Origin of the sequence: Providencia sp. 2023EL-00965 (assembly GCF_033550225.1) — a bacterium.
Taxonomy (GTDB): Bacteria; Pseudomonadota; Gammaproteobacteria; order Enterobacterales; family Enterobacteriaceae; genus Providencia; species Providencia manganoxydans.
The window spans coordinates 1-57,671 of record NZ_JAWUEH010000008.1 but is presented as its reverse complement, the minus strand read 5'-3'; the positions used below and the strand labels follow the sequence as shown (position 1 = coordinate 57,671).

Annotated in this window: 46 protein-coding genes (1 of these 46 running past the window's edge); 14 read left to right on the top strand and 32 right to left on the bottom strand. The window is 41.6% G+C overall.

What is annotated here, in order from left to right; all coding sequences use genetic code 11:
- The 28 genes from SC428_RS11565 to SC428_RS11430 all read right to left on the bottom strand — a co-directional run.
- Positions 1 to 101: the 5' end (the start) of a PAAR domain-containing protein gene (locus SC428_RS11565; protein ID WP_318707849.1), read on the bottom strand. It extends 169 nt beyond the left edge of the window; the window shows 101 of its 270 coding nt (coding positions 1–101); its start codon is at positions 99 to 101; its stop codon lies off the left edge, out of view.
- Complete coding sequence (locus SC428_RS11560) at positions 85 to 1,041, bottom strand: hypothetical protein (RefSeq protein WP_318707848.1); 957 nt, start codon at positions 1,039 to 1,041, stop codon at positions 85 to 87. Before SC428_RS11560 ends, SC428_RS11565 begins: the two co-directional genes overlap by 17 nt.
- Before the next feature lie 124 nt (positions 1,042 to 1,165).
- Positions 1,166 to 2,110, bottom strand: a complete 945-nt coding sequence (locus tag SC428_RS11555) for a hypothetical protein (RefSeq protein ID WP_318707847.1) — start codon at positions 2,108 to 2,110, stop codon at positions 1,166 to 1,168.
- A 308-nt stretch (positions 2,111 to 2,418) separates the two neighbouring features.
- Positions 2,419 to 2,688: a PAAR domain-containing protein gene (locus SC428_RS11550; protein WP_283126213.1), complete on the bottom strand. Its 270-nt coding sequence runs from the start codon at positions 2,686 to 2,688 to the stop codon at positions 2,419 to 2,421.
- Positions 2,689 to 2,703: 15 nt separating this feature from the next.
- Entirely contained in the window at positions 2,704 to 3,714 is a 1,011-nt protein-coding gene (locus SC428_RS11545) for a hypothetical protein (RefSeq protein WP_318707845.1), read from the bottom strand.
- A gap of 8 nt (positions 3,715 to 3,722) precedes the next feature.
- Positions 3,723 to 5,405, bottom strand: coding sequence for a hypothetical protein (locus SC428_RS11540; RefSeq protein ID WP_318707844.1), 1,683 nt, complete (start codon positions 5,403 to 5,405; stop codon positions 3,723 to 3,725).
- Entirely contained in the window at positions 5,402 to 6,346 is a 945-nt protein-coding gene (locus SC428_RS11535; RefSeq protein ID WP_318707843.1) for a DUF4123 domain-containing protein, read from the bottom strand. The genes SC428_RS11540 and SC428_RS11535 overlap by 4 nt, the downstream gene beginning before the upstream one ends.
- The gene (locus tag SC428_RS11530) at positions 6,346 to 8,466 is read right to left on the bottom strand and encodes a type VI secretion system Vgr family protein (protein ID WP_318707842.1); all 2,121 of its coding nucleotides are present in this window, start codon (positions 8,464 to 8,466) and stop codon (positions 6,346 to 6,348) included. Before SC428_RS11530 ends, SC428_RS11535 begins: the two co-directional genes overlap by 1 nt.
- Positions 8,467 to 8,536: 70 nt before the next feature.
- Positions 8,537 to 10,273 (bottom strand): type VI secretion system baseplate subunit TssF, encoded by a 1,737-nt coding sequence (locus SC428_RS11525; protein WP_318707841.1) that lies wholly within the window; start codon positions 10,271 to 10,273, stop codon positions 8,537 to 8,539.
- Positions 10,274 to 10,312: 39 nt separating this feature from the next.
- Complete coding sequence (locus SC428_RS11520) at positions 10,313 to 11,641, bottom strand: VasL domain-containing protein (protein WP_283126494.1); 1,329 nt, start codon at positions 11,639 to 11,641, stop codon at positions 10,313 to 10,315.
- A 38-nt stretch (positions 11,642 to 11,679) separates the two neighbouring features.
- Positions 11,680 to 15,228, bottom strand: coding sequence for a type VI secretion system membrane subunit TssM (tssM, locus tag SC428_RS11515; RefSeq protein WP_318707840.1), 3,549 nt, complete (start codon positions 15,226 to 15,228; stop codon positions 11,680 to 11,682).
- Positions 15,225 to 16,682: a type VI secretion system protein TssA gene (tssA, locus tag SC428_RS11510; RefSeq protein ID WP_272580542.1), complete on the bottom strand. Its 1,458-nt coding sequence runs from the start codon at positions 16,680 to 16,682 to the stop codon at positions 15,225 to 15,227. The genes tssM and tssA overlap by 4 nt, the downstream gene beginning before the upstream one ends.
- Positions 16,683 to 16,687: 5 nt before the next feature.
- Positions 16,688 to 17,332 carry a type VI secretion system-associated protein VasI gene (gene vasI, locus SC428_RS11505; RefSeq protein WP_070929523.1) on the bottom strand — a complete coding sequence of 215 codons (645 nt, stop codon included), beginning with the start codon at positions 17,330 to 17,332 and terminating at the stop codon, positions 16,688 to 16,690.
- Positions 17,329 to 18,126, bottom strand: a complete 798-nt coding sequence (locus SC428_RS11500; protein ID WP_070929524.1) for a Fis family transcriptional regulator — start codon at positions 18,124 to 18,126, stop codon at positions 17,329 to 17,331. Before SC428_RS11500 ends, vasI begins: the two co-directional genes overlap by 4 nt.
- Positions 18,123 to 20,732, bottom strand: a complete 2,610-nt coding sequence (tssH, locus tag SC428_RS11495) for a type VI secretion system ATPase TssH (RefSeq protein WP_318707839.1) — start codon at positions 20,730 to 20,732, stop codon at positions 18,123 to 18,125. The genes SC428_RS11500 and tssH overlap by 4 nt, the downstream gene beginning before the upstream one ends.
- Positions 20,733 to 20,740: 8 nt before the next feature.
- Entirely contained in the window at positions 20,741 to 21,496 is a 756-nt protein-coding gene (gene icmH, locus SC428_RS11490) for a type IVB secretion system protein IcmH/DotU (RefSeq protein WP_070929525.1), read from the bottom strand.
- On the bottom strand, positions 21,489 to 22,847 hold the full coding sequence (tssK, locus tag SC428_RS11485) for a type VI secretion system baseplate subunit TssK (RefSeq protein WP_070929526.1): 1,359 nt from the start codon (positions 22,845 to 22,847) through the stop codon (positions 21,489 to 21,491). The genes icmH and tssK overlap by 8 nt, the downstream gene beginning before the upstream one ends.
- Position 22,848: 1 nt before the next feature.
- On the bottom strand, positions 22,849 to 23,403 hold the full coding sequence (gene tssJ, locus SC428_RS11480; RefSeq protein ID WP_070929527.1) for a type VI secretion system lipoprotein TssJ: 555 nt from the start codon (positions 23,401 to 23,403) through the stop codon (positions 22,849 to 22,851).
- A 1-nt stretch (position 23,404) separates the two neighbouring features.
- Positions 23,405 to 24,676: a type VI secretion system-associated FHA domain protein TagH gene (gene tagH / locus SC428_RS11475; RefSeq protein WP_283126499.1), complete on the bottom strand. Its 1,272-nt coding sequence runs from the start codon at positions 24,674 to 24,676 to the stop codon at positions 23,405 to 23,407.
- A gap of 5 nt (positions 24,677 to 24,681) precedes the next feature.
- On the bottom strand, positions 24,682 to 25,725 hold the full coding sequence (gene tssG / locus SC428_RS11470; RefSeq protein ID WP_318707838.1) for a type VI secretion system baseplate subunit TssG: 1,044 nt from the start codon (positions 25,723 to 25,725) through the stop codon (positions 24,682 to 24,684).
- Positions 25,689 to 27,470 carry a type VI secretion system baseplate subunit TssF gene (gene tssF / locus SC428_RS11465; protein WP_070929530.1) on the bottom strand — a complete coding sequence of 594 codons (1,782 nt, stop codon included), beginning with the start codon at positions 27,468 to 27,470 and terminating at the stop codon, positions 25,689 to 25,691. The genes tssG and tssF overlap by 37 nt, the downstream gene beginning before the upstream one ends.
- A 1-nt stretch (position 27,471) precedes the next feature.
- Positions 27,472 to 27,909 carry a type VI secretion system baseplate subunit TssE gene (gene tssE / locus SC428_RS11460; protein WP_070929531.1) on the bottom strand — a complete coding sequence of 146 codons (438 nt, stop codon included), beginning with the start codon at positions 27,907 to 27,909 and terminating at the stop codon, positions 27,472 to 27,474.
- A gap of 5 nt (positions 27,910 to 27,914) precedes the next feature.
- Positions 27,915 to 29,396 (bottom strand): type VI secretion system contractile sheath large subunit, encoded by a 1,482-nt coding sequence (gene tssC / locus SC428_RS11455; RefSeq protein ID WP_070929532.1) that lies wholly within the window; start codon positions 29,394 to 29,396, stop codon positions 27,915 to 27,917.
- Between the two features lie 20 nt (positions 29,397 to 29,416).
- Entirely contained in the window at positions 29,417 to 29,914 is a 498-nt protein-coding gene (tssB, locus tag SC428_RS11450) for a type VI secretion system contractile sheath small subunit (RefSeq protein WP_070929533.1), read from the bottom strand.
- Positions 29,915 to 31,025: 1,111 nt separating this feature from the next.
- Entirely contained in the window at positions 31,026 to 33,335 is a 2,310-nt protein-coding gene (locus SC428_RS11445; protein ID WP_140186915.1) for a glycoside hydrolase family 15 protein, read from the bottom strand.
- Positions 33,332 to 34,774: a glucose-6-phosphate dehydrogenase gene (zwf, locus tag SC428_RS11440; protein WP_070929534.1), complete on the bottom strand. Its 1,443-nt coding sequence runs from the start codon at positions 34,772 to 34,774 to the stop codon at positions 33,332 to 33,334. The genes SC428_RS11445 and zwf overlap by 4 nt, the downstream gene beginning before the upstream one ends.
- Positions 34,771 to 35,823 (bottom strand): phosphogluconate dehydrogenase (NAD(+)-dependent, decarboxylating), encoded by a 1,053-nt coding sequence (gene gnd / locus SC428_RS11435; RefSeq protein ID WP_070929535.1) that lies wholly within the window; start codon positions 35,821 to 35,823, stop codon positions 34,771 to 34,773. The genes zwf and gnd overlap by 4 nt, the downstream gene beginning before the upstream one ends.
- Positions 35,820 to 36,530: an ROK family protein gene (locus SC428_RS11430; protein WP_070929536.1), complete on the bottom strand. Its 711-nt coding sequence runs from the start codon at positions 36,528 to 36,530 to the stop codon at positions 35,820 to 35,822. The genes gnd and SC428_RS11430 overlap by 4 nt, the downstream gene beginning before the upstream one ends.
- A 507-nt stretch (positions 36,531 to 37,037) precedes the next feature.
- Here SC428_RS11430 and hdeA point away from each other — a divergent pair.
- The 3 genes from hdeA (at position 37,038) to SC428_RS11415 (ending at position 40,610) form a co-directional block, all read left to right on the top strand.
- Positions 37,038 to 37,343 carry an acid-activated periplasmic chaperone HdeA gene (gene hdeA, locus SC428_RS11425; protein WP_070929537.1) on the top strand — a complete coding sequence of 102 codons (306 nt, stop codon included), beginning with the start codon at positions 37,038 to 37,040 and terminating at the stop codon, positions 37,341 to 37,343.
- Positions 37,344 to 37,616: 273 nt separating this feature from the next.
- Complete coding sequence (locus SC428_RS11420) at positions 37,617 to 39,665, top strand: TonB-dependent receptor domain-containing protein (RefSeq protein ID WP_318707833.1); 2,049 nt, start codon at positions 37,617 to 37,619, stop codon at positions 39,663 to 39,665.
- A gap of 66 nt (positions 39,666 to 39,731) precedes the next feature.
- Positions 39,732 to 40,610, top strand: coding sequence for an alpha/beta hydrolase (locus SC428_RS11415; protein WP_070929539.1), 879 nt, complete (start codon positions 39,732 to 39,734; stop codon positions 40,608 to 40,610).
- A gap of 117 nt (positions 40,611 to 40,727) precedes the next feature.
- On the opposite strand, the gene SC428_RS11410 is transcribed toward SC428_RS11415, so the two are convergent.
- On the bottom strand, positions 40,728 to 41,663 hold the full coding sequence (locus SC428_RS11410; protein ID WP_070929540.1) for a LysR substrate-binding domain-containing protein: 936 nt from the start codon (positions 41,661 to 41,663) through the stop codon (positions 40,728 to 40,730).
- Positions 41,664 to 42,392: 729 nt separating this feature from the next.
- On the opposite strand from SC428_RS11410, the gene SC428_RS11405 reads away from it, so the two are divergent.
- From SC428_RS11405 to SC428_RS11365, 9 genes are all read left to right on the top strand, one after another.
- Complete coding sequence (locus SC428_RS11405; RefSeq protein WP_070929541.1) at positions 42,393 to 42,989, top strand: ankyrin repeat domain-containing protein; 597 nt, start codon at positions 42,393 to 42,395, stop codon at positions 42,987 to 42,989.
- An 18-nt stretch (positions 42,990 to 43,007) separates the two neighbouring features.
- The gene (locus SC428_RS11400) at positions 43,008 to 43,931 is read left to right on the top strand and encodes a DUF2877 domain-containing protein (RefSeq protein WP_283126506.1); all 924 of its coding nucleotides are present in this window, start codon (positions 43,008 to 43,010) and stop codon (positions 43,929 to 43,931) included.
- Positions 43,921 to 45,471 (top strand): acyl-CoA synthetase FdrA, encoded by a 1,551-nt coding sequence (gene fdrA / locus SC428_RS11395; protein ID WP_318707824.1) that lies wholly within the window; start codon positions 43,921 to 43,923, stop codon positions 45,469 to 45,471. The genes SC428_RS11400 and fdrA overlap by 11 nt, the downstream gene beginning before the upstream one ends.
- Positions 45,471 to 46,886: a DUF1116 domain-containing protein gene (locus SC428_RS11390; RefSeq protein ID WP_140186908.1), complete on the top strand. Its 1,416-nt coding sequence runs from the start codon at positions 45,471 to 45,473 to the stop codon at positions 46,884 to 46,886. Before fdrA ends, SC428_RS11390 begins: the two co-directional genes overlap by 1 nt.
- A gap of 111 nt (positions 46,887 to 46,997) precedes the next feature.
- On the top strand, positions 46,998 to 48,560 hold the full coding sequence (locus tag SC428_RS11385; RefSeq protein ID WP_140181196.1) for a xanthine permease: 1,563 nt from the start codon (positions 46,998 to 47,000) through the stop codon (positions 48,558 to 48,560).
- Positions 48,561 to 48,631: 71 nt separating this feature from the next.
- Positions 48,632 to 49,582: a carbamate kinase family protein gene (locus SC428_RS11380; RefSeq protein WP_070929544.1), complete on the top strand. Its 951-nt coding sequence runs from the start codon at positions 48,632 to 48,634 to the stop codon at positions 49,580 to 49,582.
- 197 nt (positions 49,583 to 49,779) lie between these two features.
- Complete coding sequence (locus tag SC428_RS11375; protein ID WP_318707821.1) at positions 49,780 to 51,156, top strand: amidohydrolase family protein; 1,377 nt, start codon at positions 49,780 to 49,782, stop codon at positions 51,154 to 51,156.
- A 180-nt stretch (positions 51,157 to 51,336) separates the two neighbouring features.
- Positions 51,337 to 51,525: a type II toxin-antitoxin system HicA family toxin gene (locus SC428_RS11370; protein ID WP_070929546.1), complete on the top strand. Its 189-nt coding sequence runs from the start codon at positions 51,337 to 51,339 to the stop codon at positions 51,523 to 51,525.
- Between the two features lie 80 nt (positions 51,526 to 51,605).
- A complete protein-coding gene (locus SC428_RS11365) occupies positions 51,606 to 52,013 on the top strand; it encodes a type II toxin-antitoxin system HicB family antitoxin (RefSeq protein ID WP_140186906.1) in 408 nt (135 codons plus the stop codon).
- 181 nt (positions 52,014 to 52,194) lie between these two features.
- On the opposite strand, the gene SC428_RS11360 is transcribed toward SC428_RS11365, so the two are convergent.
- Positions 52,195 to 52,773 (bottom strand): RBBP9/YdeN family alpha/beta hydrolase, encoded by a 579-nt coding sequence (locus tag SC428_RS11360; RefSeq protein WP_070929547.1) that lies wholly within the window; start codon positions 52,771 to 52,773, stop codon positions 52,195 to 52,197.
- 180 nt (positions 52,774 to 52,953) lie between these two features.
- On the opposite strand from SC428_RS11360, the gene SC428_RS11355 reads away from it, so the two are divergent.
- Positions 52,954 to 53,766 (top strand): hypothetical protein, encoded by an 813-nt coding sequence (locus tag SC428_RS11355; RefSeq protein WP_233445716.1) that lies wholly within the window; start codon positions 52,954 to 52,956, stop codon positions 53,764 to 53,766.
- 966 nt (positions 53,767 to 54,732) lie between these two features.
- Positions 54,733 to 55,095 (top strand): helix-turn-helix domain-containing protein, encoded by a 363-nt coding sequence (locus tag SC428_RS11350; RefSeq protein WP_070925978.1) that lies wholly within the window; start codon positions 54,733 to 54,735, stop codon positions 55,093 to 55,095.
- A 137-nt stretch (positions 55,096 to 55,232) separates the two neighbouring features.
- Here the strand turns inward: SC428_RS11350 and SC428_RS11345 are convergent, their stop codons facing one another.
- Together SC428_RS11345 and SC428_RS11340 are read right to left on the bottom strand one after the other, a co-directional pair.
- A complete protein-coding gene (locus SC428_RS11345) occupies positions 55,233 to 56,387 on the bottom strand; it encodes a hypothetical protein (RefSeq protein ID WP_318707813.1) in 1,155 nt (384 codons plus the stop codon).
- 601 nt (positions 56,388 to 56,988) lie between these two features.
- Entirely contained in the window at positions 56,989 to 57,531 is a 543-nt protein-coding gene (locus SC428_RS11340) for a fimbrial protein (RefSeq protein WP_283126512.1), read from the bottom strand.
- Positions 57,532 to 57,671: the final 140 nt, after the last annotated feature.

Genomic DNA, 57,671 nt, shown 5'->3' with positions numbered 1-57,671 from the left:
TCGGTTTGTTTGGCTAGGGAAGAGCCTGTCAGAACTGTACCGCCGGTGTTGGTGGTGTCGTTTTTTAAAATGATTTTACGGCCGTTAACTGTGCTGCGCATTCAACGCTTTCTCCTTGTCGCGTTTAATCAATATAGCTTCAATTTGTGCTTCAAAATCTTTTGGTAATTTATTGCGAGAGAGTAAAAGCAACGGTTTTGGTTGCTTATAATCACTATCCATCACTGCATCACGCCCCTCACGCATAAACGTATTCACAAAACTGACCAATATATTGGCTTCTTTATCTGTATTAAAGTTAAGGTTTGACATGGCTGAGGCATAGGGTAAAAACATCTCTTCTTGTAATTCACCATTCTCCGTATTAATACTGTATAACCGGACAGCAAGCATAATCGGGGCGTGACCATACTCGACATATTCATAACGATCTGCTGAGACTTTTCCTTTTAAATAGCTATAGACATATTTTTTCTCACGGTCAAAAACCAGAACAGGCAGGGTTCTTAAAAAGATGATATAACCGGTCATACTGGTAACAGCACCAAAGATTAACGTCATGACTATAATAAAAAAATCACCACCATTGACTTTATTTACATGCCCCCCCCATAAATAGTAGTCGACAAAGAAAACCCCAAAGCTCGTATTACCTTCTCCATAAAATGGTTCGAGTTCCTTAACTCGTTCAGTTAAAGTTATATTTTTTGCTTTAAAATAGTTATAATCTTGTTCATACATTGAAATGATATCAACAAAACTATTATAATGTCTTATATTTGAACTTATTAATTCACTCACAAATAATATAAAACAAACTAAAAAAACCAAAAAAAAGCTCATTGCTCCAACATCACGTTTTCCACGATTAATATTCGCAATTGCACATTGTTTAGTATTGATTTCATCAATAAAAGTAAGTTCTTCGAGAGCAATATTATTTTGATAGCGTTCGTTATTGGCTGCCAAACGTTGTTTTTTAGCACGCGCAAAACTGGATGTTAATGTCAGATGTTTTTTGGCAAAGGCAACTATACCCATTATATTTTTTCCTCATTAATAAAACCCAGAACGCTATTGGCTTCATCTAACCTGTTTTTAACCATTTAAAATATTAGAAACACCGGTGTTGGTGGTGTCGTTTTTTAAAATGATTTTACAACCGTTAACTGTGCTGCGCATGAGGCTTTTCCTTGTCTAATTTGACTAAAATTGCATCGATTTGCTGCTCAAAATCAGCTGGGATAGGGTTTTTACCAAAAAAGACTTTCGGTTTTTCTCGGTAATAGTTTGACTGAATAAGCGCATCGCGGCCTTCACGCATATAGGTATTGATAAAATTAATAAAACGTTGGTCATGATAATCAGTACTGGTATGGTACACCGAATACACATACACATTTGGAAAGAACAGTTCTGTAACCAATGATTGCTTGTATTTATCAAAACCAAATAATTGGATGGCAATCATTTTACCGATTTTTCCGACACCCACCTCCGGATAGCGTGCGACAAATACCTTTCCACCATGCCACGTATACACTAAATTCTTGTCGCGATCAAAAACCAAAGTGCGCGGTTTTTTGAAAAAGGACTGATAGCCTCCCACAACAATAAAAAGAAATAAAATCAATAATAAAATAGAAGAAAGAAATATCTCTAAATAAGGGGTTGTTGTAATATAGCCATTAAAGTAAACATGAAAATAATCGACCAAAGATATTTTTTCTTGATTAAAGTAGGGGGTATATTTATCAACAACAAATTCAGGTAGTTTGTCTCTTTGTGTTTTATCTTCATATAACGCTTTATATTCCAACGTATAAGTTTGAAGCCGTTTATTAAAATTTGTATAACTTTTATGATGGTCCATAAAAACAAAGTGAAAAAACATAGCAAATGCAATAATCCCAGAAATAAATCCCGGAAATGCAAACGCATCACGGCGTCGAATGTCTTTGTTAACCAAAATGCATTGCTGCTTATCGACTGTTTCTAGAAAATCCAATTCTGACATTGGCCAATCTTCAGTATAGCGCTCTCCCAGCTCCCCCAAAGGCTGTGGTTTTAGCCGATGAGGATGTTTGGCAGGATTAAAAAAAATACTCATTAAATATTCTCACTGTTAATAAAACCGATTATTGTATTATTTTCTTGAGCATCACCACTCCAATCACAATCAGGTAATAGGCTAATAACTTGAACAATGGTTACAGTTAGCCGTCATCTAATCTGATAACATATCAATATAATTAATCTTTAATTAATCCATTAACGACCATCAATAATTATTATGTTTTTCAGCGTCAATTAACTTTTGATATATTGGTTAGCATCAGTTACTTCCATATTTAATTGGTCATATGGCGCAGCCTCCCACTGCACCACATGACTAAGAACATCCGTGCTCAAGAGCAACTAGCCAATTTTGACAGAAGAGCCACCGATAAGCACACCGCCACAGCTAACCGCGTCTCCCTCTCTTGCAGCCGGTTTTCCATCAATGAAAACACGACTTGAACCACCTGCAATCGTCCTTTCATGACCACCATGTGAAGCAAGCGCATCCCCTTGTCGTGCAACAGGTTTGCCATCAACTTTTACGGTTGGTGAACCGCTAATCACTTGAGTAGCGCCATGTTTTCCATGACCCGTACCGGTATCTCCGAGAAGAATAATTGTTGGCATAGTTAATCATCCTTATTAAATAACCGGCACAAATTTGCCATCAATTAATGAGAATATTGGAGAAAAAGTATATATTCCTTTAACTCCATTAATACTAGTATATCTCATCGATAATGGCGAAAGATCTGGATCTTCCTTATAAACCATTCTAACTAATCGTCCTTTATTAAAAGAAATAACTTCAAAATTATTCCAATCTATCGGGATCATTTTTGCATTTTTACGTTTAAACACTTCATCAAATTGATGAGAGTTAAATATTTTATCTGGTGTAGAATCTGAAGAAACTGCCCAAGCATCCAAAGCAATTGCTAACGATTTTTTAACTCCATCAAGATTTTTATTATTAAACTCCATCCATAAGTTCTCATATGCCATTTTCAGTTCATCAATTTGTTGTTGAGTACCTGTGTATGGTTCAGATGTCACCCATTTCCATTCAGGAATACCATTAATAACTATTTCTTTATCAAATTGATAAATAGTCATACCATTAGGGTATTCATTTTCAGGTACATCTCTAAGTTTATTGTTAGTTACTTTTTGAGTATATTCTTTGTTTGTTTTTTTTATTACACTCTGATCAATTTCATTATTTAAATATGCTTCAGGAATACCATCATCGCTAATTTTGACAATGAGATTACCTAAAGTTCCAACTTTACCTTCATTATAATCAACAAACCTTATTTCTGCTGTACAATATGCATTTCTATTGAAAGAGTTTTTATTTTCTTCTTGTTTATTTTTTGAAAACCATTCAGGTGAAGCTATTTCTATTGTAAAAGTGTTTGAGCCATTCTCTAATGCTAACAATGAGTTGGTTGCCGTAGTTCCTGCTGGTGAACCTCGCAATACCGCATCACGATTATTCACTCCAGGCACTTCATTTGCTTTTATTTTACAATACGCATATTTAATATCTACCCTTGTATTTACTGATAAATTTGTTTTTGTTGTTGATGCCATCACTGTATTTCCTATCATCATTAGAATAAAAGAAAAAATAATCTTAGTAGATTTCATTTTTACACCTATAATTTATTGATTCGATAAGCATCCAAAATAGGGTTGCTATACATGGGAACAACATGTGGCTCAACCTGTTTTCTTGGCCTTGTTACACGTTCTTTCCCTGTTATATTGATTCTAACATCAGAATCTTCAGCTTTTAAGGCGGGTGCTATTTGATATAGTAAAGGTTTTGATTCAGCAAGTGTGCTCTCTTGTTGTTCAATTTCTTCATTCTTATTACTAGATAAATGCAAATCTGCTTTAAACCAAGCTCTTAACGATATTCCATCATGACAAGCCACAGCATCAATACCATCATCGTGAGAGTCAATTTCAAATGAACCTTTCGTTTCTAATTGAAAGCCCGCATTTAAGCTAGCCTCCATAAAAAATATCGATGTTTCTACAGAGAGGCTAACTGAACCTTTAACACCTAATTCCACCACCCCTTTATCACAGCCAAATTTAGAGCCATCTTTTAGTGTGTGTATTCTTCCTACAATTGCATGGACTGAGCAACTGATAACAATTTCAGCTTCAATGTCTGCACTAAAGGTATTTTGAGTTTTACTCTTCTTTTGATATTGCTTATTTTTTTTACTTCTGTCACTTAATGCAGAGCGCAGTTTCTCTGCCGCCATTGCGGTGCCAGGACCTGAAATACTTGCAAGAAGTTGTATCACATCAATTTTAAAATCAAAACCAATTAAAGGTGCACCTTGAATGCCGATAACTGTTTTTGGATTCGGTGGATTTTCGCTATCTTCATGAAAAAATGTCAAACCAATTTTAAGTGGATTCAACGTAAAACTAAAAAGAGGAAAACTAGGCTCCTCATTTTTTTTAGCTGATGGCGAAATATGTAAAAATCTATCTTTAAAAATAGAGGTAAATTTATCAATTTTAGATAACCCTTCAAAGTCACTGAGCAGCTGTGTTTTTCCACTTTCGCCTTGATAAGGTATCAATGAATATTCGTGCCCACCAACATTACAAGAAAATTCAACATCAAATGACATCTTATCTGTTTTAAAAAATGGTACAGTATTGAGCGTCCATCCTTTATGTAGATGATTTAAATCTTTTGGTAAAGCCTGCCCTTTCTCTTCTTTTTTCTTAATTGTCAGGCTGCGCTGCTCTGCTTTACGATCTTTATCTTCACGAGTTCCTGTTTCTGTTGACCAAGAAAAACTTGCAGCAAACCCCACTTTGAATGAAGGCTTTATCGCCAATCGAGCATCTAAAAATGTTTTATTACATCTATCAACTTTTAGGTCGTAAAAATGCGGATTTTTAAATGCATTAACTGGCGCCATAACATTAGCGATTATATCCCACAGTTTTTCTACTGAAAAATACCAGCCATCATAATCAACAAATTGTAATTCGACTATTTCTTCCTTATTCAGTGCTAATTTTTTGTTTAATCGCTGTTTATCTGAGCTAATCGATGCTTTATGTGACTTTTCTGGATGCTTTTCATTAATTTGAATAGCCAGTTTAGCTAAATTAGAACTTACTCTAATTTTGTATGTCTTCTGAAAATTATCCTTATCAGGCCAACTGACTAATAAATTCTCCACATACTCATTATTAGGAAGCTCAATAATTTCCTTGATTGTTATTTTTTGATAACAATTTTCAGGTATACCACATGTTTGACATACATTAGTCACTTTACCCGATACATTATTCTCACTCATTTCATTACTTCCTTGTTAAATACAGGCAAAAAACCAAATATTTTGATAAGTAAACTACTCACCCTGTAATCGCCAGGGCTACCATCATCATCTAAATCTGATAACCATTCTGTGGGTATAGCTGTAAAATCTTTAATTTGATGCATACTTAATAAATAACCTAATTGCTGAAATGATACCTCATCATCAATTCTATTTAATTTACAGTAGTCAAATAAATTCCATGCCATATTCTCTGCTGCAAGTAATCTTGCTTCTGAAAAATAACGAATTTCTTTCTCATAACAAAGTTTAGGATTTCTCAATGTTTTACTGAGAATGTCTTTTTCATTTTGAAAAGAATCCGAATCTTCCTCCATATTTAAAGAGCTGGTTGCAAAATAAACTATTAACTTTTTGACAAAGCTAGTTTGAAACATTTTATTTATCCTCTCATATTGAGTTTGGCTAAACTTCATCAACTTACCGCTTTGTTTGACACTCTCAGGGTAACGGCGGCGCTCTAATTCAAAATCAGACTCTTCGTGCTCACCCCATAATTGCGTTTCCAGTTTTTTAATCGGCCCTAAAAATGTATGCAACCGCCAGTTATCAAACGTGCTGAGTACGTCCCATACATTGCGTGGGTCGTAATAGCGCCAAAACACCGGTTTGTCTTGACCGGGGATCATCACCATCAAATATTTACGCAGGTGCTGGCGCAGTTCGCGCATGGTAGCTTGGGTGTACACATAAATGCCCCATGGCGTATCGCGTTGGCTGAGCCACTTTCTCACCTCAGGTGTCGCTTCCACCAAATACGGCGCAAGTTCAGCAATCTCTGGCTGGATAGGCTCGCTGTACAAGCAGCTGGCAGGCGGATCGAGCTCTTCCAACATCGTAAAAATATCCGGTTCAGAAGCTGCATCGATAATGGCATAGCAGGTATCTAATTTTGCCATTACTCCTCCTCCTCTTGGGTCTCTTTCATTGGGCAATGTGCTACAAAGGCGGCACCTGTGCTGGCAGCTGCTTTCAATACCGCTGGATTGGTGGCTTGTAAAATATCCCCTGGGCTGCCCCCTGAATTCAGGTTAATCGCAGGACCTTTAATATCAACGCCACCACTGTGGATCACCACAAAGCTCCCCCCAACTTTTAAGGTAATTTTACTGCTGCTTTGTAGAGTGATGTCCCCTTGTGCATTGGTGCTAATCACACCTTGCACGGCTTCGACGCTGTCACCTTCAATCGTAGTGTGTTGGTCACCGTCAATTTTGCTTTGGTAATTACCCGTGGTTTTATGCGCTTGATTACCTTCTACGGTGACTGTGCGGTTATTGGCGATCACCAGTTCATCGTCGTGACCAATACTGGTTGTACGGTCATAATTAATCCGTTCACCCCGTGAATTCAGGACATTAATAGCTAAGTTCTTCTGCGCATGTAAATAGATTTCTTGTTTGCCGTTATAATCCTCAAAGCGCAGTTCATTGAACCCCTCACCTTTGTGGGTTTTGGTACGAAACGTGGTGCGCGTCTTGTCTTTGGGTAAGTCTATCGGCGGACGATTTCGACCATTATAGGTACATCCGGTTATGATGGGCTTATCTATATCATTGTTTAAATAGGATATTATGACCTCTTGCCCGATTCTGGGGATCGCCATAAACCCAAATCCATCGCCGTTCCAACCCTGTGCAACTCTCACCCAGCAGGATGCGCTGTGGTCGGGCTTTCCGCGCCGGTCCCAATGGAAATAGACCGTCACCGCCCCTTGTTCGTTGGTGTAGATTTCTTCCCCCGGTGGTCCTACTACCGTCGCAAGTTCATTGCCATCGGCAGTCGGTTTATAACGGTACGGCGGTCGCCACTCTTGGGTGCTTGGCATAAAGGTGATGGTGTTGCTCAGCTGGGTGCCTTGACCGCCGCTGTTGTCGGCAAGCGGTTGTACACCGTGGTGATGGGCAGTGACCACTTGCCAATCATCGTTCATCTTGCTACTGGGGTGGTTGCTCAGCGAGAAAATTCGCCCCGGTGCCAGTTCGATACAGTTGGTCGAGGCGGTACCCACTTCACGGTTGTTTTGCGATTGCTCGTAACGAATTTGATTGAACACGTTACCTTCGGCGTCGTCTTGAAAGCGCCCATAGCTCTCAAACACTTCGTGTTGTTGGTGATTTTCACCCGTCACTTGGTGGCTCAGTGGGTGGGAGGGACGTAATGGGTTATAGTCTTTATCAATACGAATATCGCTGCACAGGTTTTCTACATAACGCCATGCGGTCACCGTGCTGTCAGTGATATCGGTCTCCGATTGTGGGTTATAGGTCAGGTGCAGTCCCGCCTTCATCCCCAAGTGGCGGTCGCTGTAAAACATCATCGAACCTTCTTCAAACCAAAAGGTAATGCCTTCTTCGGCCGCGAGGCGGCACCAGAAATCGAACATCGTTTCGCGCTTTTGGGTAATATAGCGGCGTTCAAGATGCTCTTCGGGGTGATACAGCAACTTGTCGTTGGGAATATGCGCTTCCTGTAATAAGGTGTTGAGCACCTTCGGCACCGTGGTGTTTTGGAAGATGCGGCTGTCTTGTTTAAGGGTCATCACCCACATTTCAGGGCGAATAACAAACTGATACCACGTCTTCACCCCGTCAGTATTTCCCTGCTCAACGCTCGCCAATAACCCCTCAATTTTTCGGGTGACTATCCCTTCTCGCATCACTGTGAGTGAGCATTTATCCCCCAGTACCCGCTTAAAATCGATATTGGGCAATGGACTCACCGCTTGAATGGTCAGGGTGAACAGTTCCGACAACCCTTCGTGCAAGTCAAATTGGGTGACTTGAAACGTGCCTTCGGGAAGATTGGCAATTTGACACGTAAACACCAACCCTGAATAAAGCTTACGATTGGCTATCGCCTCGTAGATATCAATGCCACTCGCTTGAGGTTGGTTAGCGAGAGCCGAGCCTGATGGCACATCAAGGCGTGGCGGCTTGGTTTTATTCACTAACGATTGCCAGTGGTTCGCGGCTTTTTCCGCATCGGATAAGGGCTTTTTCGGTATATTGGTTGGCATCAGTGGTTTCCCTACTTAATTCAATGTGTCATCAGGCGCAGTCGGTCACCACGCCATCCTTTAATGATGGTTACAACAGCGATTTATAGCCTTGTAACGGTGAGGGCGATAAATACCACGTCGGTAAATCGCTATCGCCAAAGTTCACTGACATCTCTAACAACATGTTTTCAGATAAACAAAATGGGAAAAAATGGTACAAATGCGTCACAAACATAAAGGCCTCGCCTTCATTTTCAAATTGCGCTCTATCGAGGGTTAGGCTCAGCGATAAGCAGCGGTGAGTCTTACCTTTGAGAATGTAATCATAGAGATGCGTATCCAGTGCAACACAGCCCGAAAGAAGACGTTCCAATTTTCGGGTCACTTGCCGGTCGTTTTCACGGTATAAAATATAGTCTGATAACATCTGCTTGATGGTCGACAATGACATCAACATAAAGGCATTGGCGCTGTAATGGGAAAGCAGCTGCCAATAATATTTATCATTCACAATCGGCGGGTAACAATTTGATAATGCAGTGATATTTTTCGTTACCACCCCTTCAGGTACGGCTTCATCGTGCCGATTTAAGACTCCCACACGGCTGTCTTGATAATGTTCAAAACTAATGTATTGGCAGGAGAAACACAGGCTCGGCGGTAACGTCATTGGTTCACCCTGATTGGTATAGAAATTCAAGTAATACAGGGTGCGCCCGCGAATATCAGTATCGATAGTCAACGCATAAAACAGCGCTTGTTGATATTGAGGGAGTAATCGCGATGCCGCCGTGAAATCGGTCATCGGGTAAAAATCGCAATACACCCCACGCTCGGCTTCATGAGACTGCAATGCCAGCTGAACATCTGATAAACTCGCCAAATAGTGATTAGCAGGGATAGGCAATAAATAAGACGATTCACCGTACTGAAAATCCATTTTCAATTCGTTTTGTTTTTCGCGATCAATCGTCGGCACACAGTTTAAATAGAAGCTTTCTTCGCATTGGGCGGGGGTGATCGGTAGCTGCTGATTGAAGTAAATATTGATCACGACTATGGGATCAGTTTGCCAATCCAGTTCTTTCACTATTGAGGGTACATCAATATCAATAAAATGATGCACATGCGGTAGGTAGAAGCCTTCGAGCAACTGCTGAGGTGTCGATAGACCACGCTCCGATTGCTGAAAAATTTGATACTGTTTACCGATTTTCGGTTCAAAGTAAAAATCGATATTGTTACCACGATATTGCTTATTATTATGAGACAGCTCGATATAATCAAAATATTGGCTAAAACCTAGCATTAAAGCATCTGCAACAATTTTTTCTTTACTTAAAAACAGGTTCAAGGCTGCTGTTGCCTGTGAGGTCGCTTCACCACGATACTTCACACTCAGTGAAATGCAGCTGCGGTTAGGTTGATGGGTAATTTTTTTCTCAACAATTGAAAATGGTTGTAGAGTCATGCCGTAGCACAAACTAAAACTACTGCCATCAGGTCCTAAAACTGAATTACCGGCTGGAATATCATAAGGATAGCTAACCACCTCAGTTTGATCGACCTGAATAATGGTGGTCGAAGGTAACCCTTTGATAGCCTGAGAGCCTAGACGCTGTAATAGCGGTAAGGTGATCTCAGGAAAAGCATCATCGATTTTTTCTTGTAATCGCGCGGAAAGAAAAGCAAACCCTTCAAGTAGGTAGCCCGTGTGCGGATCTTGTGGATCTAAAACATGCGCAAGGTGAGGTTTCTCTTGTGCATAATTATCAGCCAATTTCTGCAAATATTGCTTTTCTTGTAGGTATTTAATTTCACTCATTATTTATCTCTTTCCGCCGTCACGCTATCGACCTATGTTTTAGTATGAGTTGGGTTTTAGTCCCTGCTTTTCCGCCTGCTTTTGCAGTTCGTAGTAACGCGCCAGTAAGCCGTTAATTTGCCCATCAATATTGCTAATCAGCGTTGGCGAAATTGGCTGGCCACTTTCGATTTGCAGTGCAAACTCACGCAGTTTTTCTTCTACTGGCGTGCTTTTGTTATGTTGTTTTTGAATGTCATAAATCGCCGTTTTTAAATAAGACAGAGTGAAACTCCCGCGATTACGCTCTTGCATAACAATCTTGTCTGACAACTGTTGTAATAACGACGATGTTTCTGACCAACTGTTATCAATAGGGGCATTCTCTAACCGAGTCGTAATGAGATTTTGCCAATTGCGGCTTGCGTAGGCTTGATCGGCATCGTTCGGCCAGAGCCTTTTTGCTGTGTCCACTAGGGCATCAGACTGTTTTAAACTAAAGACTGGGGATTGTTTTTCTAATAGATTAAGGCTGTCTGAATAGCTGGCTAGTTCAGGTTTAAATAACCAGTGCGCTGCGGCACCTTCAGGTACTGAAGTGGTCGCAACAAGCGCTTGTTTGAGTGAGTAATATAGCGGATAACCAATACTTGCAAAGACTACGGCACTCGCAATTACGCCGATAAGAAAGCCTTTTGTTGCACTCATTTTGTCATGGATAGGTAACGGAGCAGGCTCTGAAGGCGTCGGCGTTTCAATAACAATCGATTGTATTGGCGGTTCTTGCTGAGCTTTCGGTTGTTGGATATACACCAACGGTGGCAGTTTTACCGCTTGGCTTTTTATTTTACTCAGAGAGTCTTCGCGCTGTTCTAGATTTTTCGCCGAGTTTTGGAAGAACCACAGTAGATTTTCTAGCTTAGGCACCTTTGACCATGTGGTTTGCGCCAGTTTATCGATAATCAGCTGTAGAGCTCGTTCGGAACGGTAGATCAGACGTAAATCATTGGTATCAAAAGTAAGTTGGCGCAGGGTAGAGCCTGCGCGGCTGTTAAACCAATTTAGAATATCGGCACGATGGTGTGGCTGCTCTGGCCACAAGTGCTCCCACTGAGTGACAACGACACTGGCTAGCAGTTCACACCCTTCAGTAAAACCACTTAATCCATGCAGCTGTAATCGTGCCATGGTGTAATAAATACCACTTTGTAAATCAATACCGTGGTTTTTGAATAATGTTAGGCAAAGCGATTCAATTAATGTCCAACTCACTTCAGGACGAGCGGGATGGTTCAGTTTATTGAACTCGGCTTTCAAGGCGATAAATTCAGGGGTCTCCAACGGAGACCCTCCCACTTTGATCACTAAATTTTCAGATTGCGTACTCATTATTTCGCTATTCCTTTGTTGTTATACCGAAAAGCACATTAGTAAAGGGTTTCCGGTAAACGGAATCGGGTAAATAATCCCCCAAAGAATGGGTTGTTAGATTCGTCGATTTGCACACGGTAAGTCATGTCACCGCCATCGATACTGAAACGAACATCGAAGGAGTTTGGTTTTACATTCATTAACTTACCGCTGTCGATCAGACGTAACTGCGCCCATGGGCCACTAAAACTTAAGGCACGCGGCGATTTATCACCTGAAAGCGGAACTAACGTGAGCTTACTTTCAATATTTGAACGCATGGAGTTTGGCCAAACCATGTGCACGGTATTACTGCGACCATGTGAATAATCAATAATCTGTCCATCAAGGTTCAAAATACTGCGACGCTTGTTGCCTGAGAGTGACAGTGGTTCAACCGCAAACTGGGTTTCAAGGTTACCTTGAGCAGTAAAGAAGGTGTCTCGAATACGATTTGCGACTTCGATTTGTGCCAACACATCAGGGCGGATCAGCGACTGCCCATCCATGTTTTCAATCAAGTTATTTTCTACAAACAAGCGTAGATTTTGCTGATAGAAGCTATCGATAGTGCCATTTGGTTTAAAGAAACGTTCAAATTCACTCAGCGGTACGTCTTGGGTTGATTTCGGATTGAATGGATAACGCCCTGCAATATAAGCGTTATATTGTTTGACCACATTTTCATTCCATTCCACTTCCATGTAACGGATCGCTTCTTTTTGCACCACATTCCATGCTTGGTCAGCAAGATCGCCCACCCAACGGTTCAATGGCTCTGGCAATGTTTTGGCCATTTGTGATAACTCAAAAATCACATCGCGATTGTTGTCATTCAAACGCATCGATACCGCTTTTAATGCCGCTTTGCCCGGAACAGGTGAGTTTTGAATACTCAACAAGTAACGGTGTAGGTCGTTCAGTTTTTGATTGAGGTTTTGGAGGTTTTCACCGTTATTACTGACTAAAATCTCCGTTTCTGGTGAAAACTCTCTGTCTAGTCGACTTAACAGCTTGTATTTAGGCTCTTCCATCAGTTTCTTTTGTTCTGACGAAGATAATGCGCTATCAATGGCAGGCAGAGAGGTGTTGTCTCTGAGTACTTGCAGTGCGCGACGTAGTGGCTGCTCACCACTAATGATTTGTTCCAATGCGTTGATTTCGTCTTGGATTGTATCAAACTCGCGGATCTCTAAGTTGCTCATCGCGCCACGCCATTGCGCAGTGTAGTCGCTGAGATATTGCTCGCTGATCTGACGTTGGATCTCTTTACGGTCACTGTCACTGTATTGAGTATTACGTGCTAGGTTCAGCACCCAAGCATCCAATAATGTCAGATCAACCAGCTCATCATTTTGTCTGATGAAATAGTTAATGAGTCCCGAACGGGTCAGAAATTGTGGAATTTCTAGCTTATCTTCATCAATTGCCGTGAATACTGAGTTAAAACCAGGGCCAATTTGATGGCGTAGGTTAAGTGGCGATGACAATGTTTGGTTGGCTTTCAATTTGAGTGTTTGGTAAACACGTTGATACAGCGAGAGGGCACTGAGTTCTTTTTGTGCATCACTGATTGGTTTTGCAAACGGCGCAAAGGTTTTATTGGCAATAGCCGAGCCGCTATTACGTTCTGCCTGCCAGTCGGTATGCTCTAACGCGTAATGTAAGTGACCACGTAGTTGCGATTGGATGTCTCTTTGCCCTGTGAAGATTTGGCTCCAATAATTCGCCATATAGTCCTCAACTAAACCATTGTTGCGGCCACTTTTATCTTCCAACATGCGCATTACACGCAAGATTTCCAACTTCTCTTCACTGCCTTTTTCTGCGCTATTTAACTCAGTGAGCAGTCCTGCCATGATCGCAGGCAAAAAACGCTCAGTCAGCAATTGTAGATAAACGCTCTCAACCTGTGGCCCCACTTTTTGACCTTGATATAGGCCCATTTCCGATAGTAAACCACTCTTCTCGCGATGGTTTCCATAGGCCAATGTTGCTTCTCTTAATGGGTTCAATACAGGAAGCTGCTTGCTGCCATCCACATCTTTCGTGGTGCTCGATTCTATCGCACGGAAAGATTTCACTTCGTTGAGGACGTTTTCACCCGCACGGTAGTTTTTATTGTAGTAATGGCTCCAACCATTCCATACCACCAGCAAACCAACCACACTCACCGCTGAAGCAACCAGCAAGCGAGTACGGTGTTTTTTCAACCAATAATGGTTTTCTGCCGCAAGATTTGGTTCACTAAATAACACATCACTGAATAAGTTTTGGGTGAAATATGGGTGAGTATCGGCGATCGGCCAAGTGGTTAACGGTGCTGTAGGTAAATGATATTGAACAGAGGCAGTTTGGCTAAAGACATCATCGATTTGCCCAACTTGCGTTGCTGAAGTGAGATATACCCCTCTTAGACGGATATTTTTTTGCTCGTTGTTCGCTATCAATGAGGAGATCAGTTTGGTAACACTGCTTTGCAAACCTTCAATTTGGCGAACAAAGCTGAACAGGTCGCTACGTTGACTGCCTTCAGGGCGATTTAGCATCATCTCAGGCAATGCGCTGTTCATTTGGCTTACCCATTGCGTCCAAAATGCATTGAGTTGCTTTTCCCAATTTGCATTTTCTTTAGCGCTAAAAGAAATACCGAGTACTTGGCTGCGTTGCTGAGCGTCCAACGACTGGAACATCGCGTCGAATCCACGTAATAAATCGAGCTTAGTGAATACGATATACAATGGTAACTGACTATTGAATGTCATACGCACCTCTTCAATGCGCATGTGTAAATCAGCAATCAATTGGCCATTTTTTTCTTTCGAGTTCGTTAATAACGCTAAGGTATCAATGGTTAAAACAATTCCGTTCATCGGTTGTCTTGAACGATTAGTATTCAACCAATCCAGCAATTCATTCCATAAACGATGGTATAGCTGAGGCTTATCGTCTGGTCCCATCGGTTGGGTTAGTAATTTGCCATCAGGTACAAATAACACAGCGTTATCTGCCAGCAAACATTGAATATGTATAGGTAATTTATGATCACTGACAACATTTTCAGTCGGTGCAATATCCAAGGTATTGAGGCTGTTTTTCAACAGGGTTTGCTTGCCACTCTCATTATCGCCTAAGACAAAGTACCAAGGGCGTAGATAAACTGAGTTGGTATGCCCATTTAGATGGCGAGTGAATTGGGCTTTCCAGTAATCAAGGTAACGGTTCTGGAAATCAATATCATGACGAACAGGATCAACAACGGCTAGCTCAACATCTAGCTTGAGGCTTTCTAGTTTTTTCACCCGTTTCCATGTGGCGTAACCTATCCAACTGACAATAACCAGTACGATCACAATTGTTGCCAACCAACGTGCACTCAGCTCTTTCAGTGGATAGTCGTCTTGATAGCGAAATTCAGGCCCCCACCACCAAATCCAGATAATCAAAATGGCAGGGATCAGTGCTAAGCACAGCAGTAAAAATGATTTAATTTTTGATTTATCGCCAAAAAACAGTTTCTTAAGAGAACCTGTTATTTTTGGTATGGATAGAAAAGATAATTTCATTGTTGTGAATTCCTATCAAAGGTCATTTCCTGCTTTTCTTGCGCTTTGCGTGCTAAACGATTGAGCAAATCGGGCTCCCAGTCTGATAGCGAATAATGTAATGCGGCAGTATGCAGTTGCAGATAAAGGTTCTCAGCCATGTGTGTCATACCTGCTTGCTCAAATAACTGTGCAGATAACAACTGGCTATAAAAACGTGCTCTAGGCTCTTCTGTTGCAGCAATAAAGCTTTCAACGCGTTTTAGTGCTTCACTGAGCCCATGCTCTTCAAAACATTGTAAAATCTCTTGTTGCTCAGCCTGTAAACTGTGCGAACCCGTTGCTGATTGGCTATTGGCTGATTTTTGGAAGCCATTCAACCAAGATTGCACCTCTTCAGGTAAGAAAGGGCTCATATCGGAAAAACTGAGCTTAGCCAGATCAGGTAAACGATTTAAAAATAGCTGTAATTCTTGAGCGATAGCTTCTCCTACCAGCCCGTAGCCTAGTTTTTCTGCGACCTGTCCAGCCAACATATGGCCTTCAAGCCAATACGGAGACAACGTCAGGCTTTGTTCAATATTGTTCAGCAGCGTTATTGATGGCTGAGCCATTTGATTTTTATAATCAATGATGCGGTCTTGAGAAACGGGCGCTAATGGTGTTTTGCCATCATTATTCGCCATAGGTAACGCATTGATGGCATGCCAAATTGCATAACGACGTAAGCAATAACCTACCGCGTCCGAAGGGGCTTGCTCACACAACGCCTCAGAGACTTTAAGCAGTGTTTGCTTCCATTGACGTTCATCGCTTTGATTGACTTCAACCTTAGGTGTACTGATAACAGGGGCTTGCACTTGAGGAGCATTGTCAACGACGGGTTGTTCACTGGTGGCAGGCGCGGTAGCTGCGACGACTAAAGCAGGTTCACTTTGTTCGATGCGGCTATAACGACGGCTAAGTGTATCAACTTCTGCTGATAAATCAGGACATTGTGCATGCCATGATTTCGCCAAGAAAGCAAAAGAACCCAAAATATTATCACGCTGGTTTACATTTGCTTGTCGGCAAAAACTGTCTTGAACGGTATCAAAACGCTTCAGAATTTGCCCTGCCAAACGTTGTTTCAATCGCCTATTTTGTGGATAGCAGTTTTCCCAAAAATGGCGTACAAACTCGGCTAATAAGTCAGCCGCCAGTGCTAACTCATTGGGTTCCCCTGCATGTTGCAAGGTGCGCAATAGATGTACAAGCAAGCGGAAGTCTTTGGTTTCATTAGCAAACAGCTGTAGCGCTTTGCGTTGGATTTCATCTATATTTAGTTGAGTGTGGCTTAACGAGCCAAACTTAATCATTTCCCCATCAATGTATTCCCAATCGGGGTTATCATCCGCGATAGGTGCAACTTGCTTTTCCTCATCAAGAGGGGCCAGTAGCTGCTCTTTCCATTTTAGTTGTTTGTTCATCGTCATGATAATTACCAGTGGCAAGCCGCTCTGAGCGGTTTTATCTCTTCCGACATTTCAGAAATATTGAAGGTTAACCGATCATTGTTGGCGAGCTTCAAAGTCAATTTTTCGCCATTTAACAACCGCTTAATTTCATCAATACCAGGAATGCCACGGCTAGCTTCTAAAACGTAGCCGTTTTCACGCAGAAACCAGTCAGCGGTAAATTGGGTTTTATCGGTGGTGAGCATCACACTACCTGCCTCTTGCTGGCGTGGTAGCGCGACCTGTAGCCGAGTAATGTTGTCGATACAGCTGATCATCATGACCGGACGTGGCGGTGCAAAACCAATAGCAGGTATGGTCATGATCACGGGATAATCCCCTGTTTCCGGCACAGTGACTAAGAAACCTGCACTGTTGTCTTCTCGGTGCATTTCATGTTCCATAGCTTGGCGCCACGCCTTACCCATTTGGCTCGAATCAAGATGCGTTTCGACTGGCGAGTCCGATATGATCTTGTCATAACAGGCAAGCCGGATCAGTTGTGATGATTCTAAACGGCATTCTGATAGCGCTTGGGTTAACGCTTGCAGTTCCGTCGTGTCCGCTGACGCCGTTGTCGTAGCCAGTAAGGCAGCAATTAGCCCTCCTGCTAGCGGTGAAATATTCATCTCATGCTCCCGTATTTTTTCAATTTATAGATTAGGGACCGCTTTGATAAATTCAGGCTCGATGCCATCGTCTCTAAATCACCATCAAATTGTTGTTGTCGGTCTTTTAGAATTTGCTCTTCGTAGGCTTCTATCGCGACAGTTAAGTCATCTATTTGCTTAAAATCAGACAGATTGTTATTTCCTATTGGCGTCGTGGGTATCGTTAGCGCATTCACCGCAGCTTGTAACTGCCGCTCACGATCTTGCTGTAACGAATTGAGATATTGCAGATGAGCAATTTTTTGTTGCGTATGTGATAACTCAAGAATGCTCTTAAGCTGATGATGAAATAAGGCGCAATAAATAGGGAAAATGCCTTGATCACAACTTTCCATATCCAGTGCTTGACCAAACAGGGTGATCGCACCACACGTTTTATTGCGCAAATCTCGCAGTGGTAAGCTATATAACCCCGTTCTCGGAGGGAGTTCTGCAACAAACTGCCGAAAGTGGCTGTCGTTAATATATGTGCCTTGCTTTAAGTCTTCCCATAATACCACTTGCCCTTTTGATATCAGTTGGATCAATGGATGGTCAGCATCGCTAATATCGACATCCAAATACCCTTGCTCAACTTGGCTACATTGCTTAATACTCCAACTTTGTAAACGATTTTCAGGTTGGTTTATTAATGAAACAACGAGAGCACTAAATGGGCTACGCGTAAAGCTGAATGCCAAAAATTGGCTCGCCAATACGTCCAAGTGAGTGCATTCAAGCAAAGCTAGGGCATTTTTCAGTCGTGATTTCATAGTTCAGCATTCACCGTCGCAACGAACTCATCGTTCAGTGTGGATAATTGAATAAGGTTAATCGCTTCATTTCTCGCACTGTGTTGGAGCAACAGTAGTGATAACGGGGGTAATAATGCTCCGTCGATAATTGACTCTAAAATTCGAGCGCCATTTTCTGCTCGGGAAGCACGACGCAGAATTTCATGAGCGACACTGTCATCAAGTTCAACTTGTGCGCCAAAACGTTGCTCAAGCAACGAGGTCAAACGAGCGAGTTTGCCACTGACTATTTGTTGTAAAACTTCTGGTGGCAGCGGTAAGTAAGGAATAACTTCCATACGTGCCAAAAGTGCAGGTTTGAAAAAGGCCGTTAATTCAGGGTACAGTGCATCTTGCAACTCATCCGGTCTATCTGCATAAGCCGCGATAACCTGATCGCCAAGGTTAGACGTTAGGAAGAACGCGACGTTTTTGCAGTCAATCACTCGACCTTCACCATCCGCTAACTCACCTTTATCAAAGGCCTGATAGAATAAATTCAGGACATCTGGGTGTGCTTTTTCAACTTCATCCAATAGCACGACAGAGTACGGTTTCTGACGAATAGCTTCCGTTAACACCCCCCCTTCACCGTAACCCACATAACCCGGAGGTGAGCCAATTAAGCGTGAAACGGTATGTTTTTCTTGGAATTCTGACATATTGATCGTAGTCAGATACTGGGTGCCGCCAAACATCAACTGAGCGATTTGGATCACTGTTTCGGTTTTACCTACCCCACTTGGGCCTGCCAACAAAAATGCCCCAAGAGGACGCCCAGGGCGACGTAAATCAGCACGTGCAGTCAATAAATGCTTATGTAAACATTCAATCGCCAACGATTGGCCTTTGATGGTCTGTTCTAAGTAGGTAGGTAGCTCGGTCACAACGGATAACGCATCTTGTGATAAGCGATTTAATGGCACCCCTGTCCATTCCGCGATCACCGCTGCAATCTGTTTTTTATCCACATGAGGTGATACCAGTAAATGCTGCTCATGCAGTTCATTAAGCTGCTCATTTAACTGTTTGAGTTGCTCTTTAAGTACCAAACTGTCGTTGATTGCGAGCTGTTCATCGCTTTCCAGAAGTTGTGCCCTTAACGCAACAATTTGCGAAACAATGGCTTGCTGGGTTTCCCATGCCATTTGCAGCTCTTCAACTTGTTGCTCGATGGCCTCAGATTGTTCAGCGAGCAGCTCAAGGCGAATGCTGTGGTCATTCAATCCAAGCTGCTGCTCACGCTGTAACACATCGGTTTCCATACCAATTTGGTGCAGTTCAGTTTTCAGCAACGAGAGCTTTTTCGGTGGAGAAGAAAGATTAATAGCTGCGCGTGCACCTGCTGTATCAAGAACATCAATCGCTTTATCAGGAAGTTGACGCCCAGAAAGGTAGCGCTCACTCAGCTCAGCACTAGCACGCAACGCTTCATCATCAATAAATACTTGATGCGCCTTTTCATAAATAGAACGTAGCCCACGCATGATAATCACAGCTTCTGCTGCGGTTGGCTCTTTAACTTGAACTAATTGGAAACGACGCGCTAAAGCGGCATCTTTTTCAAAATACTTTTTGTATTCACTCCATGTTGTCGCCGCAATAGTACGCAATTCACCACGCGCTAACGCAGGTTTCAGTAAGTTAGAAACATCTAACCCCCCCTGCTGGTTACCTGCACCAATCAGAGTATGGGCTTCATCAATAAATAGAATGATCGGATGTGGCGACTGGCTCACTTCCTGCATGATGCCTTTGAAACGTTTTTCAAACTCACCTTTAACCGCAGCGCCAGCCTGTAATGCGCCGAGATCCAATGTCATTAACTCACAGCCACGTAGCTTTTCAGGAATTTCACCCGCAATAATGCGTAGTGCTAACCCTTCAATCAACGCGCTCTTACCCACCCCGGGCTCACCCACAACCACTGGGTTGTTTTTACGGCGACGGCAAAGGATATCGATCATCAAATCAATTTCATGGTCACGACACAACACGGGATCTAGCTGCCCATCACGTGCTTGTTGCGTCATGTTTTGGGTGAATTTAGCCAGTAATGAATCCGTAGGACGAGTCTCTCCTGCTTGCTGCTGCGCTTCTGTCAAAGGTGCTTCCGCCGAGCCTGCCGTCCAACTGTCAAAATTCAACCTTAGTTGCTCTCGATTGACCTGAGAGAGTAAATCAGCAACGGGTTTCGATAAATAACGCAGGGGCATTTGCAGTAAGGTCAAAAATAGAGTCCCTGAACGCAGCTCACTGTGGTTATATTCAGTTGAAGCTAATAACCAACTGTCTTTCATCCATTCAATCAATAATGGAGAGAAACTTGGGTAGCTTTGGGTAATTGCATGGTGTGGTGGAATTTGCACTTCAAGCAACTCAACCAGCTCGATGACATCTAAATCCGCTTTATGGCTGATCAGGCGAATGTCAGTTAATGGTGTTTCGACCAACTGCTGAAAAAACTGTGAAACGGTAATTTCAGGTTGTTGGTGGCTAACACAATAAGCTGCCGCACTTTCTAACGCATGCTTCGCTATAGGATGTAAGCGGTTAACCAATGTCGAAAGATCAATCTGAATCATAATGCGTCCTAACCGAGTAATGTATTAAGTTGTTCCACGATACTGAGTGTCTGATGATTCAGTCGCGATGAATAAATGGTGTAAATGACAGCGGCCAAAATCACGACAGCAATCACGATATAACGGACACCGAAGCGCTTACCTAGGCGATAGCGATGATGTTTATTACCGCCTTCATCAAATAAAACGATAGGTTTCGCATCCCCTCTCAGCTGTTGGATTTGTTTCTGCAAGCGTCTTAGTAAGTGATTAAATTCATCATTTTGCCCAGTCGTCACTTTGTAACGACCCCGATAGCCGAGACACAAACACAGATAAATAAACTCCAACAAATCAAGGTAACGTTTCGGCTCACCGAGTAACCGTTCAATTAATACGAATACTTTTTCACCACCCCAAGACTCATTATGAAAATGTACCAATAGTGACTGTTTGACCCAGTCATTTTGCTGATCCCAACCTAAGCCCAATGCGGTTTCATCAATAAAGGTGCACAGTACATAACGAAATGAAACAATGGCTCCCGGTTCATAACCTTGAGTTTGTAATTGCTGTTCTATCGAGGTGATATCGGTAACGACCTGCTGATAAAGCTTCTCAGACAGCGGTGTTTCTGACATGGCTTTCATTCTCAACACCATGCCTAGCAGTGGTGTTGCAGCATCAATCATTGGGTTGATGCTGTTGCCTCTCAGTGGTAGCTGATAATTTTTTTGTAAATGGTTCTGTTTGATATAGTCATCAAAGAAAGCGGCATTAGTCATTATCTATCCCACCTCTTACCGCCCACAACTGGATGTCCAATTCAGGGAAGTTGCCAGAAACATGGAATGCGATGTTGGAATGCTGCCTAATCTCTTTCCATACCTCACAGTTTTTATCGAGCTCAAAATAGTTATAACCCGAATGATATGGGAGCTCGCGCGGTGCGGTTGAAAGCGGAATCAACTTGACCCCAGGGATCTGTACACTCACCACTTTACGAATATTACTTACTGACGTGATCTTCGATTGTTGTGGGAACTGTAAACGTAGCTGCTCTTGCGGCATGTTCGCTTTAACCGCAATGATAAAGTTGGCTTTTCGTAGTAACAGTTTGTCGTGGATCGTCGCAACACGAATACCGTGATCTTGGATTTCCATTGGAATAGAAACAGCACGAGGCGTTAACACCACACTCAACGCTTCCCTGATATCTTTAATCAGGGGGAAGTAGCTTTCAGCCAAATTAAAATGTTGATATTTAGCAACACTTTCTGACAATCGAGTGTTTTTAGTGAAGGTTTGTAATTCCCCACACAACTCCAGTAAATCGCGGAACAACTTTTCAGGGTGAATAACTGGCTCTTGAATATAGTGGGTATATAACGGGTAAGTACGGTTAACTACCTGTAGCATGAGAAACTCAGCGACATCCGCAACACCTTGTTGCCCCGGAGAACCGATACGTGATGCAATCTGTTTGGCGCGTTCAAACAGGGCTCCTTGTAGTTCAACTAAAAATTCGCTTAGCCTCGGGAAGATGCGTATATTTAAACAGGCAGGGATAAAATCCGTTTCTAGTGTTAAGCCACCATCAGCACCACGTTCTCTTATTTTACAAATAGGTAGCGTGACATAAGCATCCATTTCCTTGGAGCCTTGTTTTAGGATCGGTCTCAATTTAGCCACATGAATTGGACTAACATCGCCCCCTTCCGTGTGTAAATCACGCACATCTTCCATACTATCGCTATAGCGTGATAATAAACGGTTACCACTGTGCTCAGTCGACACTTCATTAACCGTGCTATTCACTAAAGGAAATGCGAGGTAAATAACGTTGTTATCACCTTCGTTAATATTTTTAATATCAATAGGCTGAGGAAGAATATCTTGATCTGGGAGTGAAAAAACGGTGCCATCAGGCATCACACCGGAAGCCTCTTTGATACCAATGCGCCCCATGCTGTACAACTCTTCACTCATGGTTAATGAGGTTAATCCCCAATAATGTGAGATATAACTCTTCAGTATGCTTTCCGTGACATAATCTTGATGGCGTTGCTGTTGCTGAAAATGTTGTGGCTTAATGAATAAGCCCTCACGCCAAACCACTCTGTTTTTTGTCGACATACTAGTCATCTTCCTCTTGTCTAAATTCGATTTCATTTCCTCTAATATGCGCTAGAAGGAAGTAATGGCGCCCCTTACCACGAGCTTTGACGATTTTTTTCCATTCAGCATTGTCGGGATCGGAGTAATAACCGATCACACCGATATAGCGGTTATCAGGGTAAAGTTCGATGTTGGGTAATGGCTTATATTGCCCCGGTAAAATGGTGTAGTCCTGATGGTCGATATAGTTCTTTTTCAGTACCTTTTCGAGATTTCCGTCTTGCTCCTCAATTTGATCAAAATCGAGCGCCGCAAACAGAGAATCTTCATTCATATAAACGATTTGTAAGTTGATCGGTGTAGCCTCACCATCCTGATTAGGATTGATATTTGGCTCCGCTAAAATCGTTAACGAGATGGTCGATGGTCTATCTTCCGGTGGACCGATTGGAATCGACGGATCTAAGATGACTTGACCTATTTTCGATACTGCTTCCAATGGCCTAGTACACCCACTAAGTACGACCATAGAAAACAGTAAAAATAGGTAACCAAATAAGGTTTGCACTCGCATATTACGCTTCCTCAAGCCCTTTTCTTAAGGCTCTGTCATAGGCATGGGTGTAAACTTCATAAAACAACTTTTCAAAGCCTTGCTGACGTGAAGAAGACAGTTCTTTGTAATAGTTGTTATACATTTCCCATGCCCAAGCATCGTCGGTTGATGTGTTATCAGATGCGCGGCGGTAGTGCGCAAAACGGTTTAACAAGTGCTCAGGTGAAAACGCAGCAAGCATGGTAGACAACGCTGTAGAGATTGCCGCTTGGTTTGCTTGATAATGCAGTTGCATATTATGTAAGCTCTCAGCAACCGCTGAAGGCGCAGAAAGGTGTACAGGGCTACGTGCATCAGTAAACATCAGTGCCATTGTTTCCTGATAACTGCTATTAAGCCGCAATGGGTTGTCCTCAATCGGACGTAATTGTTTATCTTGTAAGCTTTCTTGCTGTTGTTGTAATGCAAGTAAGCCTTCTATCGCAGAGCGAACCGTTTTTCCCAATTCCACTAAAAAATCATTCGCTTGCTGCGAAGTTTGGAGATTTAAGTGAATACCAAGCCCTTGCATTAATGGGTTTACAGCGACGTGCTCAATATCGGTAATCGAGTCATCGAGTGTTGGAGTGATTTTTGGTAAATCCATAAATTCCTGAACCATGGTGTTCCCTTGATTATCTGAAGATGGGTTAGCAGAAAATTGAGCGAAGTGAGTGCCATTCATCAATAATGGATCGGCAGATTGCTGTTTTGTCTGTGAAATCAGACTTAAACTCTCATTTTCTAATGCTTGAAGTGGATCATAAGTTAGCGAACCCTGCACTGTCGGTGCGAGTTCATAATGAATCGGCTCATGGGACTGCGTTGGCGTAGTATCAAACAAAGAATCAAGAGGATTACTGTTGCTGGAAACCAACGACTGCGGTGTTACAGCCATTAAGTCTTCTTTAGGCTGCCCTGTTAAACTGATATTCACAGAAAGCTTAAGTTGACCAAGTTTAATTTGATCACCATGAGCAAGCCTGACCGCATCAAGGTAACTTGGTACAACTGCATTGTTGACATACACCGACTCGGTGCTGGCCTTAAGACAAAAGTGTTTATCCTTCCATAGGATAGAGCACTGTACTGGCGCAACGGAGTTATGACTGTCTTGTATCTGCCATTCACATTGTGGGCTACTGCCTATTTGGCCGCCGTCTTGCGAAAATGTCATACTCGAAACATAACCGCTTTCGAGTAGTTCACTATTTATCAAACGAAATGAAATTGTCGGTAAATACTTATCCATGCGATTTATTCCAGTACAGTAATGGTGACGTTAGGCCGCTGTTCAGGCTTACCTAAGAAACTTTGCCACCCTAATTGGTTGTGTTGCTGGCGGCCCAAACACAGCCCTTCAGCTTGCTCTTCTGCGATTTTCAATCGCAAATCCCACGCTAATTGTTCGTGAAAGATGTAAGACACAAAAGCAACAAGAGGAAGGAAATCAGCGCCATTTGGTAAAAACGCCATATAACGCTCAAGTGATAGCTCACTAAGCTCAATAGTGCATTTGCCATTACAATCATAAATGTGCGCACCCAAGCTGAAATTCTCACCGAGTAGCATACGAGGTTGTGACTTTTTCCCTGCCTGATGTGAAATCACACCTAACCGGTTTTGCTGGTTTTCAGGGATCGGCACTTTGCGAGTTTCCCATCCGATCACATTGACATGCTCGAGGTCGAAACAATGTGCAACTAAACTACTAATCACATCGGGGGAACGACTTGGACTAGCTAATAACCCTGCATAAGCCAACATCTTGCTATGATTGATATGTACGCGTTTGCGGTTGACTTCATTGCCTAATCCCACCAGTGAAAACATATAGCGGGAGAATGAATCAACGCCTTCATTTTCAAAGCAAATGTAATAACGATACTTACGCCAAATGCGATGTAACAAAGAAACTAGACGGTGATTGAATAGGTTCAAATAATCAGTCACACCGGGTAGCTGTTGGGCATCTTCCCAAGCAAAATCATCAAGGTAATAGCTAGGTAATGGTGACTGACTTCCATGTAAACCTAAAAATGAAACTTCAAGTTCAAGCCGCCCTTGTTGATCTTTATTAACTGAAATCACATCCCTAGTTGGGAAGGCAATGTTGGCACACGATGTAAAGCGGATAAGTTCATCCGCTTTCTCTTTTTCTTGTGTTGATGTAGATTCAGTTATCAACTTATTGAGCAGTTCAACAAGTTGATAAAAGTTGTAATCGGTAACAGCAGTGCCAGCCTCATCTAGCCAGCGCTCGATTACCTCAGTGTTTGCTGATTGATTTGAGCCGGCCACCGATAGGTTTCCTTGTTGTCGATATTGAAGACTTCCAGTTCATGAAACATGTTCACACTGGTGTATAACGCAAAAAACTGAGCGATCACGGTACAAAATAAGTACAAACTTCCCTCGCTCAAAAAAGCACTTTGACGTACAGTTAGCGTTGTTTTCAGACCTCTCACAGGTAAACCACGGTAAGAATGCTCAATTGGCGTGGTTTGTAAGCCAATTAATGCATCTAAACATTGCTGAGACTGCCTTGCGGTCTGACGATGAAATACTGCGGGTAAATCGTATAGTTGAAGAATTTGCTTTAATGACGTTAAATTCAGTAGTGATTGATAATTCAACGAAAGATTAGTGAGCTCAGACCAATACAGTGTTTGCCCTAGTAATGGGTATAACGGCATGCTTGGTTTGAATAAATTACTCGCGGATACCACACCATCAGGAACGCAGGCCTTATCAAGAGAAATCGCATGTGTTGAAAGCCGTGAAGCGACATTTCGATTAGTGCAATTTAGAGAAACAGAAACTGTTTCTTCACAATTTTGCAGTTTCGTTTCACTATCACGGACAAAAGACATCGTGTGAGAATAGCCAATATCTTCTTTTGCGTGATTAATCTTTAGTCGATAGTAGCCATGGTTTTTGTTTTTGAGGTTGTGGCTTTGATGATGAAAACTTTCGAATGCTGTGTAATTGACGGCATACGGTGTGCCATTTTGTGGGTACCTTAACCCCTGCACTTGGTTAACTGAAAAAATGTCATAACATAGTGGGGTGCGATAACTAGCACTCAATACGTAATCATCATTTTTACCTGTTAAATCAATTGCTTCACTATCTATAGTAAAAAGATTCGCAATAGGTACACAGTTAAGTTTGATACTATCATCGCGGATCATCACTGCATCAGGGATTTCGCAATCAAAATTGATAACAAGCTTAAATGAATCCGTATTCAATGCTAAAGGAAGATCATCAAGTCCCTTAAAATCCATAAACATAAATGCTTCAGGGAAACAAAAGTACTCCTGAAGGATACGATAGCCATCGTAGCTATTTTTAGGGTAAGGCAGTAAAGCATCTTCTTTTTTAAAGCCAACAGGGATAGCCGCAAAATTATCTAAAGGAAGACGATGATGTTCAGCCAACAGTGTGACATTCTTAATTTTATGGCTTAACAGATAGAATAGCTGGTTAGTGGTGTATGTTGCGCCATTTAAATGAATACGTAATTTATCTAGCCCTATTTCAGCAAGCACGCGGGGCTTATCTAATTGAAAAGTAATTTCAATACTTGCAGCCTCCTGCTGAACCTGTGAAATTTTTGCAGGCAGCAACCAGAGATCGCGACACTGGCTAAAACGGCATTGGTGCAAGCTATCCGAATTAGGGTTATCACCTTGCACATACAATGGCCTCGCCACGAAAGGATGGCCCGCCGAAACTTTGCTTGCCTGATCCAGTACGTGAGTATCGACTTGATATTCCACAATTGTCATACTTGGAAAAGGACGTGCGTACGCAGGCCACAGCATATTGACTAAGCTGCTAGTTAGCTCAGAGAACTGCCTGTCGAGCTGTTCACGCAGGTTTCCAGATAGGTAGGCGACGCCTTCCATTAGGCGAGCACCATCAGGATCCTGTAACGGGCTAGACAGTAAGTCAACGAGGTGAGGCTTTTCTATTGCTACCTCACGAGCGAGTTCTCTCAGGTACTTTTGTTCATTTTCAAAATATGGGTTTGAGGACATATTAGAATTGTTTCAATTGATATCGTCGGTTATTGTCGAGCTGCATGTTGAACTCGATGAGTTGGCGCTGGCTGTCTAAATCAATAAAAGCGGTGATGCTGAATTGAAGCAACAATGCATCTGCATCGCTTTCAATAAATGAGACCTGTACATTACGGATACGAGGTTCATAGACTCTGATGCAATCTGAGATGGAAACTTCAAGGCTCTTGCGAAAATCCATAGCCGCTTGCGTTGCGTCATTTAAATCAGGCACACCTAAAGCAGCTGAGCTTTGGCAAGCATCAGGGCGACTATTCAAAATTTGATTTAAATTTTGTTTGATTGATTTAACCAATGCGTTCATACGAGCATGATGGGAAGAGCCTGAGCTCTTCCCTTGGATGCGCTCAAATAAACTGGCAGTCTCTGAAGACTCCCAGTTATAGTTAGCGGCCATGACGCTTACTCTTTGTCTAAGCGGCCAACAAGCGACAATTCAAAGTTTGCACCCATATATTTAAAATGAGGGCGAACTTGGATTGCCACTTGATACCAACCTGGATCCCCTTCGACATCGAGAACTTGGATCTGTGCTGAACGCAATGGGCGCTTGCTACGCACATCTGCTGGTGGGTTTTCTTGGTCAGCAATGTATTGCTTCAGCCAGATGTTCAGTTCACGTTCCAAATCTTGACGCTCTTTCCATGAGCCGATTTGTTCACGCTGAAGCACTTTAATATAATGTGCTAAGCGGTTGATAATGAACATGTAAGGTAATTGAGTTCCCAATTTATAATTGGTTTCAGCAATTTTACCTTCATGGGTATTTGGATAGGATTTTGGTTTTTGCACTGAGTTTGCAGAGAAAAATGCCGCATTGTCGCTGCCTTTACGCATCGTCAAGGTGATAAAACCTTCTTCCGCTAATTCAAATTCGCGACGATCAGTGACTAAAACCTCAGTTGGAATTTTAGCCTGTAATTCACCCATCGCTTCAAATACATGCACAGGTAAATCATTCACTGTTCCACCACTTTGTGGACCAATAATATTTGGACACCAACGGTATTTGGCAAAGCTATCGTTAATACAGCTTGCTAGCAAGAACGCCGTATTACCCCATAGGTAATGGTCATGGTCTTGTTTCACATTTTCGTTGTAATTGAAAAGCTTAACTGGGTTTTCTGTTGGCGAATATGGCAGACGTAGCAAGAAACGTGGAGCAGTTAGACCCAAGTAACGTGAGTCTTCAGCTTCACGCAATGCACGCCATTTGGTGTGCGCAGGACCTTCAAAAACAGATTTGATGTCTTTGATTGCAGGTAACTCAGCGTAACTGTTAATACCGAAGAAGTTAGGTGATACCGATGATAAGAATGGGGCATGTGCCATTGCGCCAACCGCGCTGACATATTGCATCAATTTCAGATCAGGTGTGGTGTTGTTGAAGGCATAGTTACCAACAACAGTTGCCACTGGCTCACCACCAAACTGTCCATAGCCTGATGAGTAAACATGTTGATAGAACCCTGATTGAACAATTTCAGGAGAAAATTCAAAGTCTTCTAACAACTCTTCTTTCGTTGCGTGAAGAATATTAATTTTGATATTTTCTCTAAAATCAGTACGGTCAACCAACAATTTCAATGAACGCCATGAAGATTCCAGCTCTTGAAATTTAGGCGCATGCAGAATTTGGTCAACTTGCGCACTTAACTTGTTATCCAATTCAACCAGCATCTTATCAATCAATAGCTTATTGATTTGCTCATCTTCATTTTGGCTAGCAAAGATATTGCTGATAAATGCAGCAACACCCTGTTTTGCAATACCATAAGCTTCTGACTCAGGCGACATACGTGATTGAGCCATAATTTCATCTAGTAGCGAACCACTGGATGATGAGGAAACTTGTTGTTCCTGAGTTTCACTATTTAACGACATGAAATAATCCTCTATAAACATTATTTTTGGCTAGCGATATCAAGCTCTTTCAACAGCTGCTCACGAGTATCTTCATTTTCCAGAAGCTCTTGCAGACGTTTTCTAAAAGCTGGGATATTACCAAGAGGACCTTTTAAGGCGACTAATGCCTCTCTCAGTTCCAATAGTTTTTTCAATTCAGGAACTTGACGCGCAACATTATCAGGAGAGAAATCTTGTAAGGATTTAATATCTAAATTGACATTAAGCTCAGAATCACTTTTCTCATCAAGTGTATTTTCAACATTGATGTTTAAACTAATTCCAGCGCTTTCCATCACTGAATTAAAGTTATTTTGATTTACCGAAACAGCTTTACGCTCTTCAATAGGAGTTTCCTCCGTTCGACCAATCATATCACCTACGATCAGCATATTAAGCGGTAACTCTATTTCAGATTTAGCTCCACCATCATTAGGAGTATATTTGATATTAATTCGTTCTTTTGGTGCGACACTACCGAGATCTTTTTTACTCATTATAAGTTAAGCTCCTTATTAGCTTAAAATCTTATTGCATGATTAAAAAATGCTCAAAATTATAATGAATAATAAATTCAGAGCATAGGACTTCTAATGAGCAATCGCTCACCCATTAAAAGAGTTAAATTGTCCCGGTGATAAAAAAAGAATAATTATTGATATTTTACTTTGTTTCCACACATCCTATATAAATTCGGCTTATGGTCAATAGTAAATTGCTACTTAATGCAAATGTTTTTTGCAACCATATGTTGCAGAAAGGCTAAAATCATTGAAGAGTCAAACAATTAGAACAATTATGGAGGAGTTAGAAAATACGAGAATACACTTAACATGATTAGATAGTTAATTAAATGACACATTTAACTGTGGCATTGGTAATGATAAAAATTCTAACGTATATAATGAGTATTTAATTTATCCTTTATCCTGTAGCAACCCTTTAAAATATAGTTAATTATCCGTATAACTCATCGCTAAATTCCATACGTTAATTAATGATTATATAACGCTGTTTATACATAAAATACAAAAAAAGACTAATTAAATATGAATAGATGAGTGTTCAATGAAAAATAATTAGGCTACAATTCATAATTATCTAATTAACACAAGCATAAACAAAAAAATCAAAATTAGACTATATTAATTATATTTAAATGAGTAATAAGTTTAGGAATAAGATTAGTAATAATCAATATTGATTATAGTTTAGTTTGTTTATTATGTGTAATATTTTAATGCTAATTGATTCATTTTTAGGATTACCCTATAGTTTATACCATTAATCAGTGTATAATCATTACCTCCTACCTACTATGTATATAAATATCCCCCAACTATTTGTGAATTCATTAAAGTAATTCGCGAGAAAATTAAAATCGCACACTACAGGTACTCTTATTTAACTTTTCTATCTGAATCACGAGCTCCTCAACAACTCAAAAGAAGTTATTTTAGTTTTCACACATTAATATTTATTAAAGTGATTAAATCATATGAGATAATAATTTACAGTATTATTTTATTTGTTATTTAAGAGCAGCGAATACGTTAAAAACGTACTCGCTCAGACTGTTAACGAACATATTATGTTTAGCAGGAGCGATTAAGCTTTAATATCTACATGCCAATCTTGGCCTTCCCAGCCTCGGCCATCAAATCGACGTGTAAATCGCAGCGTTTTTCCCGCTAATGCACTGACATTTAATGGAACACCATAAAGCCCTAAACCAAGAGGTTGGCTACTTTGTTCTTGAATATCCTGCCAATTATCATAACCATAATGTAGAACAAATGGCTCTTGTGCCTCAATCCACAGCTCATGAGTAGTGGATACAAAACCACAAGGCTGGCTATCACGCCAATGACGAGCTCTAGCCATTGGCGGCTGAACGCCATAACGCCCACTGACTGATTTTAATTGCTCAATAGGGATACCGGTTTTCTGTACATAAATCAGCTTAATCAGCTCCGCATGAGCCCAAATCAGTGGCATTGCACTACCACTCGGTCTTCCGGTTATCAGCCCTCGTTCAGGAATACTTTCCTTATCCCATATTTGCTCAGGCAACATCCCACCTGTACTGGCAGAGGCTAAAATTGCACTCAAGTACGGTGTGACATCTTGTTTGCAAGCCGCAGCATAATGGCCTCGTTCACCACTTAATAACGGCCACAAACGCCCAACGCCACTACCATCAAATGCACGCCCGTCTTCATGTTCGCCATAACCATCTTCGTTATAGCGATAGTAATATGGGCCTGCGGGTAATTGCATGCATAGCAGCTTATCAACCAGTTTTGTCGTATCTTCAATTCGTTTATCAGTGGCTTTACGTAATCCTAAACGAACTAAATACAGATACTCCATACCTAATAGCGCACGTGTACTGATAGTTTCGTTGTTACGGTTGCGTAACATCACATCACCAAAGCGTGCAGAATGGCTATTTGGGTTTAAACGAACATAATGCCCATCAATTCCTAGCTCGCGATCGAGTTTGGTATCCTTGACATAGACCCAAGACTCAAGACGCTCATTCCAATCATCAGCTAAATCAAGTGCATATTGTTTATCACCTTCTTCTAAGAATCCGGCTTTTGCCCCAGCCACCAGTGCCGCAATCGAAACTGACAAAGTAAACGGGTTAATACCTGCATTCTCTTCCCAGCGATCTTGTGGGCTAGCTGGACCATATTGAGCGATAAATGCTAATGCCTTACGTGCCATTCGAATTGCAGCACCTTGCATTTCACCCAATAGCCCTTGTTCATGTAGTTTCGCAGCAAAAAGTACCGGTAATGCCACTTCGTCCAGTTGTATGCCTTGCCAATAAGGTTGACCGTCGGTGAAGTTATTTTGCATCCAATGACCATCAGGCTGCTGAATAGCAATCAAATAAGCCATTAATGCACGCACCTCGGCAATTAAACCACAAGCCAACATAGCAAAACCGACTTCAACAGAGTCGCGTGGCCATACGAGGTGATAACCCCCAGCGTCTTTATGCGTATCCCCCCACGGAGTGCTTAGACTTGCCACTAATGAGCCAGGAAAAGTGCGTCCTTCGTGTGTTTTGATCACCGCAATCGAGGTACGAACAGCATCGGATAAATTTTTAGGTAATTTGTCCAAACCGGGAAAATTGACCGTTTCATTCCATGCCGCCCATAAATAAGCGTACTGGCGTCGCGCTTCTTGGTAGCCCGCTGCAATCGAGCTCGCCGCAAGCGTTGCTGCGCCTTGTGCACTATCTGAAAACGCTAACGCTAATACCCCTGAGTTACGATTGAGTTCCCCCATCATCGCGAGATTACCCGGCCCTGCTTGCTGGTATTCCCAGCTCATATAGCCATTTTGGCTAAAATCCTGCCATCCATCAGAGCTGCCAACATAACCCACACTGGCGCGGTTAAAACCGCTTTCTGCCGCTAATATCAGATGGCGTCCTTTTTTATGTGCCGTTAAGCCATGAGGAGAGACTGAGCCATAATTATCATCACCATCGCCGCCGATATGTGGCGCTAACAGCGGATATAACCTTAGCCCTTCTCCTTCTAGGTGATACCGAATCAGCAGCACATCACGCGCAGGATCCGTAATAATTTCTAATTCAAGGCGATAGCGTTCATGGTGGTGAACAATTTTAGGGATCGGTAAAGAAGATGATGGTGTAGTCAACTCATATTGATTGACTCGCTTCACTTCAGACCAAAAATCATCCCCTGCAATGATAAAACCTAAATCACGAATATGGGGGGTACTACAAGAAGGCCAATAGACTTCATTTAAAATACCATACCCTACAGTAAACCATACGCGACCTTGCCCTATCGCCGTTCCGACCATATCTTTTGCACTGCTGGTCCATGTTGCTGTGCTACCCGGTCCTCCGGGGGCGTGTTGCTGATTCATTCGCTGTTCTCCTGCTCGAAGAGAGAACGCCATTGATGCCCAGAACGCATAATTCTTGATTGTGTATCAGGCCCTTGAGTTCCCGCTTTATACAGATCAGGCATACCTTGTTGCCAAGCTTTTAATGCAGGATCAATGATCCGCCATGCCCATTCCACTTCATCAAAACGTAAAAAGTGAGCCCCCTCACCATTCAATGCATCAATCAGTAACTGCTCATAGGCGGATACCTCATATTGGCCAGGCTGAGTATAAGGTGCACTCAGTGTGATCCCATGCGTATTCAAATGCATACCGGGTAATTTTGCCGTCATGTGCATATCCATACCCATGGTTGGAGATAACCTAAAGACGAGCCAATTATTATCGACTTCAACGCCTCCCGGCAGCGCGCCCGCTGGAGCTTTAAACTGCACCGCAATTTCTGCGTAGTTATTGGCTAACCGCTTACCACTACGCAGATAAAATGGCACGCCTTTCCAACGCCAGTTATCAATCTCAATTCGCAATGCCGCGAAAGTTTCTGTATTCGTATCCACAGGGATCCCCGGCTCGTTACAATAATCCGTTGCCGTTTCACCATTGACTTGCCCTGCGCAGTATTGCCCGCGCACCGCCCAATCATTTGCGTTCATATCATCGGTCGGGCGAATTGATTTCAACACTTCAACTTTATGATCACGCAGAATTTCACCATCCCAGCGACCTAATGGTTCAATCGCTGCCAAGGTTAATAGCTGCATTAGGTGGTTTTGTAACATATCGCGCATGGCGCCCGAGTGGTCATAATAGACCGCTCGGTTTTCAACCCCTAACGTCTCTGCATAGGTAATTTGTACTTGCTCGATATGCTCGGCATTCCAAACAGGTGCCAATACACGATTAGCAAAACGAAAAATCATCAGATTTTGTGTCGCTTCTTTACCAAGAAAGTGGTCGATACGATAAACCTGTGATTCGTCCCAATAAGCGTGGACTTGTTCACGTAGTAATTTTGCAGACGCTAAATCGGTACCAAATGGTTTTTCAATGATAATACGTCGCCAATTGTCACCCTCTTCTTTGGATAATCCTGCTTCCCCAATCGCTTGCGCTGCCTGTCCAAATAAAGTTGGCGGTAATGCGAGATAAAACAGAGCCGATGGCGTTAATTTGCCTTCCAGTGCTCGTAATGCATCCGCTTCAAGTGAACCACTAACAAAATCTAGCTGTTCACTAAAAGCTTTCCATTCTGTCTCATTGAAGTCTGTAATAAATTCAGCAAGGGCATCATGAATATGTTTTAAAAAAGCGTCGCGATCCCATTTATCAATCGAATAACCAATAATATTCAAGTCAGGGATCAAACCCAGTCGATGCAAACGAAATAGTGATGGCATTAATAATCGTTTGGTTAGATCACCACTTGCTCCTAAGATCACTAAAGAAGAACGGCTCATTTGGATCCCCCTTGATCGGCGGATTTTTCTTTATGTCCACCGAACGCATGACGCATTGCCGATTGAACACGATCAGCGAACAAATCATTATCACGGGAAGAGAAACGTGAATAGAGCGCGCTAGTCAGGACTGGTGCAGGCACACCAAGATCGATTGCCGCAGTGGATGTCCAACGGCCTTCTCCTGAGTCAGAGACTCGGCCTGCATAATTTTCGAGATCGGGTGATTGATGCATCTCTTGTGCGATCAAATCAAGCAACCATGATCCAACGACACTACCTCGGCGCCATAGCTCACTGATCTCACCAACCGGTAGCTTATATTGATAATATTCAGGATGCTCAAGTGGTGCAGTTTCGGCATCCGCCGCAACTGGATTTAGCCCTTGATCCGCATGTTTCAGGATGTTCAAACCTTCCGCATAAGCGGCCATCAAGCCATATTCAATGCCATTGTGAACCATTTTGACAAAGTGGCCGGCGCCACTAGGGCCGCAATATAAATAACCTTGTTCCGCTGGAGAAGGCTCACCGTTATTACCTTCCGTACGTGGTGCGGCATCCACTCCCGGAGCTAAGGCACGAAAAACTGGCTCTAAATATTGATAGTGCTCTTTCGGCCCACCAATCATTTGGCAATAACCACGCTCTTCACCCCATACTCCGCCACTGACACCCACATCCATATAGTGCAGTCCTTCGGCTTTTAATGCATTGGCTCGGCGAATATCCTCAGTGAAATGAGAATTACCCCCATCAATCAGCGTGTCACCTTTTTCTAATAATGGCTTCAGTTGAGCGATCACTGTGTCAACCACGGCCGCAGGTAACATCAACCAAATATGTCTTGGTGCCTGCATATTTTTCACCATCTCTTCAAGAGAGTGGCTAAAAATGACGCTATCAGGCAATTGCTGGCGGATCGCTGCATTTTGGTCATATACCACACATGAAATGCCGGCTTGCTGGATGCGGCGTACCATCGCAGCGCCCATTCTGCCAAGTCCAATAAAACCTAGTTGAAGCTGATTTACAGATGATTGATTCATAGGTTATTTCCCCAAATTCTGATCCCACCAAGAAAGGCTTTGTCGTTATCTCCACGTCGGACATACTTAGGTAATTGAGTAAAGTGATGCACATTACCTCCACCAATCACAATGTAGTCCGGCATTAATGCTTGATAAAAATAGTCCACAATCGTCAATACGCTTTGTCGCCATACCTCATCGCCAACCAATTCACGATAATGCTCACTCGCATAATATTCATAATCATGTTCAAGATAGGGGAGATGGGCTATCTCCATAGGTTGTAGTTGTTGATTAACCACCAAAGCGCTCCCTAGCCCCGTTCCTAATCCTAAAAACAACATACTGCCACCTTCATAGCTACCTACAGCCTGCATGGCTGCGTCATTAATCAGGCGAATTGGGCATGGAAAAGCATTCACTAAATCAAAATCAACCCAGCCCTCCCCTAAATTAACCGGTTCTTTAAGAATACGGTTACCTGAAATAGGCGAAGGAAAACCAATACTCACACTATCAAATGAAGTAGGGTCAACATATTGATTAATATCATGAATAAATTGTTCTGGTGTCATTTTATCGCCAGAAACAAATTCAATTGCTGGTGTATTTGGTGCGGTATAGAGTTTGACGTGAGTGCCGCCGACATCTATCACTAAGATCCGTTTGGTGCTAGGAACATTCGAGATAGTGATCACACAAGATGTTTGACTCTTTAAAGGCATAGAAAGGTTTCTCCGCTTTAACAGCTTCGACAATGGATGCTTCCACTCTATTAGACCTATGTGTACTCTCAATAATTCGAGGTGCGACTAGATGGCACAACGTGAAGTATTACGAGTCGTTAGTCTAAACCTTTTCCCTTTGGGCGATGTAATAGCTGGCATTAATACCAGTCAAGAATTGATAATAAATTTAAATTTTATTTTTAGTTGATTAAAAAAGTATACCCATAAATAGTTTTAATAAAAGTAAAAATGACGTCAATTAAATAATACTTAATTAGCATTTTATATTCATTATCATTTAGCGGTGTCATTAGTGTTTAATTTCAAGCTTTAACAAAATAGCATTGGAAAGCAATAATCATATAAATACCATCGATTTACGCTCTTTAAATTTTATTTTTCATCATCTATGATTATTAAAGAATAGGACGCTCGATTTTCTAACTCTATTACAACCTTCTATGAAAACTACATTTATTGAACGTTAAACATTAAGGTGAAATGATGAAAAAATATTTTGTTATCGGTGCGGTTATTACCTCATTAGCGAGTATGTCTGCAATGGCAGCAGATAAGAAAGATGAAGCTAAGCCTGTTGCAGAGTGGACCTGTGAAGAATTTTTAGCTATCGACGATAATTTCTATCCAACCGCGGTCGGTGTTGGTGAACTATTAACCAAAAAAGATAAAGTTGAAGATGCGGTACTTGATGTTGATGGTATCCAAACCATCACTCCTCTCGTGATCGATGCCTGTAAAAAAGATACCAAAGCAAACTTTGTCGAGCAGGTTAAGAAAGCCAAACAATAATAAGGCTCAATGTGCGTAGCTAACGGCTACGCACCTATATCTATGAAGCACCCATCTCAATATTCTCTACAGCTAACTCAACACTGTTAATTTATTTCAGTATTCTTGTTAGCACTGATTTATCACCTTGCCCCATTCGTGTTAATTCCCTCTTAAAGATACTTTAGTTAATGAATCTCGTATTTATTTTTTGCACATATCAATGGTAGTATTCGTACAAGATATGATTATCAATATCATTTACATTTAGATTTTCATTTACTAGGGGATACTATGTCAATTCACTGCCACTACACACGATTAGCGGCTGCTGTTATCGCTGCTACAGCCTCTTTTAATGCTCTCGCTCAAGAAGATGCAGATAAAATGATTGTCACTGCGTCAGGCTATTCACAACAATTACGTGATGCACCTGCCAGTATTACCGTCATCACCAAAGAACAACTACAAAATAAACCCGTCCGTGACCTTGCTGATGCTGTTAAAGATGTTGAAGGTGTCAGTGTTGTTGGCAGTGCGAATAAACAAGATATTAATATTCGTGGTCTACCGGGTGAATACACCCTGATACTAGTGGACGGACGCCGCCAAAATAGCCGTGAATCGCGCCCAAATGGTAGCGGTGGTTACGAAGCTGGTTTTATGCCTCCCGTTGAGGCTATTGAACGTATTGAAGTGATCCGTGGCCCAATGTCTTCTTTATATGGTTCTGATGCCATGGGCGGGGTAATTAATATTATCACGAAAAAAGTCACCAATGAGTGGCATGGTAATGTCGCCATGGGCGGTATTTTGCAGGAAAACAGTGATAGCGGTAACTCAACTGACGGTAACTTCTATCTTTCAGGCCCTCTGATCAAAGACAAGTTAGGGTTACAATTATATGGCGGAGGAGATTATCGCCAAGAAGATAAAATTCTTGAAGGTCATGACCAAAAAGATAATCGCAGCCTGACCGCTAAACTGACTTTCACGCCATTAGAAAACCAAACCTTTTTACTTGAAGCTGGTAGAACAACCCAAGAAAGAACCGCAACACCGGGTAAATCAATTAGCGACTACGAAATCCGCGGCGGATTAAAGCAAGATAACGACAAAACAGAGATCCATAACAACCGTAATCATATGGCCTTAACCTATAAAGGTGATTGGGATGTGATCAAAACTGAAATGAGCGTTTATCAAGAACAAACAAAACGCAAAACTAAGTCACAAAAACGCGATGATGCCACAGGAAAATGGGTCGGTGGTTATGAAGAACGCGTCCCTGACATCACCAATACGGTCGTTGACGGCAAAGTTGTCGCCTTTTTACCTGATAACGTGCTCACTGTCGGTGGCCAATATCAACATGCTAAATTAAAAGACAGCTCGCTGGTTGCACCAGAAACCATGGAAAAGACCTCGATGTCGGTAGATCAACACGCCTTATTTGTTGAAGATGAGTTTACTGCAACAGATAACCTGATTTTAACTGGTGGTTTGCGGTTAGATCACCATGAAACCTATGGCAATCATTGGAACCCAAGAGGTTATGCCATTTATTATCTGACTGATGAAATCACCATTAAAGGTGGGGTTTCACAAGCTTTCCGTGCGCCAACCTTACGTGAAATCAGTGCAGGTTATGGGACATCAACCCAAGGTGGTAAAGGGATCATTTATGGCAATCCAAATTTAAAACCCGAGAAAAGCCTGAACGAAGAAATCAGTATTGCGTATGACCATGCATCAGGGTTCAATGCCAGCCTAACCTTCTTTAATACTGACTTTAAAAACAAGCTAACAAGTTATGCAACAGGGGAAAAAGAGTCAGGAACTAACTTTAATATCTACAAATATGACAACGTGGGTAAAGCGAATATTAAAGGCATTGAAGTTGCAACGGGGATCCCACTGGCTGAAGATTGGAAACTTAGTCTGAATTATACCTATGTGGATTCAAAACGTGAAAGCAATGACGAAAAACTGTCTAGTGGTCAGTCACTCAAAGGCTATCCGTTAGATAAAACGCCAAAACATACTGCAAATGCAAAATTAGATTGGCGCTACAGTGACGATCTCAATCTGTATACCCGAGCCCACTACGAAGGTGAACAAGTTTGGGCATCCCAACGTAATGGTTATACCAAACCACGCTACCGTAGCGGTTACACCACGATGGATGTTGGGATGACTTATCAACTGTTGAAAAATACTAAGCTCAATTTAGCGGTACTGAATATCGCAGATGAAAAAGGCCCTAAAATCGATAAGCAAGGCGGTAACTGGGACGTTGAAGACGGTCGCCGTTATTGGGCAAATGTTGATGTGAGTTTTTAATATATTTTAACCTTAAAAAGCAGGTATCATCTGATATCTGCTTTTCTGTATGCTGTCTATCTGAATATGATAAGTAAATTAATTATTTCTGGTTTAATACTCACCGTGACGTTGTCTACTGCCTTTGCTCGACCATCACAAGTACCTCCCTCATTAGATGAGCGAGTCAGTCAATTCTATGACGTACAACATCACGACATGGAAAATACCCGTAGTACTCAAGGAACACGCAGTTATCGGATTTTTAGTGCCATACCACATGCTGCGGGTAATTCACGGCCAATACTCTACATGCTTGATGGGAATGGCTTATTTCCATTGGTTGTCAACCGTGCAATACAACAGCTGCCTGCTGATAAGCTACCTATCATTATTGGTATTGGTTATCCAATTAATGAAGCTTTTCCTAAATCATTGCGTGATTACGACTACACTCCGCGGGTTTCAGGGAGTGATTTCCAACAAGGTGGGGGTTCTGACGAATTATACCAATTTCTTAATAGTCAAATTCGTCCTTGGGCTGAACACGTTTTTAGTTTTGATAAACAAAAGCAAACTCTCTTCGGGCACTCATTTGGCGGTTTATTTACGTTGATGGCCTATCAAAACCACCCCGATGCATTCAATGCATTTGTCTCGGCGAGTCCTTCATTATGGTGGGGTAAAGGTGAAATGATTAATTTGGGCAAACTCACTCAGCCACAAAAAGCATCACCACTGTTTATCACTTTAGGTGGTTTAGAAGAAAAGCCTGATTTATCAAAACTAAGTGAAGAACAAATTAAGCACTACCAATCCCGCTCTAGCTGGATTAGCGCACGGCAATTATGCGCTAAAATTGATAACCACGAGCGCATATGTGAATTTACTTTATTCCCTGATAAAAACCATGGCAGCGTTATCTCAGATGCTATCGATAAAGCGTTGGACGTCGCTTCCCAATAATGGTTAGTAGTCGTTAACGTTTAAAATAAACGAGGAAAACCAATTCATTGATTTTCAGCTGACAGCACGGGGCGGGAAAAAACACTTTTATCCCGCTTCATCAATAACCTCAACCCTTCATTGGTTGATGGGTTTTAAAATATCACTATATAACTTAGTTAACATACCATTTGCAGCAAATTCTCTACGGATCCATTGTGTGACTAACCCTGTAGCTGAGTGCTGAGTGGCTAATAACATGTGTGAATCCTGTCGTGGATTTTGGATCTGCTTAATCACCAATAAACCACTTTTTACATGTTCTTTCACCAGATAATCAGGCAGAAAGCCGATCCCTTCCCCTAAAATCTGGCATTGGCATTTAGTATTAAAATCAGGAACTTGTATCGCTTCTTGACCATGTAGCAGCCAACCCACTCGTTTATTAATTGTATGTGCCGTATCTTCCACCATGATGTTTGGATATAACCGTAGCTGACTCTCAGCAATAGGCTCAGGCATCAATGCCAGTGGGTGAGTTGCCGCAATGGCAAATTGCCAATGAATAGCACCTATTTCGGTATAATCAATGCCGCCTCCATCCATTAATGTGCCAGGCGCCCCAATTGCAATATCCGAATGGTTATTAATGATCGCATCCCATACACCATTATACACCTCAGTCGTTACCGTGATCTGGCAAGTAGGAAATTGCTTTTTAAGGATTTGTAATAACTTAGCGGTATGATACGGGGTATATAACAGCTGATTGATACAAATACGCACCCGTGCTTCTATGCCCTGTTCAATCGAATAAATGCTTTTTTTAATCAGATGAAAGTTATTTAGCAAATCAGTGGCTTTACGGTAAAAATAATAACCCGCTTCCGTCAATTCAATATTACGAGTATCTCGGATAAACAACGCGACATCGAGGTAGGTTTCAATGCGTTTGATGGTGTAACTGACAGCTGAGGTGGTAATTCCCAATTCCTCTGCGGCTTTGCTAAAACTGGCGTATTTTGCCGCGGTGGTATAGGTCAGTAAATTTTCTTCGGTAAATATCGAGTTCATACTGGAAGTCCAAACTGGAGAAAAAACAATCAAAAAGAACAGGTTCTGTGAATTATATTTAATAACTGCTAAATCAGATTAATTTAGCCGCGCTATTTACTAGATTAACAGAAATAGATCGACATACCGAGGCATAAATAATGAATGCCACTTTTCGCCTAATTTTACCTAAAAAAAATTAACAAAATCAGATAACTAATTAATATTTATAAGCTTATAACTAAAAGTCACATAGAACAACATGCTATTTCTGAACAATCAATTTACATTTTTAACCGTTATGAAACGCTTAATTTGATACCCGTCACAAAACTCATTAAATTATTTTTCCACTCGCTCATTAGCCAATATTTTTTGATGGATTTGCCGTTTTTTTGGACAAAAAATATCAAAAATGGCTAAAAAATAATGCTTCTCCGCACAAAAAAGTATAATTATTGAATATAATTCAATAATGGCATTCACTATTGATGAATTAAATTTAAATGGATTCTATTTCTATTAAGTGCTTGCTATGCTGAGTTCATCATAAATATCAGATAGATTTTTATACTCTAAGTAGTTCGAGGCGCAGCTAGGCAACAAGCAAAAGAGTCGCGAAGGGCATAGCAAATACGCTGACATGTGCCAGTGAGCACAGTCACTTATACCTTAACGAACAGCGCTGTCACTTGAAGTACAGCGACTATAAAGAAATATTGGGTTTAACAACCTTAACAGGGGACTATCATGACAATCGAACAGGAATTTTTATCCGCCGCAGAGCAAGGCAATCTAGACATATTAAAAAGCTGTCTTGAAAAAGGGGTTGATATCAATATCACCAACCGCCAAGGACGTACTGCTATTGTCAATGCCAGCCTCAATAAACATTATGAATGCGTTAAATTTCTGATTAATGCGGGTGCTGATATTAATAAACAAGATCAAACCTGTTTTAACCCATTTTTATTAAGCTGCTTAAATAATGATTTAACATTATTGCGTATCGTACTTCCAGCGAAACCAAATTTAGATTTATTAACTCGCTTTGGTGGCGTAGGCATTACCCCTGCTAGCGAAAAAGGTCATGTTGAAATCGTTCGTGAGCTACTAGAAAAAACAGAAATTAATGTTAATCACACCAACTTTGTTGGCTGGACACCCTTACTTGAAGCTATCGTGCTCAATGATGGCGGAGAGAAACAACAACAAATCGTCAAACTGCTGCTCGACCATGGCGCAAACCCTCATATGACCGATAAATACGGTAAGAAACCTTTAGAGTTAGCACGTGAAAAAGGTTATCACGAAATTGCGGAATTGCTGATAGCGGCTGGCGCATAATGCATCACAAGGAGGCTTGTGGATACCATCAAGACTCAACGACAACAACTGTATGGTATTTCGGCTGATGTAGCATTTCTGCAATTGTTAGATCAGCCTGCTTTTTCAGGTACAGTAGAGCAAATATTTCATAAAGCACTCAATATTTCTGTAGGTGATACACTTTTTACTTTGCTCAGTACTGAATTAGATAATGCGCCAAACAGTTGTCGAATATTAAACAATGATTTTACTCGATTAAATTTACAGGAAGGGGATCAGGTTTATTTTTCTGAAAAAATTATTTATTTGGCTGACCATTATTTTTTATCTTTTTCTTTTTGTCAAAAATGGCTTCCAAAAGAAATTTTTTTTAATCCTAATAAAATAAACCAAAAACAGTACCTTTCTTTTTTAAATAACAAGGTAAATATCATTGATGAACTTCTAAAAACAGAAGGGAATTCGTTATTTAATTATTGTGGTGATAACTTATTTTATTTAGCCACATCTGAAAAATTAAATTTATTGCGAAATGAATTAATTAATGCATTGCTAAAACAGCAATATCAAATACTACCAGATATTATTAAACAATTTATTGGGTTAGGCATTGGTTTAACACCATCGGCAGATGACTATTTAGTGGGGCTAATGGCATTTTTATTGCTCAAACACCATCCACTACAACATCTTAAATGCCAGTTTCAACAAGGTATTAATAATGCACGCACAACAACCACCAAAGTCAGTGCCATTACCTTAGAAAAAGCCATTAATCATCAATATCGAGAAAACATATTACAGCTACTGCAAATGTTAGTAGCAGCAAGCAAAAAAGATATTTATCCACAGTTTCGTCAGATTTTAGATATCGGGTCTAGTTCAGGCAGCGACATGCTATTTGGCATTCGTGACGCTTTGTATCTTACCCATTATTTTGGAGAAAGGTATGTCGACTAAAGTTGTCATCAAAAAGAATACGTATTTTGATTCCGTATCACTGATGTCTATCTCCACAAAAGCGAATCAGCTCGATAATGTCGAGCAAGCCTTTGTGGCGATGGCAACAGAAATGAATAAGGGAGTACTCAGAAATTTAGGGCTATTAACCCCTGAATTAGAAGACGCTAAAAATGGTGATTTAATGATCATCATTAAAGGCAGCAGCGATGAAGCTAATGAAGCGACTTTAATTGCCATTGAAGAACTCTTTAATAAGAAAAACCAAGGTGGTTCACAGCACGAAGCCAAATATGCCACCATTAATTCAGCCCATACCCATATCCCTGAAAGCAACTTGGCGGTGATTTCAGTTAATGGCCAGTTTGCTGCTCGTGAGGCGCGTATTGCACTCGAAAACGATCTCAACGTTATGCTGTTCTCGGATAACGTTTCCATCGATGATGAGCTAGCGCTCAAGCAACTCGCCAGCCGTAAAGGTTTATTAATGATGGGACCTGACTGCGGAACCGCGATTATTAATGGTGCGGCACTCTGTTTTGGTAACAGCGTACGCCGTGGCAGTATTGGTATCATTGGGGCATCAGGAACGGGTAGCCAAGAGCTTAGTGTACGTATTCATGAATTTGGTGCGGGTGTTTCACAGCTGATCGGGACAGGTGGGCGCGATCTGAGTGAAAAGATCGGCGGGATCATGATGATTGATGCCCTAAAAATGCTCGACGCCGACGATGAAACCAAAGTGATCGCTTTAATTTCCAAACCACCAGCACCTGCGGTTGCTAAAAAAGTCCTAGAGCAAGCCGAGAAATGTCATAAACCTGTCGTCGTTTGCTTCCTTGGTAGCCAACCGATCCCAGAAGATAAAGCTGGACTCAGCTTTGCGCAAAGTACCAAAGAAGCGGCGTTAAAAGCGGTTCTACTAACGGGGATCAAAAAAGAAGATCTCAATCTGCACTCTTTAAATTGGCCGTTAATTGAAGAGGTACGAGCAAAACTCTCCCCTCAGCAAAAATATATTCGAGGTCTATTCTGTGGCGGAACCTTATGCGACGAAGCCATGTTTGCCGCCCTCGAGAAATATGATGATGTTTACAGCAACATTCAGCCAAACCCTGACTATCGCTTAAAAGATCTCAATCGCAGTATCGCTCACACTTTCCTTGATTTTGGTGATGATGATTTTACCAACGGCAAGCCACACCCAATGATTGACCCAACGAATCGTATCGAGCGCCTATTGCAAGAAGCGCGTGACCCTGAAGTGGGTGTGATCGTCATGGACTTTGTGCTCGGTTATGGCTCTCATGAAGACCCCGTTGGCGTGATGATTGAAGCTATCAAAGCAGCAAAAGATATCGCTAAACAAGATGGTCGCGAATTAGAAATTTTAGGTTATGTGCTGGGTACAGACCAAGATACACCCTCAATGGAGGCACAAGTAAAAATGCTAACCGATACAGGCGTGATTTGGGCAAGCAGTAGCACCAATACCGGTTTGTTAGCACGTGAGTTTGTCTGGAAAGGGGAGAACGCATAATGACTTCATTATTTAAGCAACCATTGAATGTGATTAATGTTGGCATCGAAATGTTCAGTGATGATCTGAAAAAACAACATGTTCCTGTCACACATTTAAATTGGACTCCTCCGGGACAAGGCAATGTTGCCGTGATCCACGCGCTAGACAAAATTGAAAGTAATGCAGCGCTACAGGAAAAAATTGCCGCGGCCAATGCACAAGCGCTTGAGCGGATTATTCAGTCACAACCTGTATTAGTCGGTTATGACCAAGCAATTAATGTCGTACCCGGTATGACTAAAAATACCATACTGCACGCAGGTCCCCCTGTGGCATGGAAAGATATGTGTGGCGCAATGAAAGGTGCGGTCACAGGCGCATTAGTCTTCGAAGGCTTAGCCACTGACTTAGCTGATGCAGAGCGTGTTGCCGCTTCCGGTGAGATTATTTTCTCACCTTGTCATGAACATGATTGTGTGGGTTCGATGGCAGGTGTCACCTCTGCCTCCATGTTTATGCATATCGTTGAAAACAAAACTTACGGTAACCGCGCTTTCACTAACCTGAGTGAGCAGATGGCGAAAATTTTACGTATGGGCGCCAATGACCAAAGCGTGATCGACCGTTTAAATTGGATGCGAGATGTATTAGGCCCAATGCTACGTGATGCGATGAAACTCGCAGGCGAAATTGACTTACGCCTGATGTTAGCTCAAGCATTACATATGGGTGATGAATGCCACAACCGCAATAATGCAGGCACCACTTTACTGATCCAAGCGTTAACCCCTTATATTATCCAAACGGATTTTACTGTCGCCCAGCAAAAAGACGTATTTGATTTTGTGGCAAGTAGTGATTATTTCTCAGGCCCAACATGGATGGCAATGTGTAAAGCCGCCATGGATGCTGCCCATGGCATCGAATACAGCACGGTTGTCACGACAATGGCACGTAACGGGTTTGAATTCGGTTTACGTATCAGCGGATTACCTGGTCAGTGGTTCACAGGACCATCACAGCAAGTTATTGGCCCAATGTTTGCGGGCTATAAACCTGAAGACTCAGGTCTTGATATTGGTGACTCGGCGATCACGGAAACGTATGGCATCGGTGGTTTTGCGATGGCAACAGCGCCAGCGATTGTTGCTCTTGTGGGTGGGACTGTTGAAGAAGCCGTTGATTTTTCAAGACAAATGCGTGAAATCACCTTGGGTGAAAACCCGAACGTGACCATTCCATTACTTGGATTTATGGGTATTCCAACTGCGATTGATATTACTAAAGTCGCCGCTAGCGGTATCCTTCCGGTCATCAATACGGCTATCGCTCATAAAGACGCAGGTATCGGTATGATTGGTGCCGGTATTGTTCATCCACCATTTGATTGCTTTGAAAAAGCAATGTTAGCTTACGCAGAAAAATACGCTTAGTTGTGCAATAAGTGCCCAGTTTCAGCTGGGCACCCAACAATAACAATTTTTTACCAAGGGCTTTTAATTGTTTGACTGCACACGCGGTCTCTTCCTTGAAGGATACATTCCATGAGTATAATGAAACTAAAATGGAAACGTGGTGACTGGGCGGCCTACTTTGGCCTAATGACCAATAACTTAACTAACCTACTCACCATGATGGGGTTGCTGATCTTTGTGGTCGGTATCCCGAAAGAGATTGTTTATGGGCGTATTGCCCCCGCTTTTGGTTTTGCCGTATTACTCGCCAGTATCAGCTATGCCTATTTTGGACAGCAACTGGCAAAACAAACCGGACGCGATGATGTTACCGCCCTGCCATCTGGACCCAGTGCACCGTCTATCTTTACAGTGACCTTTTTGGTCATCATGCCAGTCTACCAAACAACCCAAAACGCCGAGTTTGCTATCCAAATTGCACTCGTTTGGTGTTTTGTTGAATCGATGATCCTTGTCGGTGGCTCATTCCTTGGCGAAACCATTCGTAAAATGATCCCGCGTACCGTATTACTTTCCTGCCTATCTGGATTGGGTTTGTTATTACTTGCCATGAATCCGATGCTGCAAGCATTTGAAGCACCAACGGTTTCATTTATTGTGTTACTGCTGATTTTTATTAACTGGTTTGGTAAAAAACCTATTTTTGCCCGTATTCCAACAGGCTTATTACTGCTCATTGCCGGTACTGCACTAGCATGGATTTCTGGCCTACAAAGCCCTGAAGCGATTAAATCCTCGATGTCATCATTTGGCTTTAACCCACCAGGTATTCATATTGATAGCTTCTTACAAGGCCTACCACACGCACTGCCTTATCTTGCATCTGCCGTCCCACTAGGCTTAGCAAACTATATTTTTGACCTTGAGAACATTGAAAGTGCGCATGCCGCAGGCGATGAATACAATACTCGTAAAGTAATGTTAGCTAACGGTTTATCATCTACTGTCGGCTGTTTTATGGGTAATCCATTCCCTGTCACTGTGTATGTCGGTCATGCAGGTTGGAAAGCGATGGGAGCAAGTATTGGTTATACATTAGCTTCTGGTATCACCATGTTTATCGTGCCACTGTTTGGCTTAGGTGCCTTCATGTTAGCCATCATTCCAATGACCGCTATCGTGCCAATCTTAGTATTTATCGGTGTTGTCACGGCTAACCAAGTGGTGCGAGAAACACCTAAAATTGAAGTCCCTGTGATCTTTATCTGTTTGTTCCCTTGGATAGCCAACTGGGCCCTTACCATGATGAATAGCATGATGGGCGCGGCAGGAACCTCTGCTGCACAAATTGGCACCGATGTTTTACTCAGCAAAGGGGTTTACTATCAAGGTTTGGTACATCTAGGTAATGGCGCACCGCTAGCCAGTATGCTTTGGGGCTGTATCGCCATCTTCGCAATCTTAAATCAACCTCTACGTGGTGCTATCGCCGCTGCTGTAGGTGCGTTATTAGTATTCTTTGGAATAATTCACTCCCCAATGGTAGGAATTGCACAGGGATCTGCCTTGATGTTTGTGTACGCTTACCTCATGATGGCGGGCTTGTTTGTTATGAAGTATTTTTTGGATAAAGGCAAAACTGTAGAACAACAACAATCTGAAAAAGCTGAAAAAATAAGTAAATCAGCGTAATACCACTAACCTTTAATTGTTGGTGCGCCTAGCGCATCAACAATGACACTCTGTATCAGGACACATTAATAATGAAAGAACTCGTGGTTGTTGCCATCGGGGGCAACAGTATTATCAAAGATAACAACAGCCAGTCTATTGAGTCTCAAGAAAAAGCTGTGCAAGAAGTTGCATCTCATGTCTGCGATATGTTGGAAGGTAACTACAATATCGTACTCACTCACGGTAATGGCCCGCAAGTTGGTTTAGATTTACGTCGTGCGGAGATCGCTCATTCAGTAGAAGGTTTACCATTAACACCATTAGCTAACTGCGTTGCCGATACCCAAGGTGGTATTGGCTATTTAATACAACAAGCGCTGACGAATGCTTTGGCATCACGCCACCACCGCCAAGCCGTTACAGTTGTGACTCAAGTGGAAGTGGATAAAAACGATCCTAACTTCCATTCACCCACCAAACCTATTGGGGCATTTTTCAGCTTAGAGCAGGCCGAAGAGCTAAAACAAGCCAACCCTGATTGGCACTTTGTGGAAGACTCTGGGCGTGGCTACCGCCGTGTCGTTGCGTCTCCAGAACCAAAACGTGTTATCGAATCAGCTGCCATCCGCACATTGAGTAACAACGATTATGTCGTCATTGCCGCTGGTGGCGGCGGGATCCCTGTCATCAGTAACGGTCATGGTGGCTATCAAAGTGTTGATGCCGTTATCGATAAAGACTTATCGACGACGTTGTTAGCAAAAGAGCTGCAAGCTGATATCTTGATCATTACCACTGGTGTTGAAAAAGTGTGCATCCACTTTGGCAAACCTGAGCAGCAAGCACTCGGTGAAACGACCACCACGGCCATACAGCAATATATGCAGGAAGGGCACTTCCCAGCAGGCAGTATGCTACCAAAAATTGAGGCTAGTCTGTCATTCATCGCTAATGGTGGTAAACGTGTGATCATCACCACGCCAGAAAAGCTACCACAAGCATTACGTGGCGAAACCGGTACTCATATCATTCAAGGTTAATGATTTACACTCTAAATAATTCGAGTTGCAGGTAGGCGACAAGCGAAGAGAGGCGAAGAACATCGATCAACACGGTGATCCGTCGAGCGTAGTGTAGTCATTTATACCTTAACGAAAGCCCTGCAACTTGAAAGATAACGAGTATATCCAGTCGGGTTACACACTGTAACCTGACATCGCTTGATTAAGGAGTTTCTATGCGATCTAACAGAAGAGAGTTCCTTACTACTGGTGCAAAATTAGCGGCAACTTGCACTCTATTTGGTGCTATATCTGGTATCGCAGCCGCAGAAACCAATACACTGCCTACCAGCAGTACATCAACAATTAAAGATAAACACTATTATCTTGATGATGTATTACTGGAAACGGGCTTTAACTACCGTGATAACACGGTTATTGGGACTCAAACTTCGCTACAAACCCTTGAAATTAACGAGGGCAAAATAGCGGCTATCTTACCTAATAAACAGCATACAAATAGTGAGCTAAGTTACTATAGTGCTGGTGGTAAATTAATGTTGCCAGCTTTTCGCGACATGCATATTCATTTGGATAAAACCTTCTATGGCGGCCCTTGGCAAGCCCCTGGATCACGCGAAGGTAAAACCATACTGGATATGATCGCTCTGGAACAAAAACTCCTGCCTGAATTACAACCTTATACTCAAGAGCGTGCACATGCGCTGATCAAACTGATCCAATCTAAAGGATCGACAACTGCACGTAGCCATTGCAATATCGAACCGGTTTCAGGTTTGAAAAACTTAGAAGCGCTGATCACCGTACTGAATGAGCACCAACAAGATCTCACGTGTGAAATCGTCGCGTTTCCACAGCACGGTTTATTATTGTCCAAGTCAGAACCTCTCATGCGAGAAGCCATGCAGGCAGGTGCTCATTATGTGGGCGGACTTGATCCTACCAATGTGGATGGTGCGATGGAAAAATCTCTCGATACCATGTTCCAAATTGCATTGGATTATAATAAAGGTGTTGATATTCATTTACATGAAACCAGCCCAGCAGGCCGCGCAGCCATTGAATACATGATTGATACTGTCGATAAAAACCGCAGTTTACGAGGTAAAGTCACTATCAGCCATGCATTCGCACTCGCTACATTAACCCCTGAACAAGCCGATGAAACCGCTAAACGCCTTGCTGAACAACAAATTAGCATTGCCAGCACCGTGCCAATCGGCACGTTACATATGCCATTAAAAACACTCAATGAAAATGGCGTATTTGTAATGTCTGGAACGGACAGTGTGGTTGACCATTGGTCACCTTTTGGTTTAGGTGACATGTTAGAAAAAGCCAATTTGTATGCGCAGCTATATACCCGCCCTGACGAGTTATCGCTATCGCGTTCATTAGCTATCGCAACGGGTAATAAACTACCGTTAAATAATAAAGGTCAGCAAGTTTGGCCTGTGGTAGGCGATGATGCGAGCTTTGTATTAGTCGATGCATCATGCTCCGCCGAGGCAGTTGCACGCATCTCCCCAAGGCAAGCTAGCTTCCATAAAGGTTATTTAGCTTCTGGCGCTGTGGATAAAAAAATAGGTTAGTCACTCCTACCAAGGCGGGAGCCAATCCCGCCAGCTGCAATTTAAATCAGCCCGATATCATATATTAGTTTTGCTTTATGCATTTTCCATCACTCCACATAAAGTAGGTATAGAACCCACTGCAATTTGACTCAAAAACAAATAGTAGGTACTATACCCACATCAACGAATGGAGGATTGATGAGCAGTGCAGAGTTAATCAAGAAACTGATCGCTGATGGGTGGGTTAAAGCTAGGCAAACAGGTAGTCATATAACTTTAACCAAAGAGGGATTTGATAAAATAATCACTGTTCCTCATCCGAGAAAGGATTCTTCAAAAGGCGTCATTCGACAAGCACAACAAATTTCAGGATTGAAATTGCTATAACACAGGAAGTGGGATCAAAGCGTGGTTTTTCCCGCTCCTTTCTCTGCAAGCTCATCAACACAAGTAGAGGCTAGAAAAATATGATATATCCACTCTTTATCTTTAAAACTGAAGATGGTTTCGATGGCTACTTCCCTGATATTGAAGGATGTTTTTTTGCTGGTGACAGTGTTGAAGACACAATTAAAAATGCTCAAGCTGCTTTCGCACAACACATGGAAGTATTAACAGAAAATGGTGGCCACGTACCCGCACCACGTGACCCTGCTGTTTATATCGGTGATGTAAGGTTAAAAGAAGATAACGGTATGCTTGGGCTCGTTGAAATAGATCCAGCAAAATACGAGTCAAAAGCCATTAAGTTCAATTTAACAATGCCAAATAATTTATTAACTGCAATTGATAAATACATTGCTCAAAGCGGGCACTATAAAAACCGCTCCGCATTTTTAGCTGAATTAGCGAGAAAAGAAATAGCTAATCATTAAAAAATAGGTTAGGAAGCTACTCTGTATACCGCAGTACATCTGAATAGTATTAGCAGTATTAGCAGGAATTGCTCTTCTTCCATGTGTTCATTTGTTAACTTTGTTCATGGGTCATGAACAAACAGCAAAAGTAAACTATCAAACAATACCAAGGCGGGAGCCACTCCCGCTCTGTTATTGATTAAGAGTTTAATACTTTTAATATCAATGGAAATTCACTAAAGCCTTCTCTGTCTAAAAAATGTCCTGCATTTTCTACGGTAATAACCTCTGTTTCTAACAAAGTCGCTAATGTTCTAGAAGATTGTGGTGAAACAATCGAATCGTTGCTCGAAATAATTGAAATACGCTTATCTGACAATGATTTTAAATTCGCATAATCGAGGGAAATATCAGTGTGCGCTTTTAGTTCAGGTAATGTTGCTTGCTCTTCGGTAAAACCAGAAACTAGCAGATAACCACCTATCTGCTGCTGTTGGCTAGCGAGATAACGCAATAACGTGACACAACCAAGACTGTGGCCGATCACAACAGTATCTTTATCCAATTCAATCTGTGCATCTAGCAAATGTTGCTGCCAGCGTTGTGGGTCAGGCGATAATGGATCAGGCATTGCAGGTACCTTCACCACGACCCCTTGCTGTTCTAACTGTGCCTTTAACCAAGGGAACCAGTTTTTCTCAGGTGATGCTGTATAGCCATGAATAATAATTACTTTTTTATTGGTTAACTTTCCATTTTGAATATTTGTATTACTCATAATTAAGTTCCTTTTTATCGATGCGGATAAGGTCATACACCAAGATACCGTCTAATCAAGACCCTCTATACTGAAGGTTTTTCACGTAAAAATGATAGCCATTTTGGTAATAATCTCATTATTATTCTTCAGCTGATCTTTATAATTCTCTAAAAATCAACATAAATGGATATTTTACCTGTGCAAAATAATCTTCAACTTTCAGATAAAGTTTTAAATGCCTTCCCGCAGCGAGCGCTGACATTAACCCCACTATCAGGGGATGGAGGCATGCTCCGTTCCCTATTTTTAATTATCGTCATGGTGATATTAACCGCATTTTGTGCTTATCAACTACCGAATATCGCCTATGACTATAAAATTGGTCAAAACGCCATTCCAGTTGATGCTGATGTTGATGGCTCATGCAAAACCAGTTTATTGGTGATCACCAACTGTAGCGTTGATCTACATTATAAAAGAAATGCCGTCTCCCATAATTTCACCTTCTTAGGCTTAAACGGAAAAGATATCGCTGTAATGCCATTGATGGATGCGACAGATAATTCAAAACTCACTGTGGATGTGGCTGTCGATAGCGTGATGATCCGCTTTATTACCACCATTGTGTTAATTGGCTTATTTATTTTTTGTATCTTCTTTTTTATTCGTGCTCAAATACGCATCAGTAAAATGAGAAAAGAGTTATTGTCAGTAGGCAGTCAGCCTTTGAAACTCATCGCGATCCCAGCCAAGGTGATTAATGCCAATCGACAAATTATTGCGACCTATAAGCGCGAATTGGATGGAAAACAAATCTCTACAGGTTATTCAGGTAAGAAAAAGAGTGCGCCTATCGTGTTAGAATCAAATGGTGCCACCTATGTACTCGCCGTTGCCAGTGCGCAACAAAATATTCCTTATGTGCTTGATTTCCCGATGCAACGCATTCAGGCCACGCCTGAAGAAGTTCAGCATTTTCATGATGTGCTACAGGAAGAGGGGATAATTTGATTTTATTCAGTAAATTGGGCTAAACGGCCCAATTTACTGAAATTATTTCTAATCCAAATATTATGGATAAGTAAACATAATATTTAATACATCTTGAATAAACACTAAAAGATAATCTCAACGGCTGTATACACTACTATGCAGGTTGCTTCACGATGAACTAGGGATTCGTAGAGGATATAACCTGATTTTATGAATCTGCTATCTTCAGTAACGCTTATTTTGACCTAAAATAAATACGAACCTACTTCTTCCTTAAAAAAGAACGCCGCATAACGATGAAAGTGATAGAAACCCTTTCATTACCATAATGATTTTGTCAGTATTACTCATTTTTTCATTTAGTATTCATAGTAAAGCATGGTATCAATTAGCATTATTATATGCTTAGCAATATTCATATCGTGATCAAATGATTTTTATATATCACGCATAGCAGCGATGAATTTTTAATATACTGACATTATAGGTTAAGTACTTATAATAAATATTTAATCTCATAGCGATTACTTAGCTTACTTATAACTTAATTGAATAAATAAGTTTAATTATATTATCAGAAATGACCACTTATTGAGAATGATTATTAATATCAATTTAATTATAATAATCTGACTTTGTTTGATTTTCAGGTATTTTGTTTTTATTTTACTCTTTTAATGTTGTGCATTTAATTTTATTTACCATTTGCTTCTTGGGATAATTGCCTTTTTTATGTGTGAATTTAGTTTATTAAACTAAATAAAAAGTACAAATTTGGATGATCTTTAAATGATTTTGTTTTTATTTGTTGTTTTTTATGGGTTTTATATATTGCGCCACAAAACCAAATCGCCCTATAAAGAATATCGAAAAATGTCACAATATTGTGTTTTATTATACTACAGTGATAATATCTCAAATGAATAATTTATAACATATATTTTACATTTTACCTTGTTATTTTTTTACATTAAGGGAAACAAAATGAAAAATAAAAAGACTTATCAAACAAAAACATTGATTAAAGTTATCATTGGATCCCAGTTAATGGAACTAAGGCGCTCCAGAGGAATGACTGGATTAGAATTAGCGAATAAACTCGGCATATCTCAGCAACAGGTTTCTCGATATGAAAGAGGAGTCAGCCATATTGATACCGATATGCTATTTTGTATATTAATACAATTAAATGTTTCACTATTTGAATTTTTTTCTAATGTCTTTGAAGAATTGAAAGAGAAGGATCCTGCTTTCTACTTGAAACATAGTTTTATACATAGTTCCTTAGATATAAGTAGTTTACATCAATATTCTTTATTTTCTTCTAAAGAAGAAACTCTTCGCTAAAAAAATAGCTATTAATATATTATTAATAGTATTACTTATTAATGAAATGAAGTAACTCAATAAGTTTTTAAATGCCTATATCTAATTTGATGCCTCTCTTTTACGTGCAAACGCAGAAGAGAGGCAGATAATTATATTTAATTGTATTCTGCGGTCACTACCATTGGCAAATTATACGTCCCGCTGACTGTTTCTCCTGAAAGTACAGCATTAACGCGTGTGGTATCAGTTACCCCCCCAGGTACGGAGAAGGTATAACTCGAGGATCCACTGCCAGGAAATATCACTGATAGGGCTCCCCCAGCAAAGGTGTAGGGACCCGTTCTCCCTGAAGTATCAGTGATCTTCAAGGTAACCGATGCGGTATCAGAACACACAGATGAAAAGTATTCTTGTCTCTGTTCTTGTGTAGTACCAGCAGAAACTTGGCCAAAATCAATATCGGGCATATCGAATTCACAAGTTATTGGTTCCGGATCGACCACCTCAGGTGGCACATATATGGGAGGCTGAGCACTTCCTGTTGCGACAGTGGCTAAGGTAGTGCTGTTGCTCGGTGAGCATGGACCCGAGCTTGGGTTGTCATAACATACATACACAATATACGGTATGGGGTCAGATACGCTATAGCCGCTAAAAGTTCCAGTAAATGGCCCTGTATAATTTCCATTTGGCCCATCGACTACCAGTACCCAAGTAGCGTCGCTGACTGGGATACTGAATGATGCCACAGAAGAATTAGGGACGCTACCTATTGATGAACCCATTAGCCCTGGAGCGACGGGTGATACACCATGGAAATAAGCAGTCCCCCCCATAGTTCCAGGGCTACGAGAACCTAGATTACGACTCGGAGCGAGGCCTGGTATACCGAAGCTCCCTCCTGTTCCTATCACAAAACCACCAGAGCAACCCGAAACGAGGCAGTTACCACCAGTAGGATTGCCTTTTCCTAATGTGCCTGAAAATGAGCCATAAAGACCAATCCACCGTCCCGTATAGTTTTGACCATTGGACACATTACGTACGGTCATGAGTGTATTATCTCCAGTTGTCCACGATACAGAGGAGGAACCTTCAAGACAAAATATTGTTCCGGTGTCACTATTACACTGAACAAGATCTCCGAGGCTAGCAGCAGACATCGCAATCCAAGTAGAGGATGCCGGCGCACTGAACAAGCCGAAAAAAGATGAAAATAATAGAGATAATATGAATGTGGAACGTAGGCTCGATCGTCTCTCCGAGACGGAGATAGAACTGAGTTTATTGATCCCATTGTTATTTGACATACGGAAAGATCCTCGTTGTATAATTTATTGGTGTCAATGGGTTATTATGTACAATCAGGCAAGTGCTCGACTGACCCAAGTTTTCATCGCCGCCGATAATTAAATATGCGTTTCCGTGGCGACTCAGGCGATCACTACCACGCTCGCTAATAAAACCTTTGATGCTCTTCTCGATGGTTAGCTAGCTCCCGTATGCCTGATCGTACCTCTATGTTTATTAGCCATATTCCTAATCAGACAACACATTTATTAATACACACAATAAATGCTGCCTGGATATTTGGTACAGCCAAAAGGCACTATGCTACTGACTTGCAAGGCTAATGTATTCCGAGCTCGCGACATCATTTCACGATCTGTACCTACCAGCGACATGGGTTTGAGTGAATCTGTTCCCGACTGAAGTTGTGCCGATATATCTGCTTTTCTAAAGACCAATGAAATCGTAAATTCCAAATATCTTTATTGATGGCATGTTTTTTCGGCTGTAACACAATCATTGCCATTCGACCATCAATCGGGCATCACCTCAGTACTCCGTTTCGGATTGGCACTCGCCTTCTAAGCGACACAGTGGTTATATTAAGTAAAAAGTGTTGTATTATTCATAGCTCATGCTGTACGTCAGTACCGCCGAAAAATCTCCGGCCTCCAAGCTCTTATTCGCTAACGCATTTTGTTGGCCCTGCACATACGCCTTCATTCGAATGACCATGTCCCCATCACGAAGCGGCACCTTGTACACTGTTCCATCATTAATCGGAATAGGACGACCATCCAAATATTCCAACCCAATGCCTGCACCTTTTGCGGTACTACCAGATGAAAAGGTCAATAACCCTTCATTGTCCATCGGTCCCGTAAACGTCGCCGTAATCGCATTTCCCAACGACGTATCACAATCTTCCAAATAAAACTCAATCGTTTTTCCAGCGGTGCGGGTAAAACGGTACAAGGATTTGGTCGGGATAGTGCCCATGTCCACGTACAAATTGTTCATTCCCGGTACGATGGTGCAGGGCAAGGCAATTAACGTGCCGCTATATTCAATACCAACACTACTGTCAGCTTGCGTAGCCAATGGCATGAAGAGCATTCCACCTAGTAAGCCCAATAAGGCACCATTACACACTGTTCTTTTCATGGTTTATCTCCTCGTGTCAACGATCAACGAAAACTGATCCACTTTTAACTCAAATTCGATCAATCAAAAGTGATCCACTGTTTCATTTAGGTATGGCACCTGAGCGTCGTTTATCTTTCAATCGATAGCTTTCACCACTC

Excerpts from the sequence above, each read along its gene's own strand:
- SC428_RS11560 (WP_318707848.1), bottom strand. The coding sequence starts at position 1,041 with ATGGGTATAGTTGCCTTTGCCAAAAAACATCTGACATTAACATCCAGT.
- SC428_RS11555 (WP_318707847.1), bottom strand. The coding sequence starts at position 2,110 with ATGAGTATTTTTTTTAATCCTGCCAAACATCCTCATCGGCTAAAACCA.
- SC428_RS11550 (WP_283126213.1), bottom strand. The coding sequence starts at position 2,688 with ATGCCAACAATTATTCTTCTCGGAGATACCGGTACGGGTCATGGAAAA.
- SC428_RS11545 (WP_318707845.1), bottom strand. The coding sequence starts at position 3,714 with ATGAAATCTACTAAGATTATTTTTTCTTTTATTCTAATGATGATAGGA.
- SC428_RS11540 (WP_318707844.1), bottom strand. The coding sequence starts at position 5,405 with ATGAGTGAGAATAATGTATCGGGTAAAGTGACTAATGTATGTCAAACA.
- SC428_RS11535 (WP_318707843.1), bottom strand. The coding sequence starts at position 6,346 with ATGGCAAAATTAGATACCTGCTATGCCATTATCGATGCAGCTTCTGAA.
- SC428_RS11530 (WP_318707842.1), bottom strand. The coding sequence starts at position 8,466 with ATGCCAACCAATATACCGAAAAAGCCCTTATCCGATGCGGAAAAAGCC.
- SC428_RS11525 (WP_318707841.1), bottom strand. The coding sequence starts at position 10,273 with ATGAGTGAAATTAAATACCTACAAGAAAAGCAATATTTGCAGAAATTG.
- SC428_RS11520 (WP_283126494.1), bottom strand. The coding sequence starts at position 11,641 with ATGAGTACGCAATCTGAAAATTTAGTGATCAAAGTGGGAGGGTCTCCG.
- tssM (WP_318707840.1), bottom strand. The coding sequence starts at position 15,228 with ATGAAATTATCTTTTCTATCCATACCAAAAATAACAGGTTCTCTTAAG.
- tssA (WP_272580542.1), bottom strand. The coding sequence starts at position 16,682 with ATGACGATGAACAAACAACTAAAATGGAAAGAGCAGCTACTGGCCCCT.
- vasI (WP_070929523.1), bottom strand. The coding sequence starts at position 17,332 with ATGAATATTTCACCGCTAGCAGGAGGGCTAATTGCTGCCTTACTGGCT.
- SC428_RS11500 (WP_070929524.1), bottom strand. The coding sequence starts at position 18,126 with ATGAAATCACGACTGAAAAATGCCCTAGCTTTGCTTGAATGCACTCAC.
- tssH (WP_318707839.1), bottom strand. The coding sequence starts at position 20,732 with ATGATTCAGATTGATCTTTCGACATTGGTTAACCGCTTACATCCTATA.
- icmH (WP_070929525.1), bottom strand. The coding sequence starts at position 21,496 with ATGACTAATGCCGCTTTCTTTGATGACTATATCAAACAGAACCATTTA.
- tssK (WP_070929526.1), bottom strand. The coding sequence starts at position 22,847 with ATGTCGACAAAAAACAGAGTGGTTTGGCGTGAGGGCTTATTCATTAAG.
- tssJ (WP_070929527.1), bottom strand. The coding sequence starts at position 23,403 with ATGCGAGTGCAAACCTTATTTGGTTACCTATTTTTACTGTTTTCTATG.
- tagH (WP_283126499.1), bottom strand. The coding sequence starts at position 24,676 with ATGGATAAGTATTTACCGACAATTTCATTTCGTTTGATAAATAGTGAA.
- tssF (WP_070929530.1), bottom strand. The coding sequence starts at position 27,470 with ATGTCCTCAAACCCATATTTTGAAAATGAACAAAAGTACCTGAGAGAA.
- tssE (WP_070929531.1), bottom strand. The coding sequence starts at position 27,909 with ATGGCCGCTAACTATAACTGGGAGTCTTCAGAGACTGCCAGTTTATTT.
- tssC (WP_070929532.1), bottom strand. The coding sequence starts at position 29,396 with ATGTCGTTAAATAGTGAAACTCAGGAACAACAAGTTTCCTCATCATCC.
- tssB (WP_070929533.1), bottom strand. The coding sequence starts at position 29,914 with ATGAGTAAAAAAGATCTCGGTAGTGTCGCACCAAAAGAACGAATTAAT.
- SC428_RS11445 (WP_140186915.1), bottom strand. The coding sequence starts at position 33,335 with ATGAATCAGCAACACGCCCCCGGAGGACCGGGTAGCACAGCAACATGG.
- zwf (WP_070929534.1), bottom strand. The coding sequence starts at position 34,774 with ATGAGCCGTTCTTCTTTAGTGATCTTAGGAGCAAGTGGTGATCTAACC.
- gnd (WP_070929535.1), bottom strand. The coding sequence starts at position 35,823 with ATGAATCAATCATCTGTAAATCAGCTTCAACTAGGTTTTATTGGACTT.
- SC428_RS11430 (WP_070929536.1), bottom strand. The coding sequence starts at position 36,530 with ATGCCTTTAAAGAGTCAAACATCTTGTGTGATCACTATCTCGAATGTT.
- hdeA (WP_070929537.1), top strand. The coding sequence starts at position 37,038 with ATGAAAAAATATTTTGTTATCGGTGCGGTTATTACCTCATTAGCGAGT.
- SC428_RS11420 (WP_318707833.1), top strand. The coding sequence starts at position 37,617 with ATGTCAATTCACTGCCACTACACACGATTAGCGGCTGCTGTTATCGCT.
- SC428_RS11415 (WP_070929539.1), top strand. The coding sequence starts at position 39,732 with ATGATAAGTAAATTAATTATTTCTGGTTTAATACTCACCGTGACGTTG.
- SC428_RS11410 (WP_070929540.1), bottom strand. The coding sequence starts at position 41,663 with ATGAACTCGATATTTACCGAAGAAAATTTACTGACCTATACCACCGCG.
- SC428_RS11405 (WP_070929541.1), top strand. The coding sequence starts at position 42,393 with ATGACAATCGAACAGGAATTTTTATCCGCCGCAGAGCAAGGCAATCTA.
- fdrA (WP_318707824.1), top strand. The coding sequence starts at position 43,921 with ATGTCGACTAAAGTTGTCATCAAAAAGAATACGTATTTTGATTCCGTA.
- SC428_RS11390 (WP_140186908.1), top strand. The coding sequence starts at position 45,471 with ATGACTTCATTATTTAAGCAACCATTGAATGTGATTAATGTTGGCATC.
- SC428_RS11385 (WP_140181196.1), top strand. The coding sequence starts at position 46,998 with ATGAGTATAATGAAACTAAAATGGAAACGTGGTGACTGGGCGGCCTAC.
- SC428_RS11380 (WP_070929544.1), top strand. The coding sequence starts at position 48,632 with ATGAAAGAACTCGTGGTTGTTGCCATCGGGGGCAACAGTATTATCAAA.
- SC428_RS11375 (WP_318707821.1), top strand. The coding sequence starts at position 49,780 with ATGCGATCTAACAGAAGAGAGTTCCTTACTACTGGTGCAAAATTAGCG.
- SC428_RS11370 (WP_070929546.1), top strand. The coding sequence starts at position 51,337 with ATGAGCAGTGCAGAGTTAATCAAGAAACTGATCGCTGATGGGTGGGTT.
- SC428_RS11365 (WP_140186906.1), top strand. The coding sequence starts at position 51,606 with ATGATATATCCACTCTTTATCTTTAAAACTGAAGATGGTTTCGATGGC.
- SC428_RS11360 (WP_070929547.1), bottom strand. The coding sequence starts at position 52,773 with ATGAGTAATACAAATATTCAAAATGGAAAGTTAACCAATAAAAAAGTA.
- SC428_RS11350 (WP_070925978.1), top strand. The coding sequence starts at position 54,733 with ATGAAAAATAAAAAGACTTATCAAACAAAAACATTGATTAAAGTTATC.
- SC428_RS11345 (WP_318707813.1), bottom strand. The coding sequence starts at position 56,387 with ATGTCAAATAACAATGGGATCAATAAACTCAGTTCTATCTCCGTCTCG.
- SC428_RS11340 (WP_283126512.1), bottom strand. The coding sequence starts at position 57,531 with ATGAAAAGAACAGTGTGTAATGGTGCCTTATTGGGCTTACTAGGTGGA.